The organism is Stenotrophomonas sp. TWI819, assembly GCF_039673075.1.
GTDB lineage: Bacteria > Pseudomonadota > Gammaproteobacteria > Xanthomonadales > Xanthomonadaceae > Stenotrophomonas > Stenotrophomonas rhizophila_B.
Genome location: NZ_JBDJKY010000007.1, coordinates 112675 through 170033, shown reverse-complemented (window position 1 = coordinate 170033; position 57359 = coordinate 112675). Strand labels below are relative to the sequence as shown.

Here is a 57359-nt window from a genome sequence, read left to right as displayed (position 1 = left end):
TCGGCCGTGGCGGTCGCCGGTGCCGCGGCCGGTGCCGTCTGGGCGACCGCCCAGACAGGGGCGGCCAGCGCCAGGGCGAGGGCGGACAGGCGGGCGATCTGGTGCAGGCGAAGGGTCATCGGCGATTCCAGGAGAGACGTGCTTCCACCATGCCTGCCGGGCATGCGCAGCGGCCGTGAAAAGCCTGACGCGCGGCTGAGTGTGGGCACCGGCCCGGCCAATGTGTCCACTACGTGAACCCATTCACCCGTCAACACGCCCACGGATCAAGGCCGTCCAGGGAAGGCCGATACCAGTGCACCCCCCACGTTTGGAAGTTGTCATGGATTATTTGCGGAACGTCAGCGTTGTCTGGCGGCTTGGCCTGGGCTTCGGCCTGTTGTTGCTGCTGGTGGCTGCGGTCGTCGCCATCGGCGCAACCGGCAGCGCGGAACAGAAACAGTCGATGCAGCAGGTGGTCGAGGTCAATGTGGCCAAGGTCCGGATGCTGTCGGACATGCTTGATGCCAACAACCAGATGATGGTGGTGCGGCGTGAGATGCTGATCCGCCAGGGCGACCGTTTGGCTGATGACGAAGTGCGCATCGCCGATCTGGTGAAGCGTTATGAAGCCAGCTGGGCCGCCTACCAGGCGTTGCCCACCAGCGCCGAAGACAAAGCGATCGGCGACGCCATCGCGGCGGCCCGCGCGGTCGCGCGCCCGCTCAACAAGCAGATGAGCGAGCAGCTCAAGCAGGGGGATTTTGCGTCTGCCACTGCGTTGACCCTGGGCGCCGTGCAGGAAGCCGCCAATGCCTGGAACAAGGCGCTGGGCGATGGCGTGGACTATGAAGAAAAGCAGAGCCGCGAGGCCGCCGCCGAAGCGATCCGGCTGGGCGAGCGCACCTTCCTGCAGTTGCTGGTGCTGGGTGCGGTCGCGCTGGTGGTCGGTATCACGGCCTCGATCCTGATCGGACGCAGCCTGACCGGCCCGCTGGCCCGCGCCGTCGGTCTGGCCACCCGCATGGCCAAGGGTGACCTGGAGCAGGACTTCCGCTTGGGCGGCCGCGATGAGATCACCCAGTTGGGCAACGCCATGGCCACGGTCCGCCAGACCGTCCAGGGCGCGATCACTGCCCAGCTGGACATGGCCCGCCAGCATGAAGCCGGCGCCATCAGCTACCGCATGGACGAAGCCGCCTTCCCCGGCGATTTCGGACGCATGATCCGCGCCACCAACGAGCTCGTCGGGTCACACGTGGCCGTGGAGTTCCACATGGTCGAGGTGATGCAGCGCTATGCGATCGGCGACCTGAGCCGCGATCTGGACACCTATCCCGGCGAAAAGGCCGTGCTGACCACCACCATGGCGACCGTCAAGGACAGCCTGATGGCGATCAATCAGCAGATCGAGACGCTGGCGTCGGCTGCACGTGCGGGCGACTTCTCGGTGCGTGGTACCGAGCAGAGCTTCCAGTTCCAGTTCCGCGCGATGGTCGCCCAGTTGAACGGGATGATGGCCAGCTCGCAGAGCAGCATCGCCGACCTGTCGCAGGTGCTGCGTGCGATCTCCACCGGCGATCTGACCTCGCGCATGGACGGCCACTACGAAGGTGTGTTCGCGCAGATGCGCGACGATGCCACGGTAACCGCTGTCCAGCTGACCGGCATCGTGCAGCAGATCCAGGGGGCAGCCGGCAGCATCAACGATGCCGCACAGGAACTGGCCGCAGGCCATAGCGATCTGTCGCGCCGCACCGAGCAGCAGGCGGCCAATCTGGAAGAGGCCGCTGCCTCGATGGAAGAGCTGACCTCCACAGTCCGCCAGAACGCCGAACTGGCCAACCAGGCCGACCACGAAGCCCATGCGGCCGGTGCCGCGGTCAAGGCAACCGAGCAGGCCATCGCGCAGATGGCAGCCGTCATGAGCGAGATCGACCAGTCCTCGGCGCGCATTTCCGAGATCTCCTCGGTGATCGATGGCATCGCGTTCCAGACCAACATCCTGGCCTTGAACGCGGCGGTGGAAGCGGCCCGTGCCGGTGAGAACGGGCGCGGTTTCGCGGTCGTGGCCACCGAGGTGCGCACGCTGGCGCAGCGTGCCGGTACGGCGGCCAAGGAGATCAAGGACCTGATCGACGAGTCCAGCAGCAAGGTCAAGACCGGACTGAGCGTGACCGTGCAGTCCGAAGCGGCGATCGCCCGCCTGACCCAGGCCAGCTCGCGCACCAATCAGCTGATGAGCGACATCGCCGCCGCGACCAAGGAACAGGCCGCCGGCATCGAGCAGGTCAACCAGGTGGTCGTGCAGATGGACCAGGTGACCCAGCAGAACGCGGCGCTCGTGGAAGAAGCCACCGCTGCCAGCCGCGCGCTGGAAGAACAGGCGTATGCACTGACCGAATCGGTGGCGGTGTTCAAGCTGGACAACAGCGCGGCAAGCCTGCGTCGCCCGGCGGCATTGCAGGCGGCGTGATGGCACGCGTGCGCTGAGTAGTACAGAAAAGCCCCGCTCCGGCGGGGCTTTTTCATACCGATCCGGCTGGCCGCCGCAGCGGCGCGCCCGGCTCAGTCCTCGTTCTCTTCCGCCGCTTCGCGACCCTGCTGGCGGATCAGTGCTTCTTCGCGTGCATCGTTGATGGCATGGCGGACGCCATCCAGATCGATGGTGCTCTCATCCTGCTCGAATTCACCGGTCAGCACGCTGTCCGGCAGCAGATCGCCAGCCTCGAACAGCGCCCACATCTCCTCGCCGTACCAGGTCTCCAGCAGCTCCGGCGCCCAGCGGCCCAGGTACGCGGTGAGGTTGTTGACGTCGCGCAGCAGCATCGTGCGTGCGGCATTGTTGCCCGCCGCACTGACCACCTGCGGAAAATCGATCACCACCGGGCCTTCCGGGCCGACCAGCACGTTGTACGGCGACAGATCGCCGTGGATCAGGCCGCAGCACAGCATGCGCACCACCTGGCGGACCAGGATCTGGTGGAACTCGCGTGCCTGTTCCGGGCTGAGCTCGACCTCGCCCAGGCGCGCGGCGGAATAACCTTCGGCATCGGTGACCAGCTCCATCACCAGCACGCCGTGGAAGTAGCCATACGGCTCGGGCACGCGCACGCCGGCATCGCGCAGCTGGTACAGCGCATCGACCTCGGTGTTCTTCCAGGCCGCTTCCTGCTGCTTGCGGCCGTAGTTGCTGGCCTTGCCCACGGCGCGCGCTTCGCGGCTGCCACGGACCTTGCGGCCTTCCTGGTACTGCACGCGCTGCTGGAAGCTGCGTTGGGCCATGTCCTTGTAGACCTTCGCGCAGCGCACATCGTCGCCGCTGCGGACCACATATACCGCTGCTTCCTTGCCGCTCTTGAGCGGGCGGAGCACTTCATCGATCACGCCGTCGTCGATCAGCGCCTGCAAGCCTTGGGGGGTCTTCACGGTATCTCGGGAATCGGCTGGCGCGGGGCCTGCCCTGGAGGGGGAGGAATTTTCGCATCTTCGGGCCGATGGAGCCATCGACACGGCGCCCGGCGGTCGGGTTGTTCAGCTGCGTGCACGCAGGCGACCGCTTGAAATCTGCTTCACATCCGCGCGGCAGGCTGAGCTCACTTCCCAAGGAGTGCTCCCATGATGCTGTCCCTGCTGCGCCGCACCGGTGCCGTTCTGGCCTTGCTGCTGGCTGTCCCCGCACTGCATGCCCGCCCCGCGGCGTCCGATACGGTGCTGATCGTCGTCAGCGGCGAAGGCCGCGATCACGGCAAGACCCGCCCCGGGTTCGAGATGGACGAGTTCGCCCAGGCCTACCTGATCTTCCGCGACAACGGCCTGGCCGTGCAGGTCGCCAGCCCGCGCGGCGGGCCGGTGGAAGCCGACAAGTTCGACCCGAAGGAGCCCTTCAACGCGCGCGTGCTGGCCGATCCGGCGGCGACCGCGTTGCTGGCTGATACCCGCGCCACCGCGACCCTGCGTGCGGCCGACTATGCGGCGGTCTACGTGGTTGGCGGCAAGGGCGCGATGTTCGATCTGCCCGCTGATGCCGCGCTGCGCACGGTGCTGGGCACGCTGCACGATCAAGGCGGCGTGGTCGCGGCCGTCTGTCACGGCCCGGCAGCGCTGGTGGATGTGCGGCTGGCGGACGGATCACTGCTGGTCGCCGGGCGCCGCATGACCGGCTTCACCAATGCGGAGGAGGGCGTGTTCGGCAAGCGCTGGGCCAAGGAGTTCCCGTTCCTGCTGGAAACCGCGCTGCGCGAGCGCGGTGCGCGCTGGGAGCAGGCGCCGCTGATGATGCCCAAGCTGGTGGTGGACGGGCGTCTGATCACCGGGCAGAACCCGTACTCCACGCCGGCGGTCGCCGAAGCGATCGTGCGCGCCACCGGTCGTACCCCGGTCGCCCGCACCCCTTGGCGTGATGAGGCCAGCATGACGCTGGTGCAGCGGCTGCTCGACGGCGAGGCCGACGCGGTCAAGCGCGAGCTGGCCAGCAACCGCACCGGCTATCACGACCAGTTGATCGGCGTGCTCGGCTACTACCAGCTGCAGGCCGCGCAGGACGATGCGGCCGTGCGTGACGCCCTGGCGATCATGCAGCTGGCGGCGCCGTACATGAGCGAGCCGCAGCTGCCGCTGGGCATCGCGCAGGCGCACTGGCGGCTGGGCGAGGTGGAACAGGCGCGCAGCGTGCTCGGCAAACTGCTGGAAACGCATCCTGACATGGCCGAAGCTAGGCAGCTCAAGGACACGATCGAAGGCTGACGCCATGCATGACGGCCTGCACATCCTGGTCATCGAGGACAACCCGGCGCTGCGCGCCGGCATGGCCACGCTGCTGGAGGCGCGCGGCCATCGCGTGGCCTTCGCCGCCGATGGGCTCAGCGGCCTGCAGATGGCGCTGGACGAGCCGCCGGACGTGCTGGTGCTGGACCTGACCCTGCCGGGCATGGATGGCCTGCGCGTGTGCAGCCATCTGCGCGAGCAGGCCGACCGCCACATCCCGATCCTGATGCTGACCGCGCGTGACACGTTGGCCGACAAGCTGGTCGGCTTCCAGGCCGGTGCCGATGACTATCTGGTCAAGCCGTTCGCCGGTGAGGAGCTGCTGGCGCGGTGCCTGGCGCTGGCGCACCGGCATGAGCGGCGCGAAGGTCACGTGCTGCGCATTGGCTCGCTGGATATCGATCGCCGCAGCGGCAGCGCGACTCGCCGCGGCCAGGTGCTTGGGCTGCCGCAGACCGCGTATCGCCTGCTGGTGCTGCTGGCCGAGGCATGGCCGCGCACGGTGACCCGCAGCGAGCTGATCCGTCGTCTGTGGGGCGATGAGGCACCACCGTCGGATCCGCTGCGCTCGCATCTGTATCTGCTGCGCCAGGTCCTGGACAAACCGTTCGATCGACCCATGCTCAAGACCGTGCACGATGTCGGCTTCAAGCTGGAGGCCGACGCATGACGACGCGTGTGCATCGCCTGCGCAACCGGTTGATGCTGGCCTTCGCGGTGTTCGCACTGGCGGTGGCCAGCCTGTTCGGCCTGTACGTGGCGGTGTTCGTGTACAGCGTGGAGGATCGCTTCTTCGATGCGATGCTCGAACAGGAAGCGCAGCAGCAGCTGGATCAGCGGGCCGCGGGTGGTATCTGGTCGTCGCCGCGCAACGCGTTCATGACCGTGCACGAGAGCAGTGCCACGTTCCCGGCCGATCTGAAAACCGCGTTCGATGCCGAGCCATGGCGCCACGAGTTCGCCGGTACGCAGGGACGGCACTATCACCTGCGCGCGCTGCAACCGGGCGGCGCCGGTACATCAGGATGGCTGGTCGCCGAGGTCAGCCAGCAGCTGGTGGTGCGGCCGATGCGCCGCCAGATTCTGGGTCTGTTGGCCTGGTCCGGGCTGGCCGTGGTGGTCGTTGCCGTGCTGGCCGGTGCGTGGCTGGCACGACGCACCACGCGTCCCTTGTCCAGACTGGCCGCACTGGTCGATGGGATGGCACCGGATCGACTGCCCGTCGGGTTCGCGCGCGACTTCCCCGATGATGAAATCGGCGTCCTTGCGCGGGGGCTGGACAACCTGACCGGGCGGGTGCGCGCCTTTGTTGCCCGCGAACATGCCTTCACCCGCGATGCGAGTCATGAGCTGCGCACGCCGCTGGCGGTGATCCGCAGCGCGACCGAACAGCTGGCCAACGAACCGGGGCTGTCCGCGGCCGGACGGCTGCAGCTGGCGCATGTGCAGCACTCGGCGCGGCAGCTCGAACAGACCGTGATCACCCTGCTCACCCTGGCCCGCGAAGAGAGCGTTGAACAGGATGCGCTGCCGCTGGCGGTGCTGCCGGTGCTGGAACAGGTGGTGCTCGAGCAGGCCGCGCTGCTGGAGGGCAAGCCGGTCAAGGTGCGGGTCGATGTACCCGGCAACGTGCGCCTGGTGGTACCCGGGCCGGTGCTGCACATGTTGTTGGCCAACCTGGTCGGCAATGCATTTGCGCACACGCGGGAGGGGGCGGTGCACATCGATGTCGCGGCCGGACGCCTGCGCATCCGCAACACCGCCCCGGCCGGTGACCCTGACACGATCGTGCGGCCTTTCGCCAAAGGCGAAGGCAGTGCCGGCTTTGGCCTTGGCCTGGCGATCGTGCACCGGCTGTGCGACCGCTTCGCCATCGACCTGCGCATCGAGGGAACCGAGCACGCCACGGTGGCCAGTTTCAGCGTGCACTGAAGCGGGGCGGTCCTCGCACCACATCCGCCCACTGCCACGTCCGCTTCCGTCCACCGCCAAAGTGCGCGATGCTCTGCTGAACGGGGAGGGGCGCATGGGGAACAGGGACGAGGGCATCGCGACGGCCGCTGGCGGCGAGTCGCAGACACCGGCGGCGGATCAGACGCCGACCGACTGGTCGTTGCTGCCGGTCACGCATGGCAACGAAGACTCGATGGTCGCGGTGATCTGGCGCCTGCTGCGCCAGGAACCGGCATTGATGGTGAGTGCGGGCTACGTGTTCCTGTCCGCGCTGGGGCTGTGGTCGAGCTATTTCTTCTACTTCAAGTTCCGGCTGTCGATCCTGGATTACCTGCAGGTCAGCGACTTCCTGGTCGCCGGTCTGCGCGATCCAGCCTATGTGCTGATCCTGCTGCTGGGCGCACTGCTGGCGGTGCTGCTGGGTTGGCCGGAAACACTGCGGCGGCGCAACCCGGCCAAAGTGGCACGCCTGCGTGCGCGGCATTGGGGATGGCGGATGCTGTTCTCCGAATCGCCGTGGATGAACTGGGAGTTTTCCGGGCTGCGCCCCCTGACCGGCATGTGCATGGGGGTGGTCTGTTTCATGGCCATCGGCGCCGCACTGTATGCGTTGAACAAGGCCGAAGCCATCCGGGATGGCAACGGAGGCACGCCGGTCCAGGTGATGCTCAACGGTGATGGCGCCACCTTGCCCGGCACTGCGAAGCTGCTGGGCTCCAGCAGCGCGTTCGTGTTCCTGTGGTGGCCGGCGCAGCGGCGTGCCGAAGCCGTGCCGATCGGCTCGATCCGTCGGCTGCAGTCGATGGCCGTCCCCATGAAGCCGGCGCCGGTGCCCAAACAGGCCCCGGCGCCACCCGCGCCGCGCTGAGATCAGCACGGCGCACCGCGCACGGCTCAGGCGAGCGTGCGCACCTTGGGTTCACGGGCCCACTGGCGGGTGGCCGCCGCAGCCAGGAAGGCCTTGGCGTCCTCCGCCTCGACCACGCCGGCATCGTTGCCGACCCGGGCAATCTTCAGCAGCGCCTGTGCACCGTCATCAGCGGCGATCGCCTTCAGATGGGCCCAGGCGTCGCTGACGAAATCGATCGCGGCCGATTCCTTGCTCAGCTTCTTGGCGGCATCACTGCTCAGCACCACCGCGACCGCATCGAACACCACCGAAGGCGTGCCCGCCAGCTGACCATCGGCGGCCAGCGTCTTGCCGTCGCTGAGCTTGGCGCCACCGATCTTGGGCGCGACCAGCTTGACGCTCGCCCCGGCCTTGTCGGCCGCCTTGCGCAGGTTGGCGATCAAGGCCGCGTCGGAGCCTTCGTCGAACAGGATGCCGATGCAGCGGCCTTTGAGCAGGTCTTTGGTGCGGCCGATGATGCGCACTTCCGGCGCCTTCGGGAAATCCTGTGCCGGGGTCTGCGTGGCCGCCGGCTCGGGCAGCGCGGGCATCGCCAGACCGTCGGCCACGCGCTTGGCCAGTGCATCGTCGATGTTGCGCAGGTGACTCACGGTGCGCTCGCGCACCTTGACCGTCTCCACCTTGGAGAGCTCGAACACCAGCGCCGAGGCCAGATGCGCCTGCTCCGGCGCCTCCAGGCTGCGGAAGAACATGCGGGCCTGGCTGTAGTGATCGGCGAAGCTCTCCGCGCGAACGCGCCCCTTGCGGCCGTCATCCGGGGCGGTGGCGTGACTGGGGAAGCCGTCGACGCTCTCACGCGGGCTGTCGCCCTGCAGCGAACTCGGATCGTAGGCGACCCGTCCCTTCGGGATGTTCATCTGCATGTGGCCGTCGCGCTGGTGGTTGGCGAACGGGCACTTGGGCGCGTTGACCGGGATCTGGTGGAAATTCGGCCCGCCCAGTCGGCTGAGCTGGGTATCCAGATACGAGAACAGGCGACCCTGCAGCAGCGGATCGTTGCTGAAGTCGATACCCGGCGGCACGTTGGCCGGGCAGTAGGCGACCTGCTCGGTCTCGGCGAAGAAGTTGTCCGGCCAGCGGTCCAGCACCATGCGCCCGATCACGGTCAGCGGCACCAGCGACTCGGGAATGATCTTGGTCGAATCCAGGTGATCGAACGGGAAGGCCTCGGCCTGTTCTTCAGTGAACAGCTGCACGGCCAGTTCCCACTCGGGGAAGTCGCCAGCGGTGATCGCCTCGAACAGATCGCGGCGGTGGAAGTCATTGTCCGCGCTCTGCAGCTTGACCGCCTCGTCCCACACCGTGGACTGGATGCCCAGCTTCGGTCGCCAATGGAATTTGACGAAGGTCGATTCGCCGGCATCGTTGATCAGCCGGAAGCTGTGGATGCCGAACCCCTCGATGGTGCGCAGCGAGCGCGGGATCGTGCGGTCGCTCATCGCCCACATGATCATGTGCATCGACTCGGGCATCAGCGAGACGAAATCCCAGAAGGTGTCGTGCGCGCTCGCCGCCTGCGGGAAGGCACGGTCCGGCTCCATCTTCACCGCATGGATCAGGTCGGGGAACTTGATCGCGTCCTGGATGAAGAACACCGGGATGTTGTTGCCGACCAGATCCCAGTTGCCTTCCTTGGTGTAGAACTTGACCGCGAAGCCGCGCACATCGCGCGGGGTATCCACCGAACCGGCGCCGCCAGCCACGGTGGAGAAACGGGTGAACAGCGGGGTGCGCACACCGACCTCACTGAGGATACGGGCGCGGGTGTACTCGCCGAGCGAGCGGGTCAGCTCGAAGTAGCCATGGGCGGCGCTGCCGCGTGCATGCACGATGCGTTCGGGGATGCGCTCATGATCGAAGTGGGTGATCTTCTCGCGCAGGATGAAGTCTTCCAGCAGCGTCGGCCCGCGCGGCGTCGCGCGCAGCGAGTTCTGGTTGTCACCGACCGGGATGCCCTGGTTGGTGGTCAGCACAGGATGGCCGTTGCCCGCGCGCTGGTGCAGTTCATCCCCTTCGCCACGGACATCGGCGGCGGGTGCAGGGGCATTCTTCGTGCTTTTCTTGCTGGCGGCCATGAGGCGACTCCGGGAGCTGGCGGGAAGGGGGGATCGCTTCACACTGGCGGCCGGGGCGTTAATCGAGGGTGCGAAAAGGCGGCACCGCTTGCACCCGCGCTTCACATGTGGCGCTTCGGCGCTGGGTCGACGGCGCCCGGGCGGGTATCCTTGACCGGGTGTCCTTCTGTCTTTCCCCGCCGCATGCGCGTTGAACCTGCCGACATCGAAGCCCTGTTTGATGCGATCCCGGACGTCCTGTTCTTCATGAAGGACTGCGACGGGCGCTATACGCACATCAACCAGACCATGCTGCGTCGGCTGGGGCTGAAATCCCGCAAGGACGTGATCGGGCGCACTGCAGCGGAGATCTACCCGACCGGGCTGGGCGCCGATTACGCCACCCAGGACGAGCAGGTGCTGGCCGGCAAGGTCATCGAGAACCTGATGGAGCTGCATCTGTTCGCCAACCGCGAGCCGGGCTGGTGCCTGACCTGCAAGCGGCCGCTGGTGGTGGACGGGCAGATCCGCGGGCTGATCGGGATCTCGCGCGATCTGGGCCAGAAGGACAGCCTGGGCACGCAGTACGAACAGCTTCGCCTCGCGCTGGCGCATCTGAATGCGCATTACGCCGAGAACGTGCGCATGCAGACCCTGCTCGACATCACCGGGTTCTCGCTGTCCAAACTGGAGCGCACCTTCCGCAAGGTGTTCCAGATGACCCCGCAGCAGGTGCTGACCCGGCTGCGCATCCAGATGGCGGTGCACCTGCTGCATGGCCCGGACAGCATCGCCAGCATCGGCCAGGCCTGCGGCTTCACCGACCAGAGCGCGTTCACCCGCAAGTTCAAGGCCGAGGTCGGGCTGTCGCCGCGCGCCTACCGCGCCCAGATCAGCGAGCGCGCGGCCGCCTGAGCCGGGGTGGGGCTTGTGGCCTATGCCGTCGCGCGGCCGACAGGGTATGGTGTCGCACTTGTTGCCCGCCAATCGATTCCGATGCCCGCATCCCAGACTCCGGCTCCTGCCACTCCGCCCGCCGATACCCGCCTCGGGCACGCGCTCAAGCCCCGCCAGCTGATCATGATGGGCCTGGGCAGCGCGATCGGCGCTGGCCTTTTCCTCGGCTCCGGGGTGGGCGTCCAGGCCGCCGGACCGGCGGTGCTGCTGTCGTATCTCGTCGCCGGCGCGCTGGTGATCATCGTGATGAACGCGCTTGGCGAAATGGCCGCGGCCAAGCCGACCAGCGGCGCGTTCTCGGTCTACGCCGCGGACGCCATGGGAGCGACCGCCGGTGCCACGGTCGGCTGGCTGTGGTGGGTACAGCTGGTGATCGTCATCGCCGCCGAGGCGGTGGGGGCCGCTGGGCTGCTGGCGACGGTCTGGCCGGCGATCCCGGTCCCGATGGCCGCGCTGGCCTTCATGCTGTTCTTCACGGCGATCAACCTGCTCGGGGTGAAGAACTTCGGCGAGTTCGAATTCTGGTTCGCGATCCTCAAAGTGGCTGCGATCATCGGCTTCATCCTGATCGGCGTGGCCCTGCTGATGGGCTGGCTGCCGGACGTGGCCTCGCCGGGCCTGCGCAACTTCACCGAGCACGGTGGCTTCATGCCCAAGGGCCTGGCCGGGATCGGCGCGGCGCTGCTGGTGGTGGTGTTCGCCTTCGGCGGTACCGAGATCGTGGCGGTGGCTGCGGCCGAGACCGAAGATCCCGAGCGCAGCATCGCCCGCGCGATCCGCACCGTGGCGTGGCGCATCCTGGTGTTCTACATCGGCTCGCTGAGCGTGATCATCGCGGTGGTGCCGTGGACCAGCGAGGCGCTGAAGTCGCCGTTCGCTGCCGTGCTGGAAGCGGCCAAGATTCCGGGCGCGGCGACGGCGATCACGCTGATCGCGGTGATCGCGCTGCTGTCGGCGCTCAATGCGAATCTCTACGGCGCGTCGCGGATGATGTACTCGCTGGCGCAGCGCCGTGAGGCGCCGGCCGTACTGGGCTGGACCGATCCGCGCCAGGTGCCGATCATCGCGGTGCTGGCCAGTGTGCTGTTCGGTTTTGCGGCGACGGTGATGGAGCTGGTGTTCCCGGACAAGGTGTTGCCGGTGCTGCTCAACATCGTGGGCTCGACGTGTCTGTTGGTGTGGACGATTTCGTTGTTGTCGCAGTTGATTCTGCGCCATCGTGCGAACCGGGATGGGACGCGGTTGCCGTTCCGGATGGCGGGGTATCCGTATCTGACGGTGATCGGGTTGGGGGTGTTGGCGTTGATTTTCGGTCTGTTGTTGTCCGAGGCGCATACGCGGTTGCAGTTCCTGTCGATGGCGGCGCTGACGGCGGTGATTGCGGCGAGTAGTGAGATTGCGCGTCGGGTGCGTGCTGGTCGGGGCAGCTGACAGCCAGCAGCCAACGGCCAACAGCCAACAGCCAACAGCCGCAGGTTTGAGCCTCCGCTCGCCTGGGCGGGCACGGGTGGGTTGCCGGGACCCGCTGCAAGTACGTCCATGTAAGCTCGTATGCCGCCATCCATGGCGGCATACGGTCCCGCCAACCCACCCGTGCCCACCCTTTGACAGGGGGCTGGTGGGCAATGGGACGTCAAAAGCAGAACGCAGAACGCTGCCGAGCTGGTGCTGGGATGTTCGATGCAGTGATGCTGGCAACACAACACAACACAACACAACAAAACACAACACAACACAACGCTCAAAGCTCAAAGCTCAAAGCTCAAAGCTCAAAGCTCAAAGCTCAAAGCTCAAAGCTCAAAGCTCAAAGCTCAAAGCTCAAAACTGAATGCGCAATGCGTACTTAGCACTCAGCACTCAGCATTGAACGTTGGGCGCCCAAGCTGATGCTATGGACAGTCATCCGATGAGTGCATGAGGTGTTAGTGCTCGCCTCCGTTGCACGGCGATCGCGTTTGCTTTTTCAGAGGCAGCCGATCCACTGTCGAGGGCGGGGGTGTGTGGGTTGGCGGGACCGTTGGAGCGGCATGGATGCCGCTCACGAGCCTCCAGGGACGGATTTACGGCGTGTCCCGCGGACCCGCACACTCCTGCCATGCCACAGGGTCTCGCCGACGTTGATCTCGGCCGGTGCGCCAGATTGTGGGGGCATGAGGCAACACAAAAACGGCCCGCTTGCGCGGGCCGTCTGCTGTTGCGTCAGGGTAGGGAGGCTTAGACCTCCACGCCCTCGTCTTCCTTGTACGCATCGACCGGGATGCAGGCGCACATCACGTTCTTGTCGCCGTAGACGTTGTCCACGCGCGCCACCGGCGGCCAGTACTTCTGCTGGCGCAGGCTGGCCAGCGGGAAGGCCGCCAGCTCACGCGGGTAGGCATGGGCCCACTCGCTGGCCGAGACCGCCGTGGCGGTGTGCGGGGCGTGCTTGAGCGGGTTGTCCTCGCGGTCCAGACGGCCGTCTTCGATCGCGGCGATTTCCTCGCGGATCTGGATCATCGCGTTGATGAAACGGTCCAGTTCGTGCAGCGATTCGCTCTCGGTCGGCTCCACCATCAGCGTGCCGGCGACCGGGAAGCTCAACGTCGGGGCGTGGAAGCCGAAATCGATCAGACGCTTGGCCACGTCTTCGGCGCCGATGCCCGAGGTCTTCTCCAGCGGTCGCACGTCCAGGATGCACTCGTGCGCCACCAGGCCGTTGCGGCCGGTATACAGGGTCTTGAAGTGCGGGGCCAGGCGCTTGGCGATGTAGTTGGCGTTGAGCAGGGCCACCTGGGTTGCCTTGCGCAGGCCGGCGGTGCCCATCAGCGTGATGTACATCCAGCTGATCGGCAGGATCGAGGCGCTGCCGAAGCTGGCCGCGCTGACCATGCCGACATCGCCTTCGCCGCCCAGCACCTTCGGCAGGAACGGGGCGAGGTGCGACTTGACCGCACACGGGCCGACGCCCGGGCCGCCGCCGCCGTGCGGGATGCAGAAGGTCTTGTGCAGGTTCAGGTGTGACACGTCCGAGCCCCACTTGCCGGGCTTGGCCACGCCGACCAGGGCGTTCATGTTGGCGCCGTCGGTGTACACCTGGCCACCGTGCTGGTGCACGATCTCGCAGATCTCCACCACTTCTTCCTCGAACACGCCGTGCGTGGACGGGTAGGTGATCATCAGCGCGGCCAGGCGGTCGCTGTACTTCTCCGCGTTGATGCGGATGTCGTCCAGGTCGACGTTGCCGTTGGCATCGGTCTTGGTCACCACGACCTTCATGCCGCACATCTGGGCCGAGGCCGGGTTGGTGCCGTGCGCCGAATCCGGAATCAGGCAGACGTCGCGATGGCCTTCGCCGCGCGAGCGGTGGTAGGCGCGGATCGCCAGTAGGCCGGCGTACTCACCCTGCGCGCCGGAGTTCGGCTGCAGGCTCACCGCGTCATAGCCGGTGCACTCGACCAGCATCGCTTCCAGGCCGTCGATCAGTTCCTTGTAGCCGGTGGCCTGATCGGCCGGGGCCAGCGGATGGATGTTGGCGAATTCCGGCCACGTCACCGGGATCATCTCGGCGGTGGCGTTGAGCTTCATGGTGCAGCTGCCCAGCGGGATCATGGTGCGATCCATCGCCAGGTCCTTGTCCGCCAGCGAGCGCAGGTAACGCAGCAGTTCGTGTTCGCTGTGGTGGGTGTTGAACACCGGGTGGGTCAGGAAGTCGCTGGTGCGCACCAGAGCGGCCGGCAACGCATCGGCGGTGGCCGCATCCAGTGCATCCACGTCGACCGTGGCACCGAACAGCTGGCCGAGCGCGACGATGTCGGCGCGGGTGGCGGTTTCGTCCAGGCTGATGCCGACCGCATCGCTGTCGATCGCACGCAGGTTGATGCGCGCCGCCGCAGCCTTGGCGTGGATCGCCTTGGCGTCCACATCCTTGACGTGCAGGGTGTCGAAGAAGTGCTCGCCCACGTTGACGCCGACGCCGCGCAGTGCGGCGGCCAGGATCGCGGCCAGACGGTGGGTGCGACGGGCAATGCGGGTCAGGCCTTCCGGGCCGTGGTACACGGCATACATCGAGGCCATCACCGCCAGCAGCACCTGGGCGGTACAGATGTTGGAGGTCGCCTTCTCGCGGCGGATGTGCTGCTCGCGGGTCTGCAGCGTCAAGCGGTAGGCAGCGTTGCCCTGCGCGTCGACAGAGACGCCGATCAGGCGGCCCGGCATCGAGCGCTTGTAGGCATCGCGGCAGGCCATGAAGGCGGCATGCGGGCCACCGAAGCCGAACGGCACGCCGAAGCGCTGCGAGTTGCCGACCACGATGTCCGCGCCCCATTCGCCGGGGGCGGCGATCAGGGTCAGCGCCAGCAGATCGGTGGCCACGGCGACCAGGCCACCGCGCGCGTGCACGGCATCGGCCAGCGCCTTGTAGTCGCCGATATGGCCGAAGGTATCCGGGTACTGCAGCAGCACGCCGTAGGCTTCGGCTTCCATCGCCTCGGCCGGGGTGCCCACGCGCAGCACGATGCCCATCGGCTCGGCGCGGGTGCGCAGCAGTTCCAGCGTCTGCGGGTGCACGGCGTCGTGCACGAAGAAGGTATCGGACTTCGACTTGGCCGAGCGCTTGGCCAGCGTCATCGCTTCGGCGGCGGCGGTGGCTTCATCCAGCAGCGAGGCGTTGGCGATCTCCATGCCCGTGAGGTCGGCGCACAGCGTCTGGAAGTTGATCAGCGCTTCCATGCGGCCCTGCGAAATCTCGGCCTGGTACGGGGTGTAGGCGGTGTACCACGCCGGGTTTTCCAGCACGTTGCGCAGGATGACGTTCGGGGTGAGCGTGCCGTAGTAGCCCTGCCCGATGAAGGTGCGGAACACCTGGTTCTTGTCGGCGATGGCGCGGATTTTGGCCAGTGCCTGCACTTCGGTCAGCGACTCGGGCAGGTCCAGCGGTGCCGGCGATTTGATCCCGGCCGGGACAATCGCATCGGTCAGCGCGTCCAGCGAGGCGTGGCCGACCACGTCGAGCATCTGCGCGATTTCAGCGTCGTTGGGGCCGATGTGGCGTTCGACGAACGCGTGGCTGTGTTCAAGCTCGCGCAGGGAGGGGGTGTTCTGGGACATGGCTGGCATCTCGGAGAGTGGGCACGCACGTTCGGAAGGCGGCCGGGGCCAGGGCGCGTCGCGGGCGACAGCGATCCACCGGACCTTGCGGTCTTCCTGGGTGCCCCTCTGTCCTTTTGCCTGAGAGTTTGGAAGCGCGCATCTGCGGACTTCGTGCCCCTTCGGCGCCGGCACTCGCCGGTCTCTCCAGAGTTTTGATGCGGGTGGTATCGGGCCTGAGCGATTACGGGCGTTGCGCCTTCGGCAGCGGGTGTCCGCTTCTCCCACCATGTAGCGGGGCGATTATAGCCCAGCGCTTCGGCCCACTGGGCCTTTCCGGCACCTGAATACGGGGGCGCATGGACGCCTGAAACCGCCGCCGGGCATGGTGCCGGGGTCGGCAAAGGCCTATGATCAACGGATCCTCGTATTCATCTGGCGCCGCCCGTTCCGGGCCAGGCGCCCGCCGTGCAGTGCGCATGGCCGCTGACGGAAGCCCGCATGACGCCCGCCTCACCTTCGACCCGCCGTCTGGCCCTGCTGCTTGCAGGCCTGGCGATGTTCGGTCCGTTCTCGATCGACACCATTTTCCCGGCCTTCCTGTTGCTGGGCGAGCGCATGCAGGTGGACCAGGTCGCGGTGCAGCAGACCATCAGCGTCTACCTGCTGTTCTATGGCCTGATGAGCCTGGCGCACGGCCCGCTATCGGATGCCTTCGGCCGCAAGCGGGTGATCATCGGCGGGCTGGTGTTGTTCATCGGCGCCTCGATCGGCTGTGCGCTGTCGCGGGACATGACCACGTTGCTGGTGTTCCGCGCACTGCAGGGCGTGACTGCCGGTGTGGGTGTGATCGTCGGCCGCGCCGTGATCCGCGATCTGTACCACGGTGCCGACGCGCAGCGCTTGATGAGCCAGGTCTCGATGATCTTCGGCGTGGCCCCGGCGATCGCCCCGATCATCGGTGGCTGGATCCTGCTCGGCGGCGGCGACTGGCCGCTGATCTTCTGGTTCCTGGTGCTGTTCGGCGTGGTCCTGCTGCTGGCCACGGGCAAGTGGCTGCCGGAAACCCACCCGGTCGAGGCGCGCACGCCACTGTCGATGCGTGAACTGCTGCGCAGCTATGCCCGCATGGGCTCCAACGCGCGCCTGCTGCGGCTTTCGGCTGCCGGTGCGCTGAATTTCTCCGGCATTTTCCTGTACATCGCCTCGGCGCCGGTGCTGGTGATGCAGCACCTCAAGCTGGGCGAGGGCGGTTTTGCCTGGTTGTTCATTCCGACCATCGGCGGCATGACGATGGGCTCGTTCCTGTCCGGGCGGATGGCCGGGCGGATCCTGCCGCAGCGGCAGATCGCGATCGGGTTCGGTCTGTGCGCAGTGTCGGCCCTGCTCAACATCACCTACGTGCTGTCCGTGCAGCAGATCGCGCTGCCGTGGGCGGTGATGCCGATCTTCCTGGGCGGCGTGGGCATGGCGCTGATCTTCCCGGTGCTGGCGCTGGCGGTGCTGGACATGTACCCGCACCAGCGCGGCCTGGCGTCCTCGATGCAGATGTTCATCCAGCTGATGATCAACACCGTCGTGGCCGGTGTGGTCTCGCCGATGCTCAGCAGCAGTCCGGTACATCTGGCGTTGGGCTACATGGGCTTCTTCGCACTGGGCGGCTCGTTCTGGTACTGGGAGCGGTATTGCGAGCGCCGCCGCGAAGTACTGACGCCCATCGAGTAGGCCACGCAGCTGGCGGGACCATCAGGACCCGTGCGGTATCCTTTGCCCTTTCATGCAGTCCGGAAGTCCCTGATGTCGACCACCTCCAAACTGCGCCGCGACATCCGCCGGCGCCGTGAAACCCAGGCCGCCAACCGCGAGCAGGCCGCCACCCCGCCGGTTGAGCCGCACGCAGAGCTGCGCGATCAGCAGCGTACGCTGCTGGCCGGCATCGTCCGCCGCGACGGAGAATGGGTGCTGGGGATGGATGGCCGCATTGCCGGTCAGACGCCCAGCGCGGCGCGGGTACTGGCCCTGATCATGCAGGCCGCCGAACTGCACGAGCGGCAGGGCACCCCTGTCCGGCTGGTGTACTCGGATGCGTTGAAGGATGCCGCGCACGCCGAGGCCAAGGCCGATGGCATGGATTTCGAGCAGTTCAAGACCGAGCTGGCGGCTGCCCTGAAACCCAAGTCGTAGCGCTACGCCACGCGTGGTCGCACGTGCTCCCGGCCCATCGAGGCCGGACGCAGGCCAAAGCGTCACGGACAAAAAAACCGGCCTTTCGGCCGGTTTTTTCGTTGCGGGCTGTGGCCGGGCAGGGCCCGGCCCAACCCACGGGTTACGGTGCCGCGGGCGCCGTCGGTGCGGCCGGGGCCGCAGCGGTGGCAGGCGGCACCTGCCACCCACACATCTGGCCCTGGTTCTGCTGCTTGAGCCATTCGTTGACCGGGGTGAAGTACTCGATCATCGGGCCGGCATCGAGCTTGTCGCCGCCGGTGATTTCCTTCAGCGTGGCCTGCCACGGCTGGCTGGCGCCCTTGCTCAGCATTGCCCAGAACTTCTGGCCGGCTTCCTTGTTGCCGTAGAAGCTGCACTGGTGCAGCGGGCCCTTGTAGCCGGAGGCATCGCACAGGCCCTTGTAGAACTGGAACTGCAGGATGCGCGCCAGGAAGTAACGGGTGTAGGGGGTGTTGCCCGGCACGTGGTACTTGGCACCCGCGTCGAAGAACTCCTCACCGCGTGCGCTGGCCGGCGCCACACCCTGGTACTTGGCCTTCAGGTCCCACCACGCCTGGTTGTAATGGTCCGGGGTGATCGAGCCATCGAACACACCCCAGCGCCAGCGGTCGATCATCAGGCCGAACGGCAGGAACGACACGCCGCTCAGGGCCATGCGCATCTGCGCGTTGATGGTCGCCTCGCGGCTTTCCTGCGGGGTATCGACCAGGCCGATCGAGTTGAGGTACTGCGGGGTCATCGCCAGCACGATGGTGTCGCCGATCGCTTCATGGAAGCCATCGTTGGCACCGCCCTGGAACAACGGCGGCAGCGGGTTGTAGGCCAGGTCGTAATAGATGTGGCCCAGCTCGTGGTAGATCGTGGTGAAGTTTTCTTCGTTCGGCTTGATGCACATCTTGGTGCGCACGTCGCCTTCCATGTTCATGTCCCACGCGCTGGCGTGGCAGACCACATCACGGTCCAGCGGCTTGATGAACTGGGTCTTGTCCCAATACGACTTCGGCAGTGCAGGCATGCCGAGCGAGACATAGAAGTCCTGCGCGCGCTCGGTCATCTGCTTGGCGGTGCGCAGTTCGGCTTCACGCTGCGCCTTGTACAGCGCTTCCACGTTCGCGCCGCTGCCGGCCTTGGCCAGTGCGCCACTGAGGTTGGTCTGATACTGCTTTTCCAGTGCGGCGGTGATGTCCAGGTTGCCGGCACCGGGATACGGCTCCAGCTGGTCCCACAGGTTGGACCAGTCCTGCTGCCACATGTTGCCGGTCAGGTGCGCGGCGATCAGGCCGCCGTTGACCTCGGCTTTGTCCTTGCCGTACGTACCATCGAGCTTGGTACGGGCATAGCAGTGCAGCTGCTCGTACATCGGCTTGACCTGGTCCCACAGGCGGTCGGTTTCCGGGCCGATCTGGTCGGCGGGCATGTCATAGCCGCTGCGCCACATCTGGCCGGCATCGGCGAAGCCCATTTCCTTGGCGCCTTCATTGACCAGGCTGACGAAGCGTTCGTAATCGGCGCGCATCGGCTTGGTGGTGCCGTGCCAGCCCTGCCAGGCGTCGAGCTGCTTGTCGTAGTCGCGGCTGCGGGCGAGGACCTGTTCCAGATCGCCGAGCTGGCGGCAGGTCTGCGGGTTGGCTTCATCGGTGCAGTATTTGCCGGAGCCATAGGCGCCTTCCATGCGGCTGGCGATGCGGGTCAGCTCGGAGAGCTTGGCCGGGTCGCGCGGGGCGGGCATGGAGGTCATCAGCTTGAGCAGGTGGATCTGGCGCTTGGTGTCTTCGCTCATCGGCTGGCCGTCGTACTGGCCAGCCTGGGTGATCCAGCCATTGAGGACGGTGAGCCAGCGTTCGTTGGCCTTGGCCGCGACGCGCTCGGAATCGTCGTTGATGTAGGTCGAGGACAGCCACTGGGCCGAGGTCATTTCCGGGTACATGGCTTTGTACTCGGCGTTGACGCGGGCGATGAACTGGTCCGCGGTTTCCTTGGACTGGGTGGTGCCCGTGGCCGGTGCATCGGCGGGGGACGGTTCCTTCTGGCAGGCCGCCAGCGTCAGTGCGGCAGCACTGACTGCCAGGGCCAGCAGGAGCGGGCGGTGGTTCACGGGCACATCCTTGGGTGGTGACAGACCGGCGAAGGCTAGTGAAGCGCCGGGCGCACCGCAAGGGGCAGGGCAGCAAGGGGCGGGTCGATCGTCAGTGTCAACGACAGCTTCAGCGGCAACTTCAACGGCAACTTCAACGGCGAAGGTTTGGCGGCCGTGTTACGTGGGGAGGGTCGGTGTGGGTGGGTTGTCGGGACCCGCCGTGAACCCGTCCATGGGGGCTCGATATGCGCCATCCATGGCGCATAACGGTCCCGCCAACCCACCCACACCGCCCCGTCGACAGTGGGTCGGTGCGCATGGAGAAACAACGGCGTTCAGAGCGAACGTTGACTGTCTAAGCGAATGTTTTGCCTTTGCCTGCCGTTCCGACAACGCAATCTGTGGGGGCGAGGCAGGCCATACCGTGGCGGGACCGTCGGGCGCCATGGATGGCGCACGTCGAGCCCCCATGGATGGGTTTACGGCGCGTCCCGCCACGGTATGGCCTGCCTCGACCCAAACGGAAGAGCGAATAGCTGACAGCAGTGGTCGTTCCGCTTCAAACCTCGCACGACGCAAACAGATCCCGGTCACGTTCATACACCGACGTCTTGACCTGCATCAGTCCGAGTACCGACGGGAACAGATTGTCGTGGTCGGTGTACTTGCCCGCCCGCTGCCGCACGCAGGCCAGGTTGAGCCCACGGTTGGCCGCGAAGGACGGCGAGAACCACATCGTCATCGGCACGCGGGTCTGCTCCTGCGGCGCGATTGCATACGGCACGCCGTGCAGATACAGGCCCTTTTCGCCGAGCGATTCACCGTGGTCGGAGAGGTAGATCATCGCCGTGTCGTAGTCGTCCATGCCCTTCAGCGTGCCGATCGTGCGCGAGAGCAGGTGATCGGTGTACAGCAGCGCATTGTCGTAACTGTTGGTGATCTGCTCGCGACTGCACTTGCCCAGATCCGGCGTGTCGCAGGTCGGCGTGAAGCGACGGAAGCGCGCCGGATAGCGCTCGAAATAGCTCGGCCCGTGGTTGCCCAGCTGGTGCAGCACCACCACGCGGTCTCCCGGCCTGGCGCGGACCTGGGTGGCCAGATCGTCGATCAGGATCTCGTCCATGCAACGCCCGTTGGCGCACAGGGTCGGGTGCCTGGCATCGTCCAGTGGCTGCATTTCCAGGCCTTCGCACACGCCCTTGCAGCCGGACTGGTTGTCGCGCCACAAGGTGCTGATGCCCGCGTGGTCCAGCACGTGCAGCAGTGACTGGTGTGCGCGGATCTTCGTTTCGTCGTAGTCATGCCGCCCATACGGCGAGAACAGGCACGGCAGGGAGACCTCGGTACTGGTGCCGCATGAGTGCATGTCGGGGAAGTTGATCACCCCGGCCTGGGCCAGTTCCGGCGTGGTCTGCCTGGCATAGGCGTTGAGGCCCCAGTTCTGCGCGCGTGCGGTCTCGCCCATCACGATCACCAGCAGGCGCGGGCGGCCGCCTGACGCACGTGGGGTCGCTTTGGCATCCATGCCGATCGGCAGCTTGGGAGCGCGCTGGATCGGATTGTCGCCGCGCAGCGCCTTGGGCAGGCCGAGCAGGAAGTTGCCGGGCGTGGCCAGGTAACGCACCTCGCGCTGGTTGCGCATCAGCGATGACATTTCCTGAAAGGACAGCATCGCACCGCCGAAGGCGATCAGGGTCGACAGCAGCAGGAAACCGATGCGCCACAGCAGCGCGCCGCCCAGCGTGCGTCGGCGCAGCTGCACGCGCCACAGCAGCAGCATGGGAGCGAAGGCCAACAGCAGCAGCGGCAGGATCAGCGTAGGCGTGATCAGCTCGCCGCTTTCCTTGTGATCGGTCGCCAGCACGTTGCGCAGCATGTCCGCATCCAGATAGATGTGGTAACTGCTCATGTAGTGCGCGGCCAGTGCGGTGCCGATCAGCAGCACGCTGATCACGACTTTGGCATTCCATCGCCAGACCAGCAGGCCCATCAACAGACTGTGCGCGCCGACCAGGAACAGCAGCAGCGAGAGCGCGAAGCGGACGCTGCCCGGGTGGGTCGCCATCGCGCTGTGCCAGAACAGCCCATTGCAGGCCAGCGCGAAGAACACGCTGGTGAGCAGGATGAGGGTCTCGGTCGTGCACTGCGGGCGCCAGGCACGCAAGGTAGCCAGCGCCGGGAAGCGTGTAGCATGCGGGAGGGTGGCGCTCATGCCGCGTCTCCCTGCGCACCGACGGGCGCCGTGCTGCGTTCGCGCAGCCGGATGCGTTCAACCAGCAGGTACAGGCCCAGCGATACCACCCAGCAGATGGCCAGTGTCCACAGATCATGTGACAGGAAATGCGCGCCACGCAGTTGCTGCGAGAACCCGAAGACGCCGCCGGTCAGCAGGCCGACCGCCAGGCCGCGCCTGCGCCAGGCGGGGCGCATCATCAGGGCGAAGAAGTACAGGCTGACCCACGCAAAACCCGCGCTGGAGTGCCCGCCGGGGAAGCAGACCCCGCGCGGCATGCCCGGTGGGCGTGTGGCGAACAGGCCGATGAACCCGCGGGTGCCGCCGTAGCGGGTGAGATCCCACGGGCAGTCCATGTTGGTCAGTGACTTGAGCAGCGAGACCAGACCGGTCCCCAGCGCCACCGCCAGCACCAGATACAGCAGCGGCCAGCGCCACGCGACGGCGCGCTCACTGCGCCAGGCGTGGAAGCACAGCACGATGGCCACGAGCGCCGCCACACTGCTGGCCCATTTGCCGGCCTGATGGACCAGGTGAGTGGTGAACCAGGCGTTCTGCAGCGCCCACTGCCGCCCCTCCAGGCGATACCACTGGTCGGCCAGCCACTGGTCGCCCCCGGCGCCCATCAGCGCAGCGCTGGCGAGCAGGGTCAACGCCAGCGGAACCCATAGGTGGTCGCGGAGGAAGTGCGGCGTGGCTGTCGCCACTGGCGCGGAGGAAAGGTCAACGATGGACGCTGGGAACATGGACAAAGGGGCCGGCGGGAGATTCCGGCGCCATGGTCGTCAGCGGGGTGTCGGAGAGCGGTCGGAGCGATGTTGCCCGTCGGTTAAGCGCGGCCCATCGTTCAGTCTTCTTCGTCCTGCCCGGTGTCGCTGGCCGTCACTGCGGCATGGCAGTCCGCTCGCCACGCGCTGCCCGGGAACAGCAGCCAGCGGTTGCGGTTGGCGCTGCCGATCTCGATCACCGCCGAGGGATCCACGCACGGGCTGATCGCCTCATCAAGCACCAGCAGCCAGCGCTGTGCTGGCGCCTGCGCCAGCCACGGGCCGGCGGCCTGCCATTGCTGCTCCCACGGCGTCTTGAAACCGAAATCGGTGACGGGGCGGTCGGCCTGCAGCAGGTTCTGCTCGCGCCAGGCGACCACGCCCAGTTCGGCATCCGGCCCGATCCGAGCGCCCACGCGCTGCTTCACCGCCGAGGCGGAGCTGTACGGGTCCAGGGTCGGCATCAGCACCCAGCCGTACAGATTCCAGAGCAGGAAGGCGGTCGCCACCACCAGTGCGCCCGCGCGCCGTTGCCGCCACCACAGTGCCAAGGCCAGCAGCGCCACGCCGAAGGCGATCAGCCAGCCGCCGAGCACCGGCAGCAGCGAGTCGGGCATCGCGCGCCGCGCCAACTGCGCGTGCGCCCAATCGCTGCCGCCCAACAGCTGGGTACCCATGTACAGCGCAGCAGCGCCGAGGACGACGACATACCCCCACAGCAGCCAGCGGAGCCAGGCCCGGCGCAGCAGACCGGGCAGCAGCGGTGCGGCGGCCAGGCACAGCGCAGGCAGCATCGGGAAGATGTATACCTCGCGCTTGCCTGGGCTGGCGCTGAAGAAGACCAGCACCAGCACGGCCCAACCCAGCAGCAGCCACCAGCGCCCATCCAGGCGGGTGAGGCGGCGCCACCAGGCCGGGATCAGCGCCGGCAGCAGCAAGCTGCCGGGCAGCCACAAGGTCACCATTACCTGCAGGTAGTACCAAGCCGGCTTCACGTGGTGCCAGGCGTTGGCGTAGCGGGTGCCGGTCTGCTTGAACAGCAGTTCGCGTGCATAGGCGTGCAGGGCGGGGTCGGGCGAGTGCAGCAGCGCCACCCCCAGCGGTGCCAGCCAGACCGCGGTGCCGAGCAGGAAGGCCGGCAGCAGCCACCACAGATCGCGCGCGGTGCCTGGCGGCAGCGTCGTGCCACGGGCGCGCCAGCGCCACAGGGCAAACGGCACCAGCACCAGCAGCGGCAGGAAGCCCACGCCCTTGGTGACCGTGCCCAGCCCGGCGGCGAAGCCGGCCAGCCACAGCACCGGCCGGTTGCGGCGCTCCAGCAGGTGGCGCAGCAGCCCCCACAGCGAGAGGGTCGTCATCGCCACCAGCACCATGTCGATCTGCGCGCGTTTGGCCATCAGGCCGAACTGCAGGCAGCTGAACAAGGCGAGCGTCGCCCACCAGCCGATGCGTCGGGTCCACAGGCGTCGGCCGAGGTCCCAGGTCAGCCACAGCGTGAGCAGCGCGGCCAGCAGCGAGGGGACCAGAAAGGCGAGGGCCCAGCCGTCGAACAGTTGATGGCTGGCCGCCTGCATCCACATGAAGACCGGTGGCTTTTCCGCATACAGCTCGCTGCCACGATGGGGCAGCAGCCACTGGCCGGACTCGACCATGGCCCGTGCTGCGAGCACGAAACGCGGTTCATCGGGCGGGGAGGGCTGGCGCAGGCCGATGCCGGCGGCCAGTGCCAGCAGCAGGGCGAGGCAGACCAGCACGCGCGGCCATCGCCGTAGGAAGAAGGAGTCAGGCACGCGCAGGCTCGTCGGCAAAACAGCCACTGTCTCCCCGACAGCGTAGGAAAAGCGTCGTAACCACCCCATTGCGACCGGATTCCGACATGGTTGCCGCTACCATGCGCTCAACCGGTCACGAGAGTCTCCCATGCGGCTGCTGGTCATTGAAGACAACCGTCAGCTGGTTGCCAATCTATTCGATTATTTCGAGGCGCGGGGCCATGTGCTCGATGTCGCGCCCGACGGGGTGACCGGCCTGCACCTGGCCGTGTCGCAGCCCTATGACGCGCTGATCCTGGACTGGATGCTGCCGCGCATGGAAGGCCCGGAAGTGCTGCGACGGCTGCGCGCCGACCACGGTTCGGAAGCGCCGGTGATCATGCTGACCGCACGCGATGAACTGCCGGACAAGATCGCCGGCTTCCGTGCCGGCGCCGATGACTATCTGACCAAGCCCTTCGCACTGCCCGAGCTGGAAGTGCGCCTGGAAGCATTGATGGTGCGGGCCAAGGGACGCAACCCGCGCAAGGTGCTGGAAGTGGCCGACCTCAAGCTCGACCTGGCGACGCTGGAAGCGCATCGCGACGGCAAGGTGCTGCATCTGTACCCGGCCTGCCGCAAGCTGCTGGAAGTGCTGATGCGGGCCAGCCCTGGCGCGGTCACTCGCCAGCAGCTGGAGTTCGCGCTATGGGGCGACGAGTTGCCCGATGGCGATCTGCTGCGCTCGCATGTCTACGAGCTGCGTCGCAGCGTGGATGGCCCGTTCCAGCAGAAGTTGATCCATACCTTGCCGCGGGTTGGTTACCGCTTGGGTGTGTCGGCTGCGGACAGTGCAGATGACGCGGCATAAGCGCACGCCAACGCCAGCACCGATGCACCGGCGCATGGTCTGGTGGTTGCTGGGCTACCTGGCGCTGATCTCGCTGGCGGTGTTCAGCGTGGGCAACTACGTGCACGAACACGCCGAGCACTCGGCATGGCGCGCGCTGCTCAACTCCGAGCTGGACAGCATCGTCAACCACATCGAGCACGAGCCGCATTACCGCTGGCAGGATTCGGACACGCTGCGGTTGTTCTACCTCAACGGCAGCCCGACGGTGCCGGAAAGCCTGCGCACGTTGCATCCAGGGTTGCACGACGGTGTGGAGGTCAACGGGCGCGCCAGCGCGGTGATGGTCCGCGAAACCGCGCAGCTGGGGCGGCTGGCGCTGGTGCTGGACATCAACGATTTTCACGAGCTGGAACAGTTCGCCACGCGCTGGGTGCTGCTGGCCGGCGTGCTGATGATCATCGTCACCGTGTTGATGGCGTCCTTCGGCGTCGGTCGTCTGGTGCGGCCGCTGAGCTCGCTGGCCAAACGCATCGACGACCTGCACCCGGGGGTGCCCGGGCAGCGGGTGGAGGTGGACCCGCGCGCCAGCTCCGAGCTGTACGTGATCGCCAATGCGTTGAACGACTATCTGGCGCGCAACGAACAGTTCGTTGAACGCGAGCGGATCTTCATCAGCACGGCCAGCCATGAACTGCGCACGCCGATCGCGGTGATCACCGGGGCCGCCGAGCTTGCGCTGGGCCAGCCGGAGATTTCCGACCGCGCCCGCCAGCAGATGCAGCGTGTGCATCGCACGGCCCAAGGCGTGGAGCAGCTGATCCAGCTGCTGCTGGTGCTGGCGCGCGATCCGGCACGGCTGGCGGCACTGGGCGAGCGCATTCCGCTGGATCTGCTGGTGCCGGACATCATTGAAGACCATCGTCACCTGATGGGCGATAAGGACCTGCACTTCGAGATCGATGGTCTGGCGCGGGTGGATATCGTCGCGCCACTGGGCGTGGTCCAGGCGGCGATCGGCAATCTGCTGCGCAACGCGATCGAGAACAGCGGCCGCGGCACCATCCACATCCAGGTGTCCGATCAGGCGGTGGTGACCCTGCAGGATCCCGGGCTGGGCATGAGTCCGGAAGAAATCGCCGCCGTGCACGCACGCATGGCACGGGGTGACCGCAATGAGCAGAGCGGGATCGGGCTGGAGCTGATCGCCCGGCTCTGTGAACACCTGGGCTGGGCGCTGCAGATCGCACCCTGCGTGCCACGCGGAACCTGTGTGATTCTCGATCTGGGTGCCTCGCTGACGGAGGCCAACGGACGTCCGTCGCTGCCTGAGACGTAATCAGCCCGAGCGCTGCGCTGCAAAGTGTGGCGTCGTGAAGACAATGTTAAGCTCCGGAGGCGCCGCTCTATGCGGCGCTTTTTTTTATCCCTTCGATCGACAGAGGATGGCGTGATGCCGACCGAACCCAGTACTGCCCTGATCACCAATGACATTGTCGGCCTCGGCCTGATCGCCGCTACCCTTGCCGTGATCTTCTGGGCCGCCAGCGGCCCGACCCCGATCCTCAAGAAAATTTTCGCGTGGGTGCCGGCCCTGCTGCTGTGCTACTTCATCCCGGCCATCTACAACACCGCCGGCCTCATCGACGGCCACAACACCTCGCTCTACAACCCGATCGCGCGTGACGTGCTGCTGCCCGCCGCGCTGGTGCTGCTGACGCTCTCGATCGATCTGAAAGGCATCCTGAAGCTGGGCCCGAAGCTGCTGGTGGTGTTCTGCGCCGGCACGCTGGGCATCATTCTCGGTGCGATCGTCTCGTTCCAGGCGATGTCCTGGATCCACCCGGCCACGGTGGCTGGCGATACCTGGAAGGGCATGGCCGCGTTGGCCGGCAGCTGGATCGGCGGCGGTGCCAACATGGTGGCGATGCGTGAAGTGTTCGGCACGGATGCGACCACCTTCGGCCAGTTCGCTGTGGTCGATGTGGCCTGCGCGAGCCTGTGGATGGCGGTGCTGTTGTTCCTGGCCAACCGCGCCCAGCAGATCGACACGCGCAATGGCGCCGATACCCGCGCCATCGATGAGATGAAGGCGCGGATTTCCGCCTACGAGGCGCAGAACGCGCGTATTCCCAGCCTGACCGACTTGATGGTGATCGTCGGCGTGGCGCTGGGCGGCGTCGGCCTGGCGCATGCCATCGCGGCGCCGCTGAGCGGCTGGTTCAAAGCCAATGTGAGCTGGGCCAGTCAGTTCAGCCTGGACAGCGCGTTCGTCTGGGTGGTGCTGTTGTCCACGGCGCTCGGCCTGGGCCTGAGCTTCACCCGTGCGCGGCGGCTGGAGTCGGCCGGTGCTTCGCGGCTGGGCACGTTGTTCCTGTATTTCCTGATCGCCTGCATCGGCATGCAGATGGACCTGCTCTCGCTGCTCGATCGTCCGTGGCTGTTCGCGCTCGGCGCGATCTGGATGCTGACCCACATCCTGGTGCTGTGGATCGCCGCCAAACTGCTGCGTGCGCCGCTGTTCTTCTTCGCGATCGGCTCGCAGGGCAATATCGGTGCAGCCGCATCGGCCCCCGTGGTCGCCGCCGCGTTCCATCCGTCGCTGGCGCCGGTCGGCGTGCTGCTGGGCACTGTGGGCTATGCCACCGGTACCGGCCTGGCGTATGTGACCGGGCTGATCCTGAAATGGATGGCGGGCGCGTAAGCGCGCGCCACGTTGTCGACTTCCGGGGCGGCCTTGATGGCCGCCTCTTTTTTTGGGCGGCGATGATCCGCTGAACGGCATGCGTCTGGGACCCAGGTCACGCGCCGGTGTCAGAAATGGCTGCATGCGACACGAACTGTGAAAGGCGTACGGAATCGTGCTGGCACCGCCGCGTAAGGTCCGGCGGCATGCACTGTGCTGTGCGCCGAACGCGCATGGCATGGATCCTTTGTCGACGGCAGTCGACACCTATCAGGAAGCACGATGAAGACGAAAGACGTGTTGATGTCGGTGATCACCGCCGGCGTACTGATGTTCGCTTCTGCAGTGTCCGTAAAGGCCGCCCCGGGCGAGCGAGGGGGTGTGCACGCCGTGGCCGATGCAAGTGCACGCGATGTGGCTGCGTGGCTCGGGCAGCCGGCACGGGCCGGCGCCCTCGTCGATGCGCTGGCGGCGCACCCCGGGCGCGGGCTGCCGTTGACCGCGGTCCTGGCCGAGAGCGATCCGGGAGGGAACAGCCTGGCGTCGCGGATGCTGTCCGAACGCGATGATCTGGTCCGCCGGTACAAGGGCCTGCTGGCCGCAGATCGTGGGTTGCTGCAGGTCCGCAGCTTCGTGCCTGCCGGGCAGACGCTGAGCGCAGTGGCGCCTGCCGATCTCTGGGTGGCAGTGTTGCCCAAGGGAGACGACCGCACCTGGACCTCCCTGGTGGCCTACGACCGGCACGGGCGTCAGCATCTGCTGGACGCGCAGGTAGCCCCGACCTTCCCGGTATTGATCGTGGACATCGATACCGGGCAGGCGGTCCAGGAAGGCATGGCCCTGATCAATGCCGGGTTGCAGGCGAGGGGACTGCAGTCGGCCGACCGGCTCACGGTGGCCGCCGATGGAGCGACCTCCCTGGATGTCACCCGGCTTGACCGTATCCGCCTGGCCAATGACGGCGAGCCATGGGCGTTGGGCGGCGCGGAAGTGTTCGCCGTGGTGTCCGGGCTGCAGACAGGCAAGGCAGAGCCGGAGATGGCCACGGTGTCACTGCCGTACCTGGACCATGACAAGACCGATTACACCCCGGGCCAACCCTTGGTGATCTGGGGCAACTACCGTTTCGACACCGCCAACGTGCAACTGTTCGAAGACGATGGCGACACCAACTATAAAGACCTGCTGATCGCCCTCACCGAAGGCGTGAAGCTGGCGCTGGGCGCCTTCGCCCCGGAGTACGCGGTGATTGCCGATATCGGCGGTGCGATCCTCAAGGCCATGCCGAGCGGCTGGTTCACCAACGATACCGACTACCTGGACAGCTTCTATCTGCTCCAGCGCGGTCAGACCTATACCGGACGGATGGGCGCAGCGAACAATGCACAGGTAACGTTGAGCCCCCTCACGCTCCAGTAGCGCCGGCCGCGCTGGCTGGCTGCCCCTGAGGCCTGTCGCAGGCAGTGGCAAACGCGACCTGACAAAAAACGGCGGCGCTTTCGCGCCGCCGTTTTCGAGTGCATCCGCTACCAGAGGTCAGCAGCAGCGTCCCCCGTTCTTGCCGCTGTAACGCGCCTCCTGGCGCTCGCGGAAGAACGTCTTGTAGTCCATTGGCACACGGTCCGGATGCTTCTCCAGCACATGCCGGACGTAGTTGTCGTAATCAGGAATGCCGCAGCACAGCCGTGCGGTCTGCACCAGGCGGCGCCAGATGCGGCGGTGGGCCTGATACTGACCGGCGGGGACGAGTTCAGTACTCATCACAGGTCCGCCATCTGGTGCGGCTCAAGCGCCACGTACGGGGTTTCCTTGTCGGTCCGCTGCGGAGCGCGGCGGGCCATGAAGATGGTCTTGATCGCGTAGAACAGGATCGAGAACACCACGAACAGGAACAGCACGGTCAGGCCGGTGTTGACGTAGGCGTTGACCACGATCTGATGCATCTGGCCGACGGTCTTGGCCGGCGCGGTCAGCGTGCCGCTGGCGATCGCATCCTGGTACTTGTGCGCCTGGGCCAGGAAGCCCTGGGCCGGGTTCTTGTCGAAGATCTTGATCAGGCCCGCATACGTGGTGCAGATCAGCAGCCACACGGCCGGCACGCCGGTCACCCAGGCGAAGCGGTCACGCTTCATCTTGAACAGCACCACGGTGCCGAGCATCAGCGCGATACCGGCCAGCATCTGGTTGGAGATGCCGAACAGCGGCCACAGGGTCTGGATGCCACCGAAGGGATCCACCACACCCGTGTAGAGCAGGTAGCCCCACAGCGCCACGCAACCGGCGGTGGCGATGATGTTGGCGGTCCATGATTCGGTCTTCTTCAGGGCTGGGATGAAGTTGCCCAGCAGGTCCTGCAGCATGAAGCGACCGGCACGGGTACCGGCATCGACCGCGGTGAGGATGAACAGTGCTTCGAACAGGATCGCGAAGTGGTACCAGAACGCCATCATCGCATTGCTGCCGCTCGGGATCGCCTCGTGCAGGATCTGCGCGATGCCCACTGCCAGCGTCGGTGCGCCACCGGCGCGGTGCAGGATGGTCGGCTCGCCGATGGCCGCGGCGGTGGCCTCCAGCTGCTCGGGGGTGATGATGAAGCCCCATGTATTGCTGATGTAGGCCGCAGCGGAGACCGCATCCGGGCCGATCACGGCGGCCGGTGCGTTCATGGCGAAGTAGATGCCCGGATCGATGATCGAGGCGGCCACCAGCGCCATCACCGCGACGAACGATTCCATCAGCATGCCGCCGTAGCCGATGTAGCGCATGTGACGCTCATTGGCGAGCAGCTTGGGCGTAGTGCCCGAGGCGATCAGGGCATGGAAACCGGAGACCGCGCCGCAGGCGATGGTGATGAACAGGAACGGGAACATCCCGCCTTTCCAGACCGGGCCGTCGCCACTGGCGGCAAACTGGGTCAGGGCCGGCATCTTCAGTTCCGGCATGACGATCAGGATGCCGATCGCCAGCGCCACGATGGTGCCGATCTTGAGGAAGGTGGACAGGTAATCGCGCGGGGCCAGCAGCAGCCACACCGGCAGCACCGAGGCGACGAAGCCGTAGCCGATCAGCATCCAGGTGATCTGGATGCCGGTGAAGGTGAAGGCCGGGCCCCAGACCGGATCGGCGGCGACCTTGCCACCGAACCAGATCGCGGCCAGCAGCAGGATCAGGCCGACCACGGAGATCTCGCCGATCTTGCCCGGGCGGATGTAGCGCATGTACACGCCCATCAGGATCGCGATCGGCATGGTCGCGATGACCGTGAACATGCCCCACGGGCTCTCGGCCAGCGCCTTGACCACCACCATCGCCAGCACCGCCAGGATGATGATCATGATCAGGAAGGCACCGAACAAGGCAATGGTGCCAGGCACCGGCCCCATTTCCTCACGCACCAGGTCACCCAGCGAGCGGCCGTTGCGGCGGCTGGAGAGGAACAGGATCATGAAATCCTGCACCGCGCCGGCCACGACCACGCCCACCACCAGCCAGAGCAGGCCGGGCAGGTAGCCCATCTGCGCGGCCAGTACCGGGCCGACCAGCGGGCCTGCACCGGCGATGGCGGCGAAGTGGTGGCCAAACAGGACGTGCTTGTTGGTCGGGACGTAATCCAGGCCATCGTTGTTGATCACCGCGGGCGTGGCCCGGGTCGGATCGAGCTGCATCACCTTGTCGGCGATGAACAGGCTGTAGAAGCGATACGCGATGAGATAGATGGAGACCGCAGCGACGACGATCCACAGCGCATTGATGGGTTCACCGCGGCGCAGTGCGACGGTGCCTAGACAGAATGCGCCAAGCAGTGCGATGACTGCCCAACCCAGTTTCGAAAAGCCTTTCATGAGATTGCGTCTCCCTGGAGATCGTCGTAAGAGTCCGCCTTGGCACTGACGGGGTCAATGCAATGGCGGGGGCTTGCCGCTAGTACTTTGGTCGTAGGGTGGGTGTGGCGCGTGCCTGTGCACGTCGCCGGAACATCACGCTTGGAACAATCGGTTGCGGGCATGACCGTTGGCCGGGGGGACGCCTGCGCCCATCTTGTACCCAGTTTCCTCAGTCTGGAGTCACCATGAGCAGCCCAACCCCGGTGCGCGTGCTGCGCACCATCCGTGGCATGGCCACCTCCGATGGCGCCGGCGTGCGCCTGACGCGGGTGATTGGTGGCCCCTCGCTGCCCGATCTGGATCCGTTCCTGCTGCTGGATGAATTCGGCACGGACCGCGCCGAGGACTACATCGCCGGCTTCCCCAGCCATCCGCACCGTGGGTTCGAGACCGTGACCTACATGCTCGACGGACGCATGCGGCACAAGGACAACCACGGCAACGAGGGCCTGCTCACGCCGGGCAGCGTGCAATGGATGACGGCGGGCCGCGGTCTCATCCACTCGGAGATGCCCGAGCAGGAATCCGGGCAGATGCGTGGGTTCCAGCTGTGGGTGAACCTGCCGGCGCGCGACAAGATGACGGACCCGAAGTACCAGGAGTTCGCGCCGGACCACATCCCGGTGACCGCGCCGGCCGACGGCGTGCAGGTCAAGGTGATCGCCGGCCAGGTCGGTGACACCGTGGGGCCGATCGTGCAGCCGGCCACCGACCCGGTGTATCTGGACATCACCCTGGATGCGCGCGCGGGCTGGAGCTACACGCTGCCGGACGGCCACAACGCCTTCGCGTACGTGTTCGAAGGGGGCCTGGAGATCGGCGAGGGAGACGATGCGCGCGCCGTGGCCAAGCAGGAAATGGCGGTGCTGGGCGGCGGTGAGCAGCTGACCCTGCGCGCAGGCGACACCGGTGCGCGCCTGATTCTGGTGGCGGGCCGCCCGCTGCGTGAGCCGGTGATGCGCCACGGGCCGTTCGTGATGAACACCAAGCAGGAGCTGATGCAGGCCTTCGTGGATTTCCAGGAAGGCCGCTTCTGAGGCACGGGGGCACCGCTCGCTGGCCGGCCAGCGCATGACACCTGACAGTGTGGGAGGCGCCGGCCCGCGGCCGCCGCTACCGTGGATGACGGGAGGAGTGCGGTGCACCGTCCCGGCCTCGTCCTCAGCGCCCGGCGGCGACAGCCGAGGGCGTCAGGTTCATCCCCTGCGCCAGCGTTTGCAGCGAACCCAGTTCGCTCTTGTCGCCGGCGTACAGCGCAATCTGCGCGAAACGGTTCTTGTCGAATTTCACCACCGTGATCCGGCGCGTCTCATAGCCCGGCGGTTTCTGTCCACCCAGGTCGGGCTGGTACCAGTACAGCGTTTCACCGGCGAAGCTGCCTTTTTCCTGGCGTAGTGAGCGGTTCAACGGCAGCTCGGGATTGCGGGCGCTCAAGGTCAGGCTGAGCACTTCGCGGCCATCGGCGGCGGTGGCCTTGCACAGGATGAAGTCGCGTTGGGCGAGTTCCTGCCATTGCAGGCCGCTGCTGGCGGGCAGGGACGGACATTCGCTGGTCGATTGCGCCGCAACGGCGCCGGCAGTGACCAGCAGACACACACATACGACAGCGCGCAGGACGTTCATGGTTCCCCCAAGGTCGATGATCGCGTCCGTCGCTGGCAGGCATTCCGGTGGCCGTCGACAACCCAGGCCGTGGTGGCGCATTCCCCGCGCGCGTACCGGATCACTCGCTGCCGTCAGTGTCGGACGAGTGATCGGGACCTTAACGGAATGTGACTCAGTGTACAAATAACGGTTTCAGGTGAATCTTTCTACGCCGACGCCGGGCGGTCCGAGGGGCCGCCCGGCCGAGACCGTCAGCGGGGCGCGGCCCCCATCCATTTGTAGACGATGCCGCCGATCAGGCCGCCCAGCAGCGGTGCCAGCCAGAACAGCCACAGCTGGCTGAGCGCGCCGCTGCCGGCGAACAGCGCCACGGCGGTGGAGCGCGCCGGATTGACCGAGGTATTGGTGACCGGAATGCTGATCAGATGGATCAACGTCAGCGCCAGGCCGATCGCGATCGGGGCGAAGCCGGCTGGCGCGTTGCCGTGGGTCGCGCCCATGATCACGATCAGGAAGAACGCGGTGAGCACCACTTCACACAGGAAGGCGGCGGCGACGCTGTAGCCGCCCGGTGAGAGGGCGCCGTAGCCATTGCTCGCGAACGCGCCGGCCTGGCTGCCATCGATCTGGAAACCCGGCGCTCCGGAGGCGATCTGCAGCAGGATGAAACCGGCCAGCGCGCCACCCAGCACCTGCGCCAGGATGTAGGGAAGCAGGTCACGGGCGGGGAAACGGCCGCCGGCCCACAGACCGACACTGACCGCGGGATTGAAGTGCGCGCCGGAGACGTGCCCGAACGCGTAAGCGCCGGTCAGCACGGTCAGGCCGAAGGCCAGCGCCACGCCCAGAAAGCCGATCCCCAGCGGATTGCCATCGCCACCGAAGTTGGCGGCCAGTACCGCGCTGCCACAGCCGCCCAACACCAGCCAGAACGTGCCCAGGAACTCGGCGGCCAGACGTTTGCCCATGCTCATCGACGTGCTCCAACGTTATGCCCGGGGTGGGCAGGCGCACCGTAGCTGAATCGGGGTTCATCGGGGTGACGATGGTGTCAACACCCGACGAACGGTCGACGGGGTCGTTTCAGCTCAATAGGACGGCAGCGGAATGAACTCTTTATCGTCGCCCGGAATCGTGCCGAAGCGACCGGCTTCCCAGTCGTGCTTGGCCTGTTCGATCCGTTCGGTGGAGCTTGAGACGAAGTTCCACCAGAGGTGGCGCGGGCCATCGAGCGGTTCGCCGCCCATCAGCATCGCCTTGATCGGGGTCTTGGCGCGCAGGCGGCCGCGTGCACCGGGCTCGGGAATGATCAGATGCTGGGCAGGGACGTCCACACCGTCGAGCTGGGCCTGGCCTTCGAGGATGTAGAGCGAGCGTTCGGCGTGGCCGGTATCCAGGTCGATTTCCGCATCGGCGTCGAGATCGATGGCAACGTTGAGGGTGTCGGCGAAGACCTTGACCGGGGATTCTTCGCCGTACGCGCGGCCGGCGATGACGCGCAGCCAGGCACCGTTGCGGCGCTGCTGGGGCAGGGTCGCGGCCGCGTGGTGGTAGAACGCGGGGTCGGTTTCTTCGACATCCTTTGGCAGCGCCAGCCAGGTCTGCATGCCGTGCAGCGGGTGGTCGTGTTCGCGTTCGACGGCGGGCGTGCGTTCGGAGTGGGCGATGCCACGGCCGGCGGTCATCCAGTTGACGTCGCCGGGGCGGATCACCTGGTCCGAGCCGAGGGTATCGCGGTGGCCGATGGCGCCGGACCACAGGAAGGTGACGGTGGCCAGGCCGATATGCGGGTGCGGGCGCACGTCGATTCCGGTGCCGGGGGAAAGCACGGCCGGGCCCATCTGGTCGACGAACACGAACGGACCGACGCTGCGCGCCTGCAGGGTCGGCACGGCGCGGCGGACCTGCAGGCCACCGATGTCATGGATGCGGGGGGCGATGATGGTCGTCATGCGGGCGGTCTCGCTGGCGGGGACAGAGCGGGAGGATCGCATGCGGGGTGTGGGGGTGGGAGGCCTGTATCGGTAACAGGTTGTTCCGGTTTCACGCGCGAGCGGACACAAACAACAACGCCAGCGTGCGCTGGCGTTGTTGCGATGCTCAGATCACCGGTTCGCGCAGTACCGGCGAATCCCAGCCCGGGCGCGGGGCGAAACGGTCGCCGTAGCGCTGCTGCAGGACCTTGAGGCGTTCGACCAGTGCATCGGCGCCGGTGGCGCGGATGTACTGGATCGGGCCGCCGCGGAACGGGGCGAAGCCGGTGCCGAAGATCACGCCGGCATCGAGCAGGTCGGCGTCGGCGACGACGCCGTCGTGCAGGCAGGCCACCGCTTCGTTGAGCAGCGGCAGGATCAGGCGGTCTTCCAGATCGGCCGGGACCTCGTCGTTGGCGGGGACGTCCGGTTTCTGCGCGCGGCCGTTCTCCCACTTGTACAGGCCCTGGCCGTCCTTCTTGCCACGCTTGCCCTGTTCCACGGTCGCCAGGGCGGCCGGTACCTGCAGGCCGAGGAAGGGCGCCAGTTCCTTGCCCACGCCGGCGGCCACATCCAGGCCGACGGTGTCGAGCAGTTCGATCGGGCCCATCGGCATGCCGAACTTGACGGCGGCCTTGTCCAGCACCGGGCCCGGCACGCCTTCGGCATACGCGGTGGCCGCTTCAAGCATGTACGGGAACAGCACGCGGTTGACCAGGAAGCCGGGGGTGCCGGCGACCGGCACCGGGAACTTGCCCAGCGCCTTGCAGAAGGAGGCCAGGCGGCGCTCGGTCTCCGGCGCCATGCCGTCGTGATGGATGATTTCCACCAACGGCATCTGCGCGACCGGGTTGAAGTAATGCAGGCCGGCAAACTGCGCCGGGCGCTGGATGTGGTCGCGCAGTTCGTCCAGCGGGATCGAGGAGGTGTTGGTGGTCAGCAGCGCATCGGCCTTCATCCTCGGCTCCAGCGACTGGTACAGCTCGCGCTTGGCTTCCGGGTTTTCGATGATGGCTTCGATCACCAGATCGGCTTGGGCTACGCCCTCGCCAGCGAGGTCGGCTTTCAGGCGCGCAGCCACGGCCGGGCGCTTGCTGTCGTCCTTCACCCGCTTGGCGAACAGCGCCTGCGCGCGTTCCATGGCCGGGTCGATGAAGCGCTGCTCGCGATCCTGCAGGGTCACGTTGAAGCCTTTGTAAGCCGACCATGCCGCGATGTCGCCGCCCATCACGCCGGCGCCGACCACGTGCACGTGCTGGATGCCATGGTCCTTGCCGCCCAGAGCCTTCAGCCGCTCGGTCAGGAAGAAGATGCGGATCAGGTTGCGTGCGGTCGGGGTGCCGGCCAGCTTCACCACCGCGCGGCGTTCGGCATCCAGACGGGTCTGGATCGGGCTGCCACCGGTGCGAGCCCAGGTGTTGATCAGCGCGTAGGGAGCGGGGTAATGCTCCTTGCGCGCTTTGCGGGCGACCTGCTTGGCCATCTGCGGGGCGAGCAGCTTGCGCGCCAGCCAGGTGTTGGTGATCCACGCGGTCGCGCGCTGCTTGAACGGGCGGGTGGTGCCCTTCAGCGCGAGCGACACCGCGGTATCGAGCAGCACGGCCGGTGCGACGACCTTGTCGACCAGGCCGATGTTGCGCGCCGCCGAGGCCGACAGATTGCGGCCGGTCAGCATCATGTCCATCGCCGCCGGGGCGCCCACCAGCTGCGGCAGGCGCGAACTGCCGCCCCAGCCCGGGAAGATGCCCAGCTGGGTTTCCGGCAGGCCGATCCGGGTGGACGGATCGTTGGAGGCCACGCGGTAACGGCAGGCCAGGGCCAGCTCGGTGCCGCCGCCCAGGCAGTGGCCGTGGATCGCCGCGACGGTCGGGCAGGGCAGTTCGGCCAGCTTCTGGTAGGTGCTCTGACCACGGCGGATCGCGTCATTGACGGTGCCGCGGCGGTCGAATTCCTGGAATTCCTTCAGGTCCGCCCCGGCGATGAAGCCGGCGGCCTTGATCGACTGGATCACCACCGCCTTGGGCGGGTCCATCGCGATCCGCTCGATCAGGTCGCCCAGCTCGAGCAGCACGTCCTGCGACATGGCATTGACGCTGCTGTCGTGGCGGTCGAGGCTGAGCACGACGACGCCATCGTCACGGATCTGCGGGTGCCAATGCGAGAAGCGGAGCCCATCGAAGCCTGAGAGCATGGGAACGTTCCATCCGGTTGTGTATGGAGAAGGGGGCTATGATCCAGAGGTTGTTTCCTCCCCGTCAAATCCCTATAGCTGGGGGAGAGAAGCCGTCGATCCATTGCCTGGATCGGAAACCTTAACGGAACGGTGGTTAAAAGCTGGTGCGGCGCGGTGTGATCGAGCGCTGAACTTTTCCCGGGATTGGCAGTCTCATTGCCCGACGTCGGTTGGGCTGACAGGAGTGCGGCCCCCCATGGCCGAGGTTGAAACACCACAGGAGCTGGACCTGGAGCTGGTCCGACGTGTGCAGCGTGGCGAGAGCGCGGCGTTCGATGTCCTGGTGCGCAAGTACCAGCATCGGATCATTGCGTTGATCGGGCGCTACATCGCGGACTGGAGTGAATGTCAGGACGTGGCCCAGGACACTTTCGTCCGCGCGTATCGCGCGATCGGCAGTTTCCGTGGCGACGCCCAGTTCTATACCTGGCTGCACAGGATCGCCGTGAACACTGCCAAGAACCATCTCGCCGCCCACAACCGCCGCCCGCCCACCGATGACATCGAGATCGGGGACGCCGAACAGTTCGACAGCGGCACGCGCCTGCGCGACACCGACACGCCCGAACGCGAGTTGATGCGCCAAGAGCTGGAACAGACGGTGATGAAGGCGGTGTCGGCGCTGCCTGAAGAGCTGCGGTCGGCCATCACCATGCGCGAGGTGGACGGCCTGAGTTACGACGAAATCGCGCAGAAGATGGGGTGCCCGATCGGCACCGTGCGGTCGCGGATCTTCCGTGCCCGCGAGGCGATCGACACTGAACTTCGGCCGCTGCTCGATGTGGGCAGCGCCACCCGCGAGAAGAGCCGCGCATGAGCCACGATATGTCCAATGATGCTTCCCGGGGCGCGTCCCCCGATAAATTCGACGCCCATTACCGGCAGCAGCTGTCCTCGTTGATCGATGGCGAGCTGTCCGCCGATGAAGCGCGTTTCATGCTGCGCCGGCTGGAACACGATGAGGCGTTGTCGAGCTGCAACGAACGCTGGCAGATGCTGGGCGATGCGTTGCGCGGGCAGGCCTGCGCACCGGCCCCGGTCGATTTCGCCGAGCGGGTCCGCGTTTCCGTGGCCGCTGAGCCGGCACCCGCGATGCAGGCCAATGTCGAGCGCAGCCAGGACCGCAAGGAACGCCGTGGCGGCTGGCGTCGTTGGGGCGGTGGCGCGGCACTGGCCGCGTCCGTCGCGGCCGTGGCGATGTTCATGACCCGCGAGCAGCTGCCGGACCCGGCAGCGCTGGACGCGCCGACCACCATCATCGCCAGCCAGGCCGAGCTGCCGCCCGCGCCCGCGCCGGCGACCGAAGCCTCTGCCGCCGAGCAGGCGCTGGCCGTAGCGGCGGTTCCGGCTGCCGCCGTGGCGGCCGCCAGCCGCCGCCAGGACGTGGCCAATGCGCGCCGCGCCAGTGCCACCCGCACCCAGCAGGCGGCACGCAGCGCTGCCGAGCGCAGTGCCGAGCCGCAGCGTGCGGTCGCCAGCCAGGCGCCGCTGACGCCGGCCGTACCGGCGGCCACCGCGCGCCAGTTCCCGTTCGGTGAGGTGGGCAACCTGCAGGCCAAGCCCTGGCCGCGGTCCAGCCTGGCCCCGGCCGCGGGCGGGGCGCTCAATGCGAGCTTCTCCACGCAGGCCCCGCAGGCGGCGTTCTATCCGTTCGAGCCGCGTCTGCAGGAGTCCGCCGAGTCGGCTGAACCCGTCCGCCGGCACCGCGACTGAGCATCGTCGCCCTGACGTTCCGCTCCGGCCTTTGCGCCGGAGCGTTTCCCCCCGCTTTGTTCCCTGACCCGGAGGTTCGTGTCTGATGACCGCCCGTATCCGTACCCATGCCCTGGCGCTGATCGCCATGACCCTGCCGCTGGTGGCCTGCGCTCAGTCGCCATCGCCATCGCCTGCGACTCCAGCGGCACCGGCCGCCGCGGCACCACGGGCGCCTGCGCCGCAACTGGTCAATGGCCTGCCGGACTTCACCAACCTGGTCGAACAGGTCGGGCCGGGCGTGGTCAATGTCGAAACCACCATTGTGCGCAGCAACCGCCAGGCCCGGACCATGGGCCCGGGCGGCGACGATGAAATGCCCGAGTTCTTCCGCCGCTTCTTCGGCCCGGACTTCCAGATGCCGGGGCAGGGCCCCGGTGGCCAGGACGACAGCCCGCGCATCCAGGGCCGTGGCATGGGGTCGGGCTTCATCATCTCGGCAGATGGCTATGTGCTGACCAACTATCACGTGGTTGCCGACGCCAGCGAAGTGAAGGTCAAGCTCGGCGACCGCCGCGAGTTCACCGCCAAGGTGATCGGCAGCGATCAGCAGTACGACGTTGCGCTGCTCAAGATCGACGGCAAGAATCTGCCGACCGTCCGTGTGGGGGATTCCAACACCCTCAAGCCGGGCCAGTGGGTCGTCGCGATCGGTTCGCCGTTCGGCCTGGATCATTCGGTTACCGCCGGCGTGGTCAGCGCGGTCGGCCGCAGCACCGGTGGCGCCGATCAGCGCTACGTCCCCTTCATCCAGACCGACGTGGCCATCAACCAGGGCAATTCCGGTGGCCCGCTGCTCAATACCCGTGGTGAAGTGGTCGGCATCAACTCGCAGATCTTCTCCGCCTCCGGCGGCTACATGGGCATCAGCTTCGCGATCCCGATCGACCTGGCCATGGGCGCGGTCGAACAGATCAAGAAGACTGGCCGGGTCAGTCGCGGCCAGCTGGGGGCCATGGTCGGGGCCGTCACGGCCGATGTCGCGCAGGGCTTCAAGCTGCCCGACAGCCGGGGCGCGTTGGTGAACCAGCTGGTTCCCGGCAGCGCCGCAGCCAAGTCCGGCCTGGAGGTCGGTGACGTCATCCGGTCGGTGAACGGCACGCCGATCAACGTGTCCAGCGACCTGCCGCCGCTGATCGGTGCCCTGCCGCCGGGAACCAAGGTGCGCATCGTCGTGCTGCGTGAGGGCAAGGAACGCGAGATCACCGCCACGCTGACCGAGTTGGCCGAGGACGCCGAACGCGGCAACGCGCCCCAGACGGCCGACGCGGCCAAGCCGGAAACCGGCGCCAATGCCCTGCTGGGTCTGGAAGTGGCCGATCTGACCGCGCCGCAACGCCAGCAGCTGGGCTTGGCCTCGGGCGAGGGCGTGCGCATCACCCGGGTCACCGGTCAGTCGGCACGGGACGCCCGCCTGTCCCAGGGCATGGTGGTGCTGCAGGTGGGCCGGACGCCGGTGGGCAGTGTGGCCGCGCTGAACAAGGCGCTGGCCGGCTACAGCAAGGGCGATGTGGTCATGCTGCTGGTCCGCGCCAATGGCAACAGCGCCTTCGTGCCGGTGAAGGCTGGGCAGTAAGCCCCGCCCCGCTTGCGTTTCCGGGCCCGCTTCGGCGGGCCCGGTCGTTTCTGGCGGGCCGATCACGCCAATCGCGGGCGGCCGCACGCGGGACCGGGCCGGCCATGCGATAATCCGCAGTCATCCTGACGACGCGACGCGCCGCCGCCACCTATGTCTTCTGATTCGATGCGGTTCATCCGCAACTTCTCCATCATCGCCCACGTCGACCACGGCAAGTCCACGCTGGCCGATCGCATCATCCAGCTTTGCGGCGGCCTCCAGGCCCGTGAGATGGAGGCGCAGGTGCTCGACTCGAACCCGATCGAGCGCGAGCGTGGCATCACCATCAAGGCCCAGTCGGTCTCGCTGCCGTATGTCGCCAAAGACGGCCACACCTACCACCTGAACTTCATCGACACCCCCGGGCATGTCGACTTCTCCTATGAAGTCAGCCGCTCGCTGGCCGCCTGCGAAGGCGCGCTGCTGGTGGTCGATGCGGCCCAGGGCGTGGAAGCGCAGTCCGTCGCCAACTGCTACACGGCGGTCGAGCAGGGGCTGGAAGTGGTGCCGGTGATCAACAAGATCGACCTGCCCACCGCCGACATCGACCGTGCCAAGGCCGAGATCGAGGCCGTGATCGGCATCGATGCCACCGATGCGGTGGCGGTCAGTGCCAAGACCGGACTGAACGTGGGCGACGTGCTGGAGGCGATCGTGCATCGCATTCCGCCGCCGGTGCCGCGCGATACCGACAAGCTGCAGGCGCTGATCATCGACTCGTGGTTCGATAATTACCTCGGCGTGGTCTCGCTGGTGCGCGTGATGCAGGGCCAGATCAAGGCCGGCGACAAGCTGCAGGTGATGTCCACCGGCCGCAATCACCAGGTCGACAACGTCGGCGTGTTCACCCCCAAGCGCAAGGTGCTGCCGGCACTGAACGCCGGTGAGGTGGGCTGGGTGACGGCCAGCATCAAGGACGTGCACGGTGCGCCGGTCGGTGACACCCTGACCCTGGCCGCCGATCCGGCCGCCAAGCCGCTGCCGGGCTTCCAGGAAATGCAGCCGCGCGTGTTCGCCGGCCTGTTCCCGGTCGATGCCGAGGATTACCCGGACCTGCGCGAAGCGCTGGACAAGCTGCGCCTGAACGATGCCGCGCTGCGTTTCGAGCCGGAAAGCTCCGAGGCGATGGGCTTTGGCTTCCGTTGCGGCTTCCTGGGCATGCTGCACATGGAAATCGTGCAGGAGCGCCTGGAGCGCGAGTACAACCTGGACCTGATCAGCACCGCGCCGACCGTGGTCTATGAAGTGCTCAAGACCGACGGCAGCATCATCAACATGGACAACCCGGCCAAGCTGCCGCCGGTGAACATGGTCGATGAGATCCGCGAGCCGATCATCCGCGCCAACGTGCTCACCCCCGAGGAGTACATCGGCAACATCATCAAGCTGTGCGAAGAAAAGCGCGGCAGCCAGATCGGCATCAACTACCTGGGCAGCCAGGTGCAGATCAGCTATGAGCTGCCGATGGCCGAAGTGGTGCTGGACTTCTTCGACAAGCTCAAGTCGGTCAGCCGTGGCTATGCCTCGCTGGACTATCACTTCGTGCGCTTCGATGCCGGCCCGTTCGTCCGCGTGGACGTGCTGATCAACGGCGACAAGGTCGATGCGCTGTCGCTGATCGTGCACCGCAGCCATGCCGACCGCCGCGGCCGCGAGCTGTGCGAGAAGATGAAGGAACTGATCCCGCGCCAGCAGTTCGACGTGGCCATCCAGGCCGCCGTCGGCTCGCAGATCATCTCGCGCACCACGGTCAAGGCCATGCGCAAGAACGTGCTGGCCAAGTGCTATGGTGGCGACGTTTCGCGCAAGAAGAAGCTGCTCGAAAAACAGAAGGAAGGCAAGAAGCGCATGAAGCAGGTCGGCCGCGTGGAAATCCCGCAGGAAGCCTTCCTGGCCGTGCTGCAGATGGACAAGTAAGGCCGGATGGCTTTCCCGGCAGCGGCAGGCGGCACCGGATCGGTGTCGCCGGACGCGCAGGGGCACACCACACCGCTGCAATCGTTCCCAAGGACACTGCATGAAATTGTTTGAGCTCCTCCTGGTCGTACTGACGCTGGCCTCGGGCCTGATCCTGCTGGGCGAGAAGCTGTACTTCGCCAAGCGCCGCGCCCAGCGTGCCGGCCTGCTGGATACCGAGCCGGTGATGGTCGATTACGCACGGGCGTTCTTCCCGGTGTTGGCGATCGTGCTGGTGGTGCGCAGCTTCATCGCCGAGCCGTACAAGATCCCGTCCAGCTCGATGATGCCCAACCTGCTGATCGGCGATTTCATCCTGGTCAACAAGTTCTCCTACGGCCTGCGCCTGCCGCTGAACAACGCCAAGGTGGTGCCGTTCGGCGAGCCCAAGCGTGGCGATGTGGTGGTGTTCCATTTCCCGGGCCATTCGGACAACGATCCGGCCAAGGGCGAGAACTTCATCAAGCGCGTGATCGGCGTGCCGGGTGACCAGATCGAATTCCAGGGCAACGGCCTGATCCTCAACGGCGAGCCGGTCACGTACGACAACAAGGGCCTGTACGCCGGTCACAGCGGCCAGGGCGAGGGCAGCTCGCTGCTGGTCGAGCACCTGCCGGGCCGCACCCACACCGTGCTCGAGACCGATTACGCACGCGGGCAGGGCCAGTGGACCGTGCCGGCCGGCAAGTACCTGGTCATGGGCGACAACCGCGACAATAGTGACGACGGCCGCTTCTGGGGCCTGCTGCCGGAGGAGAATCTCCGTGGCAAGGCCTTCCTGATCTGGCTGAACTGCTCGGGCTGGTTCTGCAAGGACGGTTTTGAACCGTCGCGGATCGGTACGGCCATCCATTGATTCATGGCACACGCGTATCTGGGGAGAAACGCAATGAAGAGCATGACATCGCAGCGCGGCATCACCTTGACCTCGTTCCTGGTGGTGCTGATCGTGGTCGCCTTTGGCCTGTACATCGGCATGAAGCTGTTCCCGATGTACCAGGAGTACTACGCCGTACGTTCGGCGATGAAAAGCCTGGCCAAGGAGCCCGGCGTGGGCAACATGGAGCCGCGCCGCGTGCAGGACATGTTCTTCAAGCGCCTGTACATCAATTACTCCGAGAACGTGAAGCCTGCCAACGTGAAGTTTGATCGCATCGATGGCGGCTGGAACATGAAGGTCTACTACGAAGTGCGCCGTGAACTGATCGGCAATCTGGACGTAGTGGGCAAATTTGATTCAAACCAGGAATTGACCCGTAGCGGTGCCGACTAAGACCTTCCAACGCGGTGACCTGATTGGTCACGCCTTCAACGATCCGGGCCTGCTCAAGCAGGCCTTGACGCATCGCAGCGCCGGCTCGCCCAACAACGAGCGGCTGGAATTCCTCGGCGACAGCATCGTCAACATGATGGTCGCCCAGGCGCTGTACGAACGCTGGCCCAAGGCTGACGAAGGCGCGCTGACCCGCGCCCGCGCCGAGCTGGTGCGCGAAGGCGCGCTGGCAGTGATCGCGCGTGAGCTGCAGCTGGGCGATCGCCTGATCCTGGGCCCCGGCGAGATGAAGACCGGCGGCCACCGCCGCGACTCCATCCTGGCCGATGCGCTGGAAGCAGTGGTCGCAGCGATCTACCTCGATGCCGGTTTTGCCGTCTGCCAGACCGTGGTGCTGCCGTGGTTCCTGGCCTCGATGCAGGCCCTGCCGGCCACCGGCAAGCCCGAGAAAGACCCCAAGACCCGCCTGCAGGAATGGCTGCAGGCCCGACAGAAGGCGCTGCCGCTGTATGAGCTGGTGTCAGAATCGGGTGACGATCACGCCAAGACCTTCCGGGTACGCTGCGGCGTAACCGACCCCGCTGTCAGCACCGAAGGCGAAGGTGCCTCGCGACGGCTGGCCGAACAACAAGCGGCTGCGGCCGCCCTTGAGCAACTGGATTCCAAGTGAACGAAGCAACCCCCCATCGTTCCGGCAGCGTGGCCGTCATCGGTCGCCCCAACGTCGGCAAATCCACCCTGACCAACGCCCTGGTGGGCGCCAAGGTCAGCATCGTCTCCAATCGCCCGCAGACCACGCGGCACCGGCTGCTGGGTATTGCCAGCTACCCGGAAGGCCAGATCGTGCTGGTCGATACCCCCGGCCTGCACCGCGCGCAGAAGCGCGCCATGAACCGGGTGATGAACCGCGCCGCGCGCGGCTCGCTCGAGGGCGTGGACGCCGGCATGCTGGTGATCGAGGCCGGCCGCTGGGATGACGAAGACACCCTGGCCTTCAACGTGCTCAGCGACTCGGGCATCCCGGTGGTGCTGGTGGTCAACAAGATCGACCGCCTGAAGGACAAGGGCGCCCTGCTGCCGTTCCTGCAGCAGGTCACCGAAGGCCGCACGTTCGCGGCGGTGCACCCGATCTCGGCGCAGAAGCGCAACGGTCTGGAATCGCTGGTCCGCGACCTGATGAAGCTGTTGCCGGAAGCCCCGCCGATGTTCGGCGAGGATGAGATCACCGACCGCAGCCAGCGCTTCCTCGCCGGTGAACTGGTCCGCGAGCAGTTGATGCGCCAGCTGGGCGAAGAGCTGCCGTATGCGACCACGGTCGAGATCGAGCGCTTTGTCGAAGACGGCAACCTGCTGCGCATTGGCGCGGTGATCTGGGTCGAACGCGAAGGCCAGAAGGCGATCGTGATCGGCAAGGCCGGCACCCGCCTGAAGGAAATCGGCGCCAAGTCGCGCCTGCAGATGGAGCGCCTGTTCGGTGCCAAGGTCTTCCTGGAAACCTGGGTGCGCGTGCGCGAAGGCTGGTCCGACGACGAAGCCGCGCTCAAGGCGTTCGGCTACGAATAAGCCGGCCATCCCGACCCCGGGCGGTTGAGCCATGCGCATCGAGGATGAGCCTGCGTTCGTATTGCACGCCCGGGCCTGGCGGGAAACCAGCCTGCTGGTGGAGGTGCTGACCGAGCAGTACGGCCGCATCGGGGTGCTGGCGCGCGGCGTATCCAGCCCGCGCAGCCAAGCGCTGCGCGCTGCCCTGCAGCCGCTGCAGTGGATCCGCCTGACTGCCGTGCAGCGGGGCGAACTGGCCCAGCTGCGCGGTGCCGAGGCGTTGGACGCCGCGCCGCGGCTGACCGGCGAGGCGATGCTGGCCGGCTTCTATATCAACGAACTGATGATGCGGCTGGCGCCCCGCCAGGATCCGCTGCCCGAACTCTACGACCATTACGCGCAGGTGCGTGCGCGGCTGCGCGATGGTGAACCGTTAGCGTGGACCCTGCGTCGTTTCGAGCGTGACCTGCTGGAGGCCTTGGGCTTCGGTTTCGATCTGCTGCATGGCAGTGATGAGGAGCCGGTCGACCCGGCGGCGCGCTATGAGCTGGATCCGCAGGAGGGGCCACGCCGGCTGCTCAGCGACCGCGGCGTGGATCAACGCCGGGGCACGGCCACCGGCAGCGCGCTGCTGGCGTTGGCCGCCGATGAAATGCCCGGTGCCGAGGATCTGGGCAGCCTGCGCCGGCCGATCCGCGCGGTGCTGATGCACCATCTGGGCGGGCGGGGGCTGAAATCCTGGGAAATGCTGGAGGACCTGGCCCGGCGGCGCACGTAGGCGCTGGCGGGCCGCGGCCTCGTTGCGGGGTGACTTATGCGGCGCCGGTGCTCCGGCTGCCGCCCCGTGCTCACTGCAGCAGGGCGTCGACCGCGACGCGGAAGCGGCTCTGCGCACCGGTCGACTCCGGCGCCTGGTGCAGCTGACGGACGGCCCGCGCCAGGCGTGCGGCGCCGACGAACCCGCAGCTGGCCTGCAGCCGATGCAACTGCCCGCGCAGGGCCCGCACATCGTCCTCGCGCAGGGCCTGGGCCACCGCATCGCGCACGCCGGGCAACTCGGCCAGGAACAGTTCGCGCAGCGCGATCAGGTGGTGGCGCTGCCCATTCAGCGCAGCCAGGGCGGTGGTTTCATCCCAGTCCTGGCGCTCGCCCTCGGTCTCCTCGGACTCGGCAACGGGTGGGGCGGACAGGCTGCCCGCCGTATGCACCAGGGCGCGGCGGACGGCCTTGAGCAGATGCTCGCGGCTCAGCGGTTTGACCAGGGTTTCACTGAAGCCGGCATCGCGCAGGCGCGAATGGATCGAGGTATCGCCATCGGCGGTATGCGCCAGCGCCGGGGTGTCCGGCCGCGAGCGGCGCAGTTCCTGCAGCAGCTGGGTGCCATTGCCGTCGGGCAGGTTCACATCGATCAGCCACAGGTCGTGCTGGTTGCCGCGGGCGCGGTCCATGGCCGTGGCGAGGGAATCGGCGGTATCCACCTGCGCCGGCAGGGTTTCCAGCGCGGCCTTGAAGAAGCCGCGGCTGATGGTGTCGTCCTCGACGAGCAGGAATCGGGGCATGGGATCCCTCGGGGTCATCTGCATTTGGGCTGCCTCCATGTCAGCTGCCTCCATAGTAAACGCGAAGTCCCCGCCTGCAAGCGGTTTCAGCGGGCGGCGAGTCAGTTGGCAGTTGGTATCTGCGACAATACGCACCCTTTTTGCCCGCAGCCTGTTGCCACGTGGCCCGAACCCGCTCCCGACTCGACCGTACCCCCTTCCAGACCGACATCCTCGACCTCAGCCATGACGGCCGTGGCGTTGCCCGCCGCGACGGCGAAGGCGGCAAGGTCACCTTCATCACCGGCGCGCTGCCGGGTGAAGTGGTGACCGCGGAGCCGACCGCGCGCAATCGTCATTTCGATGAAGCCCGGACCATCGAGGTCGTCCAGGCCTCGCCGCAGCGGGTGACCCCGCGCTGCCCGCACTTCGGCGTCTGCGCCGGCTGCGTGCTGCAGCACCTGGAGGAGTCGCAGCAGATCGTGGCCAAGCAACGGGTGCTGATCGACAACCTGACCCGGATCGGTCACGTCAGTCCCGGCACCCTGCTGCCGCCGCTGGTCGGCGACAGCTGGGGTTACCGCCGCAAAGGGCGCTTCTCGGTGCGCCGCGTCGAAAAGAAGGACAAGACCCTGGTCGGCTTCCGTGAGCAGGACCCGCGTTTCGTCGCGGACCTGAGCCAGTGCCTGACCGTCATCCCGGAAATCGGCATGAAGGTGGGCGTGCTGGCCGAGTTCATCGAAACCCTCGATGGCAAACGCGATATCCCCCAGATCGAATTCATCGCTGGCGATGACGCGATCATGCTGACCATCCGTCACATGCAGCCGCTCAGCGACGCTGACCGCGCCGCATGGACCGCCTTCGGCCAGGAACACGGCTTCGCGATCTCGCTGCAGCCCGGCGGCGTGGAGTCGGTCCACCCGCTGTGGCCGGCCGAGGTGCCGCTGTCGTTCAAGCTGGCACCGTGGGATGTCGAGCTGGCGTTCCGCCCGCTGGACTTCATCCAGGTCAACGCCAAGCTCAATGTGCAGATGATCGCTCACGCGCTGGCCCTGCTAGATGCCGGTCCGGACGAGCGCGTGCTGGATCTGTTCTGCGGGCTGGGCAACTTCACCCTGCCGTTGGCGCGCACCGTACGCAACGTGGTCGGTGTGGAAGGTGACGCCGGCCTGGTGGCGCGTGCGAAAGAGAACGCCGTGCGCAACGGGCTGGAGAATGCCGAGTTCTACGCAGCGGACCTGACCCAGGACCAGCGCCAGACCCCGTGGATGCGCCAGGGCTTCGACAAGCTGCTGCTGGATCCGCCGCGCTCGGGCGCCATCGAAGTGCTGCAGCAGCTGCCGCTGAAGCAGTTCAAGCGGATCGTCTACGTGAGCTGCCATCCCGGCTCGCTGGCGCGCGACGCCGGCTACCTGGTCAACGAACAGGGCTTCACCCTGGTCTCGGCTGGCGCGATGGACATGTTCCCGCATACCGCGCACGTGGAAAGCATCGCGGTGTTCGAAAAGCGCTGACGGCGTTCGCGCTTACCGGCCGTTCCCCGGTGCGGCGTTCTGCCACTGGCCCTGTGCGTCGAACACATAGGTCTGCGGGTAGGTGCCGCGCTCGATGTCATCCCCCGCGGTGATATCGCAGCGGATGTCCGGCGACTGCGTGCTGTGCAGTTCGCAGTCGTCGACCGCAAGGATCTGCACGCGCTGCTGGAAGGCGCGCAGTTCGTCGCGGGCGGCGGCATCGGTGATGGATGCGGCACGATGACCGAGCTGTTCGATGAGCAGTTCGCGGACACGCTCGCGCGGGGGAACCGGCGCATCGACATCGGCCCGCTGCATCGCCCACCCCATACCCTGCGGAACGAAGCGCAGCATCCGGTAGCGGTTCTTGAGCCCGATCTCCATGCCGACCAGACACTCGTAGGCACCGGTGATCGTTGTGCTGGCAAAGCACGGCCCATGCTCGAACCCGCGCGGGGTGAACATCGACTGCAGCAGCAGATCCTGCGCGGAGGCCGCCGGCTTCTTCTCGGCCTCGATCATGGCCATGATCGCCGCTTCTATCTGCGCAGGTGCCGGTGGCGTCGCGGCGACCCCGGGCAGTGGCAGCAGGGTCAGCAACAGGGTGGGGAAGAGGGGTTTCATCGCGCGTCCAGGCAGGGCAGCCGACCAGTATAGAAGCCGGGCGTGGCCGCAGTGCCTTGATCGCCGCATACTGTGGACATGGGCATTGAAATCGAACGCAAATACCTCGTTACCGGCGACGACTGGCGCACCGCCGCACACGCCGTCATCCCGATGGCGCAGGGTTATCTCAACGACACCGCCTCGCTGGACAGCGGCGCACAGAAGGCCTCGGTGCGCGTGCGCATCCAAGGCGGGCAGGCCTTCCTCAACATGAAATCGCGCGAGATCGGGCACACCCGGCAGGAGTTCGATTATCCGATTCCGGTGGAGGATGCGCGCGCGCTGCTGGCGCTGTGTGTCGGTGGGCTGATCGACAAGCGCCGACACCTGGTCGAGCACGACGGGCTGCTCTGGGAGGTGGACGAGTTCCTGGGCGAGAACGCCGGGCTGGTGGTGGCCGAAGTCGAGCTCGAGCATGCCGATCAGGCGATCACGCTGCCCGGCTGGGCCGGCGCTGAAGTCACCGATCAGGTCCGCTACTACAACCTGGCGCTGGCTGCGCATCCCTTCTCGCGCTGGTCCAGCGCTGAACGCGGCTGACCGGCAGACCTTGTAAACGCCTCGCAGCACCCACAATCTGGCCAGATGAAAATCGATATCTGGTCGGATGTGGTGTGCCCCTGGTGTTGGATCGGCAAGCACCGGTTCCAGCAGGGCCTGGCGCTGTTGGGTGAAGACGCCCCCGAGGTGGAGGTGCACTGGCACCCCTTCCAGCTGGATCCCGACGCGGGCACGACCCCCGTGCCGCTGCGCGAGGCCTACGTGGCCAAGTTCGGCAGCGCCGAGCGCACCCAGCAGATCCTGACCCAGACCCAGACCGCCGCGCGCGCTGAAGGCCTGCCGATGGATTTCGACCAAGGCCAGGTCCGGGTCACCACGCTGCCCGCACATCGGTTGATGTGGCTGGCCGGGCGTGAAGGCGTCCAAGCGGCGGTCGGCGAAGCGCTGTTCCGCGCGCATTTCGTGGAGGGCCGCAATCTGGCCGACCCGCAGACCCTGATCGCCGCGGGCGCCACCGGCGGCCTCAGCGCCGAGCGCATCACGGCGTTGCTGGCCGGTGAGGAAGGGCTGGAGGAGATCCAGGCTCAGCTTGCCCAGGCGCAGGCACTGGGTATTCAATCGGTGCCCACCTTTGTCATCAACGATCAGTACGCCATCCAGGGCGCCCAGCCGGCCGAGGCCTTCGCCCAGGCGTTGCGGCAGATCGCAGCGGAAGGCCCGCCCGCAGGGGCTGCCGGGCACGGTGATGGCTGCGGCCCGGACGGCTGCGAGGTCTGACGCTGCGCGCGGGTTCTGCGACAATGCGGCAGTGCGCCATGGTGGCGCCCCGTATTGGAGACACCTCATGCTCGTGATCGGCGTTGCCGGGACCGAACTCACCGCCCAGGAACGCGAGTGGCTGCAGCACGACGCCGTGGCCGGCGTCATCCTGTTCAAGCGCAATTTCGCCTCGCGCGAGCAGGTGGCCGAGCTGTCGGCGGCCATCCGCGCCGCCGCACCGCGCCCGCAGCTGATCTGCGTGGACCAGGAAGGCGGCCGCGTGCAGCGCTTCCGTGAGGGTTACAGCGCGCTGCCGCCGCTGCAGGGCTTCGACGCCCTGTATGCCACCGATCCCGAGGCTGCGCTGGCCCTGGCCGAGCAGCATGCCTGGCTGATGGCCAGCGAAGTACGCGCCAGCGGTGTGGACCTCAGCTTCGCCCCGGTGGTCGATCTGGGCCGTGGCAACCTGGCCATCGGCAATCGCGCGTTCAGCGCGGACCCGCAGGTCGTCGCTGCATTCACCGCCGCCTATGTGCGCGGCATGCACAGTGTCGGCATGGCCGCCACGCTCAAGCATTTCCCCGGGCACGGCACCGTGCTGGAAGATACCCATTTCCACGATGCCAGCGACCCGCGTTCGCTCGATGAACTGCGCGCGTTGGACCTGATCCCGTTCGCGGCCGGCATCACTGCCGGCGCCGATGCGGTGATGATGGCGCACGTGGTCTACCCGCAGGTCGCGCCGGAACCGGCCGGCTACTCGCCGCGCTGGATCCAGCAGATCCTGCGCGAGGAGATGGGCTTCCGTGGCGTGGTCTTCTCCGATGACATCGGCATGGCCGCCTCGTTCTCCGCCGGTGGCGTGAAGGCGCGCGTGGACGCGCATCTGGATGCCGGCTGCGACGTGGTGCTGGTCTGCCACCCCGAACTGGTGGAAGAATCACTGCGCGCGGTCGAAGGCCGCACCCTCAACACCGCTGCGCTGCTTGGCCTGATCGGCCGCGGCGCGCTGGGCTGGGACGGCCTGTTGGCCGATTCCCGCCATGGCACCACCCAATCCCGTTTGCTTGACACCCTTGGAAGAACCGTCTGATGCCCAACCTCACCATTTCCCAGGCCCTGGCCCAGGCCGACCTGCTGGTCGACCGTCCCACCATCGACAAGGCCATCGCTGGCATCGCCGACGCCATCGCGCGCGATTACAAGGGCGAGGTCCCGCTGTTCCTGTCGATCATGCACGGCGCGCTGCCGTTCGCCGGCCAGCTCGCGCTGGAACTGGGCGCACGCGGCCAGGACGTGCAGTTCGATTACCTGCACGCCACCCGTTACCGCGGTGAGACCACCGGCGGCGACCTGGTCTGGAAGCACAAGCCGGCCACCGCGCTGTTCGGCCGCCGCGTGCTGCTGGTCGATGACATCCTCGATGAGGGCTACACGCTGCAGGGCGTGCGTACCTGGTGCCTGGAGCAGGGCGCCACCGATGTGCGTATCGCCGCGCTGACGGTCAAGCTGCACGACCGCGCGCTGCCGGACGTCAAGGCCGACTACGCCGGCATCGATCTGCCGGACCGCTATGTGTTCGGTTTCGGCATGGACGTCAACGAGACGCTGCGCTGCGTGCCCGCCATCTACGCGATGAAGGAATGATGGAACACATTTCCCTGGCCGTCATCGGCGGCACCGGCGTCTACAAGCTGGCCCAGCTCGACGACGTGAGCAGCCACCAGATCGAGACGCGCTACGGGACCCCGTCCGGTCCGATCCGCGTCGGCACGCTGCTGGGCCAGCGCGTGGCCTTCCTGGCGCGTCATGGCGAAGGCCATTCGCTGCCGCCGCACAAGATCAACTACCGCGCCAATCTCGCCGCGCTGCAGCAGATCGGTGCGCAGCGCGTGCTTGCGCTGAACACCGTCGGCGGCATCACCGAGCACTTCGGCCCGCGCGTGCTGGCCTGCCCGGACCAGTTGATCGATTACACCTGGGGCCGCATCTCCACCCTGTGCGAAGAACCGGGCACCGACGTGCTGCACGTGGACTTCGGCCATCCGTACACGCCGATGCTGCGCAGCAAGGTGCTGGCCGCGGCGAAGGTGACCGGCGTGCGCCTGCAGGATGGCGGCTGCTACGGCGCCACCCAGGGCCCGCGTCTGGAAACCAACGCGGAAATCGCGCGGATGCGTCGTGATGGCTGTGATCTGGTCGGCATGACCGGCATGCCCGAAGCGAGCCTGGCGCGTGAGCTTGGCCTGGACTATGCGTGCCTGGCGATTGTGGCCAATTGGGCCGCCGGCTGTGGCGATGGCGATGAAATCACGATGGCCGAAGTGCTGGCCAATGTGGACGCTGCCTCCTCCGGCCTGCCCGAATTGATCGGTGAATTGGCACGGGGGTGATTGTCATTCCGGTACAAGGTTTGCATACTCCGCCAGTGCGCTGGTTGAGCGTACACCACCCATTCATAGAAGAAGGTCTCGCATCACCATGCCGAACGGTACCGTCAAGTGGTTCAACGACGCCAAGGGATTTGGCTTTATCTCGCCGGAGGACGGCAGCGCCGACGTCTTCGCGCACTTCTCCGCGATCAACTCCAAGGGCTTCCGCAGTCTGCAGGAAGGCCAGAAGGTCACCTATGACGTGACCCAGGGCCCGAAGGGCGCCCAAGCCTCGAACATCGTGCCGGCTGAGTGATTTTTTCAGCTGCGCATTGAAAACCCCGCTTCGGCGGGGTTTTTTTTCATCAGTGAGTACGCGCATGTCTCCACGTCGCACCATCGCCATCGTCGGCTACGGCACCGCCGGGCAGGCGTTGTCGATCCTGCTTTCACGTGATCATCACGACGTGCACGTGTTCGAGCGTGCCGCCACGCCTGGTCCGGTCGGCGCCGGGTTCCTGCTGCAGCCCAGCGGCCTGGACGTGCTTTGGCAGATGGGGCTGCTGCCCGATGTGCTGCGCCACGGCGCCAGCGTGCGTCGGCTGTACGGCGAGACGCCGTGCGGACGCGCGGTGATGGACATGCGTTATGCGCAGCTCGATGAGCGGTTGCTTGGGGTGGGCATGCAACGGGGCGCGTTGTTCTCGCTGCTGGCCGAGGCGTGGGAGCAGCCCGGCAACCTGCAGGCCGGTACCGCCATCGTCGAGGTGGACACCGCGCAGGGGCGCGTGCGTGACGCAGACGGGCGCTGGCACGGGCCGTACGATCTGGTGATTGCTGCCGATGGTGCGGCGTCCTCGCTGCGCGCGCAGGTGCAGGGCACCTCGCTGGAGCGCGAATACCCGTGGGGCGCGCTGTGGTGCCTGCTGCCGCGCGGCGACTGGCCGCACGTGGATGAACTGCGGCAACGCTATGTGGCCGCGCGCAAGATGATCGGGCTGCTGCCGGTAGGGACCCGGCCGGGCAATGATGTGCCACAGCTGAGTTTCTTCTGGAGCCTGCCACGTGACCGCTTCGCACAGTGGGAGCGTGACGGCATGGCCCGCTGGCTCGACGAGATCGCCACGCTGTGGCCGCAGGCGCACGAGCGCCTCGCCGGCGTGACGGAACCGGGTCAGCTGGCCCGCGCCGGCTATCGCGATGCGGTGATGTCGCGCTGGCATCGCGAGCGGCTGGTGCTGGCCGGCGACGCCGCGCATGCGATGAGCCCGCAGCTGGGGCAGGGGGTGAACATGGCGCTGATGGACGCACTGGCCCTGCGTGACGCCCTGCGCACGCACGGGGTGTTGGAGGCGGCACTGCAGGCCTACGAGGGGCAACGGCGCGCCCACGTGGCGATCTACCAGTACTGGAGCCGATGGCTGACGCCGTTGTTCCAGTCCGATCATGATGGGCTGGCGCGTGCGCGCGATGTGCTGTTCCAGCCGATGGGGCGTGTGCCGGGGGGGCGCGGTCATATGTTGCGCGTGCTCAGTGGCACGCAGCGCGGTTGGCTGGGCCGCTTGCCGTTGTCGGCGGGTTTGCTGGCTGCATTGAACGACGCAAACGCGCGTGATCGCATCAGCTGATAACCCCGCGTAGCAGCGCATGCGCGGCGATGTGAAGGTGTGAATAACATTCATTGACGGTGGACTCACCGCCCACATGGGACAACACTCAGGCAAACGCAGCAGGCGTGTGCGTGTTCGAAACGCGTCATGTTGCTTCCGCTGGTGCTCTGTCCGATTCCTGATCGCCAAGAGCAGCGCCACCGACCGGTGGTACTGTGGGGCTGCGTTTGCGACTCACGGTCCTTTGGACCGATCGCAACCCAAGGAGATTGAAATGCTGTTCTCGGCCGAAACTCTGGAAAGTGAAATCCGCAAACTTCGCGGACTACTGCAGATGCTGCATGAGGATCAGCCGGATGTGATGGAAGACGTGTTCGAATTCCATGTCACCAGCCTCATTACCCACGCCGCGCCGGAGCACCACCCGCGCATCCGTGCCGCCGCACACGACATGCTGACCGCGATCCAGCGGCAACCGGTGCGTCCCAATCCGAATGCACCGGATATCCGGTTGATGCCGGACCTGCTGGTCGCGTCGGCCGCCTGAGCATGGTGGTGCATGCCGTTGCGCGCTGGCCAGGCTAGCGCGCCGGCAGTGCGATGGCCTGGTCTTCGACGCAGGCCACCAAGCGTTCTCCGGCGTCCATGACGGGCGCAATGCCTGCGGTGAACCGGGAGAACGCCGGCAGTATCGTCAGTCTCTCGCGCAACCAGAACGCCGGCCAGCGCCGCTGCATGCCCGGCAGGCGTGCCAGTGGATGCAGATGGCCACACAGCACGTGCAGCCCCGGATGCGGCTGTGGTGCATGACGGAGCAGGAAGGGGCCTTCCTGCACACGTTCGCCGAGCAACTCGATACCCAGGTCTGCCTTGGGCAGCACGCGATCGTGATTGCCTTCAAGCGCGCCGATCCACAGGTCCGGATGCTGCTCGCGCCAGCCCTGCCACTGGCGGTACCACGCCGCGCGATGGGCTGCGCCATGCAGCACATCGCCCAGAATCCAGAGGTGGCGCACCTCGTGCTGCTGCACCAACCGGCCCAACTGCTCCAGATCATCCTGCGTGCCACCCCGGGGCAGCCCGATGCCTGCGCGCCGGAACAGATCGGCCTTGCCCAGATGCAGATCGGCGATCAACAAACCGTGCCGCGCAGGCCAGTACATCGCACGCGCGCCCAGCAGGTGCACCGTTTCGCCGGCGAGGGTGATCGGCAGCTCAGGCGCCATGACGTTTCTCCAGTTGCTGTGCCGCGCGCAGTACGCGGGTTTTCCAGTCTTCGTTGCTGAACTGACCGCGCAGCCGTTCGGCCCACAGCGGGAAGGACAGCGGCCCCAGGCTGGTCGGGTGCTGCAGACTCAGGGTGCGTGCCTGGCAGGACGACAGGGTCGTGGCCAGACTGCCAAGATCAAGCTGATCGTGCAGCACTTCGTGTTCGGCCAGTGTCAGCAGAATGTGATCCGGATCGTGCTGGCGCAGCACGTCGTACAGAAGCCCGCTGGAGGCCTGCAGCTGACGCAGGCTGCGCGGGGTGCGTCCTGGCAACGCGGGCACCAGCATGCCGGACACGCGTGCGATGTCGCGGAACTGGCGTCGTGCGAGTTCGCCCAGGTTGAGGCTCTCGCGCAGATCCGTGAGCAGCCCCTCCGGATCGAGCAGCGCACGCAGGCGTGCCGCGTCAATCTCGACAGCGCGCGCGGGTGCCAGTACGAAGCCATAGTCATTGGCCGCATAGCCGAACGTGTTGGCCTGCAGCCGCGTCCAGCGCATCGCCATCAACGCGGCCAGCCCTTCATTGACCTGGCGCCCTGCGAAGGGATACACGAACACGAACTGGCCTTCGCGGCGGCGGACGTGTTCCACCAGCAGCCGATCCGGTGCGGGCAGTGCGGACAGGCGCGTCTGCAGCGACAACAATGGGGCCAGCCACTGCATCTCCGGGCTCTCGGGTGGGCTGGCCAGCACCGTTTCCATTTCATGCCCGAGCGCCTCCGACAGCGGCAGCCGACCGCCTTGCCAGCGCGGCACCACCCCGTCGCCGCTGCGCGCCACGCGCACGTAGGCGGTCAGATTCTCCAGGCGCACCAGTTCCAGCAGGCGGCCGGCGAACTGGAAGCGATCGCCCGGGCGCAACCGGCTGAGGAACTGTTCCTCCACCGCGCCAAGCCGGCCCCCCCGCAGGAACTGCACCATGACGCTGCCATCGCTGGTGATGGTGCCGATCGACAGTCGATGCCGCAGCGCGACGCGACGGTCATGCACGCGATAGAGGCCATCGTCGTCGCGAAC

The 57359-nt window shown here is 66.8% G+C and carries 50 protein-coding genes and 1 riboswitch (2 of these 51 only partly in view); of the genes, 32 read left to right on the top strand and 18 right to left on the bottom strand.

The window, feature by feature from the left end:
• Positions 1–119 carry the beginning of a L,D-transpeptidase gene (locus ABE463_RS11765; RefSeq protein WP_346468288.1) on the bottom strand. It extends 856 nt beyond the left edge of the window, so the window shows 119 of its 975 coding nt (coding positions 1–119); it begins with the start codon at positions 117–119; its stop codon lies off the left edge, out of view.
• A 203-nt stretch (positions 120–322) separates the two neighbouring features.
• Here ABE463_RS11765 and ABE463_RS11760 point away from each other — a divergent pair, with 203 nt between their 5' ends.
• The gene (locus ABE463_RS11760; RefSeq protein ID WP_346468287.1) at positions 323–2455 is read left to right on the top strand and encodes a methyl-accepting chemotaxis protein; all 2133 of its coding nucleotides are present in this window, start codon (positions 323–325) and stop codon (positions 2453–2455) included.
• Positions 2456–2547: 92 nt separating this feature from the next.
• On the opposite strand, the gene ABE463_RS11755 is transcribed toward ABE463_RS11760, so the two are convergent.
• Positions 2548–3408, bottom strand: coding sequence for a PA4780 family RIO1-like protein kinase (locus tag ABE463_RS11755; RefSeq protein ID WP_123730495.1), 861 nt, complete (start codon positions 3406–3408; stop codon positions 2548–2550).
• Between the two features lie 189 nt (positions 3409–3597).
• Between ABE463_RS11755 and ABE463_RS11750 the strand changes: the two genes are divergently transcribed.
• The 4 genes from ABE463_RS11750 (at position 3598) to ABE463_RS11735 (ending at position 7567) form a co-directional block, all read left to right on the top strand.
• Positions 3598–4725 (top strand): DJ-1/PfpI family protein, encoded by a 1128-nt coding sequence (locus tag ABE463_RS11750; protein WP_346468286.1) that lies wholly within the window; start codon positions 3598–3600, stop codon positions 4723–4725.
• Between the two features lie 4 nt (positions 4726–4729).
• Positions 4730–5416: a response regulator transcription factor gene (locus tag ABE463_RS11745; RefSeq protein WP_346468285.1), complete on the top strand. Its 687-nt coding sequence runs from the start codon at positions 4730–4732 to the stop codon at positions 5414–5416.
• Positions 5413–6678 (top strand): HAMP domain-containing sensor histidine kinase, encoded by a 1266-nt coding sequence (locus ABE463_RS11740; RefSeq protein ID WP_346468284.1) that lies wholly within the window; start codon positions 5413–5415, stop codon positions 6676–6678. Before ABE463_RS11745 ends, ABE463_RS11740 begins: the two co-directional genes overlap by 4 nt.
• Before the next feature lie 94 nt (positions 6679–6772).
• Positions 6773–7567, top strand: coding sequence for a hypothetical protein (locus ABE463_RS11735; protein ID WP_346468283.1), 795 nt, complete (start codon positions 6773–6775; stop codon positions 7565–7567).
• 26 nt (positions 7568–7593) lie between these two features.
• On the opposite strand, the gene ABE463_RS11730 is transcribed toward ABE463_RS11735, so the two are convergent.
• Entirely contained in the window at positions 7594–9684 is a 2091-nt protein-coding gene (locus ABE463_RS11730; RefSeq protein ID WP_346468282.1) for a catalase, read from the bottom strand.
• Between the two features lie 183 nt (positions 9685–9867).
• Here ABE463_RS11730 and ABE463_RS11725 point away from each other — a divergent pair, with 183 nt between their 5' ends.
• Positions 9868–10578, top strand: coding sequence for an AraC family transcriptional regulator (locus ABE463_RS11725; RefSeq protein ID WP_123730501.1), 711 nt, complete (start codon positions 9868–9870; stop codon positions 10576–10578).
• A 75-nt stretch (positions 10579–10653) separates the two neighbouring features.
• Complete coding sequence (locus ABE463_RS11720; RefSeq protein WP_346468331.1) at positions 10654–12051, top strand: amino acid permease; 1398 nt, start codon at positions 10654–10656, stop codon at positions 12049–12051.
• Between the two features lie 783 nt (positions 12052–12834).
• On the opposite strand, the gene gcvP is transcribed toward ABE463_RS11720, so the two are convergent.
• Positions 12835–15714 carry an aminomethyl-transferring glycine dehydrogenase gene (gene gcvP, locus ABE463_RS11715; protein WP_346468281.1) on the bottom strand — a complete coding sequence of 960 codons (2880 nt, stop codon included), beginning with the start codon at positions 15712–15714 and terminating at the stop codon, positions 12835–12837.
• An 89-nt stretch (positions 15715–15803) separates the two neighbouring features.
• Positions 15804–15905, bottom strand: a riboswitch (glycine riboswitch).
• 280 nt (positions 15906–16185) lie between these two features.
• Here gcvP and ABE463_RS11710 point away from each other — a divergent pair.
• Complete coding sequence (locus ABE463_RS11710; RefSeq protein ID WP_346468280.1) at positions 16186–17409, top strand: multidrug effflux MFS transporter; 1224 nt, start codon at positions 16186–16188, stop codon at positions 17407–17409.
• Between the two features lie 72 nt (positions 17410–17481).
• A complete protein-coding gene (locus ABE463_RS11705) occupies positions 17482–17868 on the top strand; it encodes a hypothetical protein (protein ID WP_259259515.1) in 387 nt (128 codons plus the stop codon).
• Between the two features lie 142 nt (positions 17869–18010).
• Here ABE463_RS11705 and ABE463_RS11700 read toward each other — a convergent pair whose 3' ends face one another.
• The 4 genes from ABE463_RS11700 to ABE463_RS11685 all read right to left on the bottom strand — a co-directional run bounded on the left by ABE463_RS11700 (position 18011) and on the right by ABE463_RS11685 (position 24777).
• Positions 18011–20005: a M2 family metallopeptidase gene (locus ABE463_RS11700; RefSeq protein WP_123730506.1), complete on the bottom strand. Its 1995-nt coding sequence runs from the start codon at positions 20003–20005 to the stop codon at positions 18011–18013.
• Positions 20006–20546: 541 nt separating this feature from the next.
• The gene (locus ABE463_RS11695) at positions 20547–22199 is read right to left on the bottom strand and encodes a phosphoethanolamine--lipid A transferase (protein ID WP_346468279.1); all 1653 of its coding nucleotides are present in this window, start codon (positions 22197–22199) and stop codon (positions 20547–20549) included.
• A complete protein-coding gene (locus ABE463_RS11690; RefSeq protein ID WP_346468278.1) occupies positions 22196–22966 on the bottom strand; it encodes a phosphatase PAP2 family protein in 771 nt (256 codons plus the stop codon). Before ABE463_RS11690 ends, ABE463_RS11695 begins: the two co-directional genes overlap by 4 nt.
• 101 nt (positions 22967–23067) lie before the next feature.
• A complete protein-coding gene (locus tag ABE463_RS11685; protein ID WP_346468277.1) occupies positions 23068–24777 on the bottom strand; it encodes a glycosyltransferase family 39 protein in 1710 nt (569 codons plus the stop codon).
• A gap of 130 nt (positions 24778–24907) precedes the next feature.
• On the opposite strand from ABE463_RS11685, the gene ABE463_RS11680 reads away from it, so the two are divergent.
• The 4 genes from ABE463_RS11680 to ABE463_RS11665 all read left to right on the top strand — a co-directional run bounded on the left by ABE463_RS11680 (position 24908) and on the right by ABE463_RS11665 (position 29693).
• Complete coding sequence (locus ABE463_RS11680; RefSeq protein ID WP_346468276.1) at positions 24908–25609, top strand: response regulator transcription factor; 702 nt, start codon at positions 24908–24910, stop codon at positions 25607–25609.
• Complete coding sequence (locus ABE463_RS11675) at positions 25596–26927, top strand: HAMP domain-containing sensor histidine kinase (protein WP_346468275.1); 1332 nt, start codon at positions 25596–25598, stop codon at positions 26925–26927. Before ABE463_RS11680 ends, ABE463_RS11675 begins: the two co-directional genes overlap by 14 nt.
• Positions 26928–27041: 114 nt before the next feature.
• Entirely contained in the window at positions 27042–28292 is a 1251-nt protein-coding gene (locus tag ABE463_RS11670) for a DUF819 family protein (protein WP_346468274.1), read from the top strand.
• Between the two features lie 264 nt (positions 28293–28556).
• Positions 28557–29693, top strand: a complete 1137-nt coding sequence (locus ABE463_RS11665) for a DUF3103 family protein (RefSeq protein WP_346468273.1) — start codon at positions 28557–28559, stop codon at positions 29691–29693.
• Positions 29694–29810: 117 nt separating this feature from the next.
• On the opposite strand, the gene ABE463_RS11660 is transcribed toward ABE463_RS11665, so the two are convergent.
• Both ABE463_RS11660 and ABE463_RS11655 read right to left on the bottom strand, forming a co-directional pair.
• Positions 29811–30035 carry a CstA-like transporter-associated (seleno)protein gene (locus ABE463_RS11660; protein WP_019183464.1) on the bottom strand — a complete coding sequence of 75 codons (225 nt, stop codon included), beginning with the start codon at positions 30033–30035 and terminating at the stop codon, positions 29811–29813.
• Positions 30035–32116, bottom strand: a complete 2082-nt coding sequence (locus ABE463_RS11655) for a carbon starvation CstA family protein (protein ID WP_259259523.1) — start codon at positions 32114–32116, stop codon at positions 30035–30037. The genes ABE463_RS11660 and ABE463_RS11655 overlap by 1 nt, the downstream gene beginning before the upstream one ends.
• A 227-nt stretch (positions 32117–32343) precedes the next feature.
• Here ABE463_RS11655 and ABE463_RS11650 point away from each other — a divergent pair, with 227 nt between their 5' ends.
• Positions 32344–33195, top strand: a complete 852-nt coding sequence (locus ABE463_RS11650) for a pirin family protein (RefSeq protein WP_346468272.1) — start codon at positions 32344–32346, stop codon at positions 33193–33195.
• 124 nt (positions 33196–33319) lie between these two features.
• On the opposite strand, the gene ABE463_RS11645 is transcribed toward ABE463_RS11650, so the two are convergent.
• The 4 genes from ABE463_RS11645 to ABE463_RS11630 form a co-directional block, all read right to left on the bottom strand.
• A complete protein-coding gene (locus ABE463_RS11645) occupies positions 33320–33781 on the bottom strand; it encodes a hypothetical protein (protein ID WP_346468271.1) in 462 nt (153 codons plus the stop codon).
• Between the two features lie 233 nt (positions 33782–34014).
• A complete protein-coding gene (gene aqpZ, locus ABE463_RS11640) occupies positions 34015–34737 on the bottom strand; it encodes an aquaporin Z (RefSeq protein ID WP_313211350.1) in 723 nt (240 codons plus the stop codon).
• Positions 34738–34851: 114 nt separating this feature from the next.
• Positions 34852–35715 (bottom strand): pirin family protein, encoded by an 864-nt coding sequence (locus tag ABE463_RS11635; protein ID WP_346468270.1) that lies wholly within the window; start codon positions 35713–35715, stop codon positions 34852–34854.
• A gap of 148 nt (positions 35716–35863) precedes the next feature.
• Positions 35864–37927, bottom strand: coding sequence for a 3-hydroxyacyl-CoA dehydrogenase NAD-binding domain-containing protein (locus ABE463_RS11630; protein ID WP_346468269.1), 2064 nt, complete (start codon positions 37925–37927; stop codon positions 35864–35866).
• Between the two features lie 238 nt (positions 37928–38165).
• On the opposite strand from ABE463_RS11630, the gene rpoE reads away from it, so the two are divergent.
• The 9 genes from rpoE (at position 38166) to recO (ending at position 46888) form a co-directional block, all read left to right on the top strand.
• Positions 38166–38786, top strand: coding sequence for an RNA polymerase sigma factor RpoE (gene rpoE / locus ABE463_RS11625; RefSeq protein ID WP_123730518.1), 621 nt, complete (start codon positions 38166–38168; stop codon positions 38784–38786).
• Entirely contained in the window at positions 38783–39682 is a 900-nt protein-coding gene (locus tag ABE463_RS11620) for a sigma-E factor negative regulatory protein (RefSeq protein WP_346468268.1), read from the top strand. Before rpoE ends, ABE463_RS11620 begins: the two co-directional genes overlap by 4 nt.
• Positions 39683–39767: 85 nt before the next feature.
• A complete protein-coding gene (locus tag ABE463_RS11615; RefSeq protein WP_346468267.1) occupies positions 39768–41297 on the top strand; it encodes a DegQ family serine endoprotease in 1530 nt (509 codons plus the stop codon).
• Positions 41298–41465: 168 nt separating this feature from the next.
• Complete coding sequence (gene lepA, locus ABE463_RS11610) at positions 41466–43256, top strand: translation elongation factor 4 (RefSeq protein WP_184997305.1); 1791 nt, start codon at positions 41466–41468, stop codon at positions 43254–43256.
• Positions 43257–43356: 100 nt separating this feature from the next.
• Complete coding sequence (gene lepB / locus ABE463_RS11605) at positions 43357–44151, top strand: signal peptidase I (protein WP_346468266.1); 795 nt, start codon at positions 43357–43359, stop codon at positions 44149–44151.
• A 33-nt stretch (positions 44152–44184) separates the two neighbouring features.
• The gene (locus ABE463_RS11600) at positions 44185–44568 is read left to right on the top strand and encodes a DUF4845 domain-containing protein (protein WP_259259533.1); all 384 of its coding nucleotides are present in this window, start codon (positions 44185–44187) and stop codon (positions 44566–44568) included.
• Positions 44558–45238, top strand: a complete 681-nt coding sequence (rnc, locus tag ABE463_RS11595; protein WP_259259534.1) for a ribonuclease III — start codon at positions 44558–44560, stop codon at positions 45236–45238. The genes ABE463_RS11600 and rnc overlap by 11 nt, the downstream gene beginning before the upstream one ends.
• On the top strand, positions 45235–46131 hold the full coding sequence (era, locus tag ABE463_RS11590) for a GTPase Era (RefSeq protein ID WP_121038751.1): 897 nt from the start codon (positions 45235–45237) through the stop codon (positions 46129–46131). The genes rnc and era overlap by 4 nt, the downstream gene beginning before the upstream one ends.
• Before the next feature lie 31 nt (positions 46132–46162).
• The gene (gene recO, locus ABE463_RS11585; protein WP_259259535.1) at positions 46163–46888 is read left to right on the top strand and encodes a DNA repair protein RecO; all 726 of its coding nucleotides are present in this window, start codon (positions 46163–46165) and stop codon (positions 46886–46888) included.
• Positions 46889–46958: 70 nt separating this feature from the next.
• On the opposite strand, the gene ABE463_RS11580 is transcribed toward recO, so the two are convergent.
• On the bottom strand, positions 46959–47693 hold the full coding sequence (locus tag ABE463_RS11580; RefSeq protein WP_346468330.1) for a response regulator: 735 nt from the start codon (positions 47691–47693) through the stop codon (positions 46959–46961).
• A gap of 137 nt (positions 47694–47830) precedes the next feature.
• Here ABE463_RS11580 and rlmD point away from each other — a divergent pair, with 137 nt between their 5' ends.
• Positions 47831–49165 carry a 23S rRNA (uracil(1939)-C(5))-methyltransferase RlmD gene (gene rlmD, locus ABE463_RS11575; RefSeq protein WP_346468265.1) on the top strand — a complete coding sequence of 445 codons (1335 nt, stop codon included), beginning with the start codon at positions 47831–47833 and terminating at the stop codon, positions 49163–49165.
• A gap of 12 nt (positions 49166–49177) precedes the next feature.
• Here rlmD and ABE463_RS11570 read toward each other — a convergent pair whose 3' ends face one another.
• Positions 49178–49789, bottom strand: coding sequence for a hypothetical protein (locus tag ABE463_RS11570; protein ID WP_346468264.1), 612 nt, complete (start codon positions 49787–49789; stop codon positions 49178–49180).
• 78 nt (positions 49790–49867) lie between these two features.
• Between ABE463_RS11570 and ABE463_RS11565 the strand changes: the two genes are divergently transcribed.
• From ABE463_RS11565 to ABE463_RS11530, 8 genes are all read left to right on the top strand, one after another.
• Positions 49868–50371 carry a CYTH domain-containing protein gene (locus ABE463_RS11565; protein WP_259259538.1) on the top strand — a complete coding sequence of 168 codons (504 nt, stop codon included), beginning with the start codon at positions 49868–49870 and terminating at the stop codon, positions 50369–50371.
• Positions 50372–50416: 45 nt separating this feature from the next.
• Complete coding sequence (locus ABE463_RS11560) at positions 50417–51109, top strand: DsbA family oxidoreductase (RefSeq protein WP_346468263.1); 693 nt, start codon at positions 50417–50419, stop codon at positions 51107–51109.
• A gap of 67 nt (positions 51110–51176) precedes the next feature.
• A complete protein-coding gene (nagZ, locus tag ABE463_RS11555) occupies positions 51177–52184 on the top strand; it encodes a beta-N-acetylhexosaminidase (RefSeq protein ID WP_346468262.1) in 1008 nt (335 codons plus the stop codon).
• The gene (locus ABE463_RS11550) at positions 52184–52738 is read left to right on the top strand and encodes a hypoxanthine-guanine phosphoribosyltransferase (protein WP_019183441.1); all 555 of its coding nucleotides are present in this window, start codon (positions 52184–52186) and stop codon (positions 52736–52738) included. The genes nagZ and ABE463_RS11550 overlap by 1 nt, the downstream gene beginning before the upstream one ends.
• On the top strand, positions 52738–53484 hold the full coding sequence (locus ABE463_RS11545; protein WP_346468261.1) for an S-methyl-5'-thioinosine phosphorylase: 747 nt from the start codon (positions 52738–52740) through the stop codon (positions 53482–53484). The genes ABE463_RS11550 and ABE463_RS11545 overlap by 1 nt, the downstream gene beginning before the upstream one ends.
• Before the next feature lie 88 nt (positions 53485–53572).
• On the top strand, positions 53573–53779 hold the full coding sequence (locus ABE463_RS11540; RefSeq protein WP_019183439.1) for a cold-shock protein: 207 nt from the start codon (positions 53573–53575) through the stop codon (positions 53777–53779).
• 64 nt (positions 53780–53843) lie between these two features.
• Positions 53844–55091 carry an NAD(P)/FAD-dependent oxidoreductase gene (locus ABE463_RS11535; RefSeq protein WP_346468260.1) on the top strand — a complete coding sequence of 416 codons (1248 nt, stop codon included), beginning with the start codon at positions 53844–53846 and terminating at the stop codon, positions 55089–55091.
• Positions 55092–55347: 256 nt separating this feature from the next.
• Positions 55348–55620 (top strand): hypothetical protein, encoded by a 273-nt coding sequence (locus tag ABE463_RS11530; RefSeq protein WP_123730535.1) that lies wholly within the window; start codon positions 55348–55350, stop codon positions 55618–55620.
• 34 nt (positions 55621–55654) lie between these two features.
• Here ABE463_RS11530 and pdeM read toward each other — a convergent pair whose 3' ends face one another.
• Together pdeM and ABE463_RS11520 are read right to left on the bottom strand one after the other, a co-directional pair.
• Positions 55655–56299: a ligase-associated DNA damage response endonuclease PdeM gene (gene pdeM / locus ABE463_RS11525; protein WP_346468259.1), complete on the bottom strand. Its 645-nt coding sequence runs from the start codon at positions 56297–56299 to the stop codon at positions 55655–55657.
• Positions 56289–57359 carry the end of a ligase-associated DNA damage response DEXH box helicase gene (locus ABE463_RS11520; protein WP_346468258.1) on the bottom strand. 1377 nt of this gene lie beyond the right edge of the window, so only the last 1071 of its 2448 coding nucleotides appear in the window; the start codon falls outside the window, past its right edge; it ends in the stop codon at positions 56289–56291. Before ABE463_RS11520 ends, pdeM begins: the two co-directional genes overlap by 11 nt.

Coding starts and splice junctions, on each gene's coding strand:
- rpoE (WP_123730518.1), top strand. CDS start 38,166: ATGGCCGAGGTTGAAACACCACAGGAGCTGGACCTGGAGCTGGTCCGA.
- ABE463_RS11565 (WP_259259538.1), top strand. CDS start 49,868: ATGGGCATTGAAATCGAACGCAAATACCTCGTTACCGGCGACGACTGG.
- ABE463_RS11535 (WP_346468260.1), top strand. CDS start 53,844: ATGTCTCCACGTCGCACCATCGCCATCGTCGGCTACGGCACCGCCGGG.
- nagZ (WP_346468262.1), top strand. CDS start 51,177: ATGCTCGTGATCGGCGTTGCCGGGACCGAACTCACCGCCCAGGAACGC.
- ABE463_RS11570 (WP_346468264.1), bottom strand. CDS start 49,789: ATGAAACCCCTCTTCCCCACCCTGTTGCTGACCCTGCTGCCACTGCCC.
- ABE463_RS11660 (WP_019183464.1), bottom strand. CDS start 30,035: ATGAGTACTGAACTCGTCCCCGCCGGTCAGTATCAGGCCCACCGCCGC.
- ABE463_RS11645 (WP_346468271.1), bottom strand. CDS start 33,781: ATGAACGTCCTGCGCGCTGTCGTATGTGTGTGTCTGCTGGTCACTGCC.
- ABE463_RS11745 (WP_346468285.1), top strand. CDS start 4,730: ATGCATGACGGCCTGCACATCCTGGTCATCGAGGACAACCCGGCGCTG.
- ABE463_RS11550 (WP_019183441.1), top strand. CDS start 52,184: ATGCCCAACCTCACCATTTCCCAGGCCCTGGCCCAGGCCGACCTGCTG.
- gcvP (WP_346468281.1), bottom strand. CDS start 15,714: ATGCCAGCCATGTCCCAGAACACCCCCTCCCTGCGCGAGCTTGAACAC.
- ABE463_RS11710 (WP_346468280.1), top strand. CDS start 16,186: ATGACGCCCGCCTCACCTTCGACCCGCCGTCTGGCCCTGCTGCTTGCA.
- ABE463_RS11540 (WP_019183439.1), top strand. CDS start 53,573: ATGCCGAACGGTACCGTCAAGTGGTTCAACGACGCCAAGGGATTTGGC.
- ABE463_RS11615 (WP_346468267.1), top strand. CDS start 39,768: ATGACCGCCCGTATCCGTACCCATGCCCTGGCGCTGATCGCCATGACC.
- ABE463_RS11705 (WP_259259515.1), top strand. CDS start 17,482: ATGTCGACCACCTCCAAACTGCGCCGCGACATCCGCCGGCGCCGTGAA.
- ABE463_RS11580 (WP_346468330.1), bottom strand. CDS start 47,693: ATGCAGATGACCCCGAGGGATCCCATGCCCCGATTCCTGCTCGTCGAG.
- ABE463_RS11620 (WP_346468268.1), top strand. CDS start 38,783: ATGAGCCACGATATGTCCAATGATGCTTCCCGGGGCGCGTCCCCCGAT.
- ABE463_RS11675 (WP_346468275.1), top strand. CDS start 25,596: ATGACGCGGCATAAGCGCACGCCAACGCCAGCACCGATGCACCGGCGC.
- ABE463_RS11670 (WP_346468274.1), top strand. CDS start 27,042: ATGCCGACCGAACCCAGTACTGCCCTGATCACCAATGACATTGTCGGC.
- ABE463_RS11690 (WP_346468278.1), bottom strand. CDS start 22,966: ATGTTCCCAGCGTCCATCGTTGACCTTTCCTCCGCGCCAGTGGCGACA.
- pdeM (WP_346468259.1), bottom strand. CDS start 56,299: ATGGCGCCTGAGCTGCCGATCACCCTCGCCGGCGAAACGGTGCACCTG.
- ABE463_RS11665 (WP_346468273.1), top strand. CDS start 28,557: ATGAAGACGAAAGACGTGTTGATGTCGGTGATCACCGCCGGCGTACTG.
- lepB (WP_346468266.1), top strand. CDS start 43,357: ATGAAATTGTTTGAGCTCCTCCTGGTCGTACTGACGCTGGCCTCGGGC.
- ABE463_RS11750 (WP_346468286.1), top strand. CDS start 3,598: ATGATGCTGTCCCTGCTGCGCCGCACCGGTGCCGTTCTGGCCTTGCTG.
- ABE463_RS11560 (WP_346468263.1), top strand. CDS start 50,417: ATGAAAATCGATATCTGGTCGGATGTGGTGTGCCCCTGGTGTTGGATC.
- lepA (WP_184997305.1), top strand. CDS start 41,466: ATGCGGTTCATCCGCAACTTCTCCATCATCGCCCACGTCGACCACGGC.
- ABE463_RS11760 (WP_346468287.1), top strand. CDS start 323: ATGGATTATTTGCGGAACGTCAGCGTTGTCTGGCGGCTTGGCCTGGGC.
- aqpZ (WP_313211350.1), bottom strand. CDS start 34,737: ATGAGCATGGGCAAACGTCTGGCCGCCGAGTTCCTGGGCACGTTCTGG.
- ABE463_RS11630 (WP_346468269.1), bottom strand. CDS start 37,927: ATGCTCTCAGGCTTCGATGGGCTCCGCTTCTCGCATTGGCACCCGCAG.
- recO (WP_259259535.1), top strand. CDS start 46,163: ATGCGCATCGAGGATGAGCCTGCGTTCGTATTGCACGCCCGGGCCTGG.
- ABE463_RS11635 (WP_346468270.1), bottom strand. CDS start 35,715: ATGACGACCATCATCGCCCCCCGCATCCATGACATCGGTGGCCTGCAG.
- ABE463_RS11545 (WP_346468261.1), top strand. CDS start 52,738: ATGGAACACATTTCCCTGGCCGTCATCGGCGGCACCGGCGTCTACAAG.
- ABE463_RS11735 (WP_346468283.1), top strand. CDS start 6,773: ATGGGGAACAGGGACGAGGGCATCGCGACGGCCGCTGGCGGCGAGTCG.
- ABE463_RS11680 (WP_346468276.1), top strand. CDS start 24,908: ATGCGGCTGCTGGTCATTGAAGACAACCGTCAGCTGGTTGCCAATCTA.
- ABE463_RS11655 (WP_259259523.1), bottom strand. CDS start 32,116: ATGAAAGGCTTTTCGAAACTGGGTTGGGCAGTCATCGCACTGCTTGGC.
- ABE463_RS11725 (WP_123730501.1), top strand. CDS start 9,868: ATGCGCGTTGAACCTGCCGACATCGAAGCCCTGTTTGATGCGATCCCG.
- ABE463_RS11695 (WP_346468279.1), bottom strand. CDS start 22,199: ATGAGCGCCACCCTCCCGCATGCTACACGCTTCCCGGCGCTGGCTACC.
- ABE463_RS11740 (WP_346468284.1), top strand. CDS start 5,413: ATGACGACGCGTGTGCATCGCCTGCGCAACCGGTTGATGCTGGCCTTC.
- ABE463_RS11650 (WP_346468272.1), top strand. CDS start 32,344: ATGAGCAGCCCAACCCCGGTGCGCGTGCTGCGCACCATCCGTGGCATG.
- ABE463_RS11530 (WP_123730535.1), top strand. CDS start 55,348: ATGCTGTTCTCGGCCGAAACTCTGGAAAGTGAAATCCGCAAACTTCGC.
- ABE463_RS11730 (WP_346468282.1), bottom strand. CDS start 9,684: ATGGCCGCCAGCAAGAAAAGCACGAAGAATGCCCCTGCACCCGCCGCC.
- ABE463_RS11600 (WP_259259533.1), top strand. CDS start 44,185: ATGAAGAGCATGACATCGCAGCGCGGCATCACCTTGACCTCGTTCCTG.